The sequence below is a fragment of the Bacteroidia bacterium genome (assembly GCA_026932145.1).
Lineage (GTDB): Bacteria > Bacteroidota > Bacteroidia > J057 > JAIXKT01 > JAIXKT01.
Genome location: JAIXKT010000007.1, coordinates 413,168 through 463,417 on the forward strand (window position 1 = coordinate 413,168; position 50,250 = coordinate 463,417).

Sequence of the window (50,250 nt, forward strand, 5' to 3'; positions counted from 1 at the left end):
GTGATATTAAATAATTTAACAATTTTTACACCATTTTTAAACAACCTCTTAGATAACGTAACTTGGTACACCTACACCGTAAACGGCACTCCGGTACTCTTTACAGGAAATACTGATGGTAATTCAACAGTAACCAATACTTTACAGGGATACATCCAAGCAAGGTATGTTCGTTTTCAGCCACAAACGTGGGCAGGAAACGGAATCGGCTTACGGGTAGAATGTTATACTGCACCACAGTTATCAATCACAAATCCCTATAATGTAGCTGCTGTCGGTAACTATGTTGTTCATGGACACGCAAATTCTTGTTCAGAAGTGAAAAAAGATACTGTATCTGTATCAAACCCAACCCAGATTCCGATGCATTATCGCAGCCGACAAAATGGAAATTGGACAGATCTAACAACGTGGCAGGTATATGATTCATTAACAGCCTCTTGGATAAATGCAGAATCTTATGGCCCTTGCGGAGGAGTGCCTTATCCAACTTGTTATAGCTTAACCATACAGGTTAGAGATTCGGTAACCTATAACTTCACTATCCCGCAAGGAATTGATGAAACTACAATTGACCCGCTTAGTGTCCATAATTCAGCTTATGGCGGCGTTATCTTTATTCCCAGCGGAATCACGCTTAGGTTAGTAGATAGCTCTATAACTCCTATCGTTGCAGACATCCAAAATAATGGCCGTTTGGTAATTCAAGGAAATTTCACCCCAATAGGTATTGGGCTTCTGGTAAATAGTGATTCAAGCGCCGTTGCCTACGTTTCAAACAGTAATCAAACGATGTGGAATGGGCAATACGGTAAATTAGAAGCAAAAGTTGGTGGGCTGAAAACCGTATCTGGAACGGCTACTTTGGTGCGTACCGATGTGAAGTTCTTGAACGCACACATTCAGCTACAAAATAGGTCAATCACATTAGATACAAACTGTACCATTACCAATGGTAGTTATCAAGGTTTTTTTGTAACAGATGGCTTAGGGCAAGTTGTCAAACGTAGAATTGGGGCGGGAGCAACTACCTCATTTGAGTTCCCGGTTGGCCCTGCGGCAAGTAGCTATAACAAAGCGATTTTAGCCAATAGCGGAACAATAGATAACTTTGCCGTGCGCGTAGCTCCACAGTTTGAGTATCATAATAATTTCCCCGGTGATGAACTTGCCGATACCTCGTCAGTAAATCGAACTTGGTTTATTGACGAATCCGTAGCGGGTGGCTCAACTGTTGCATTAGATTTATTCTGGATAACAGCTCATGAAAATGCCAACTTTGATAGAACCCAAAGTACTGTGGGACACTACCTTAACCTAACTGGCTGGAAACGACTGAATATCGGTTCTAATGCACCTGGTAGCGGCAGCAATCCTGACCCATGGCATCAATTTGCATCAGGAATAACGTCATTCTCACCATTCTCAGTAGGAAGTTGCGCATTAGTACCGTTAGACTACCGCACCATTGCAGATGGTAACTGGACAGACTTAAATATCTGGGAAGTTTGGGTACCTACCCTAAGCCAATGGATGCACGCACCTATCGTACCTACAAGATGCGGGTCGGTTTCTTACCCCACCAGCCTCAGCCGAACCGTTCAAGTAAGGCATAATGTTCTATACAACTACTCAATCCCAATTGGAGTTGACCAAGTTACGATAACTTCAGCAGGCCACTTGACTGTTCCAGCTAACAATAACTTGATTTTAGCTGACGGGCCGGGTTCAGACTTTGCCACAGCTTCTAACGGAATTGATATAGATAACCAAGGATATTTTGAAATAACGGGTAGTTTTACCCTTCAATCTAACGCTTTGTTGCTAAACGCTGACAGTAGTATTGTTCATTACAATGGAGCTACGCAAACCCTATGGAATGGCAGCTATGGCTATCTATACTTAGATGGGCCGGATAGCAATGCCATGAATATCAAATCTGTATCAGGGCCAAATACCCAAATTAGAAGCGGCATTAAATTTATTAACGGGAAGATGCTCTTAGGATACTATAACTGTGAATTATTAGAGCGGGCACAGGTTATTACTCCGGGACAAAAAACCGGCTATATGATTGCGACAAGTGCCGGATTCTGTGTCTGGAACTATAAACAAGGTAGCCATCAAGTAAAAGGATTTCCAATAGGCGGAAATACCTATTCGCCTTGTTGGATTGATTTTGATAGTGTGATAACTGCTGGAACATTGCTTGGGCAGGTTAGAGAAACTATGCACCCAACACGCTACACCATTAAACGCTATTGGACTATGACACTTGGATCGCTAACTTTTGATACAAATGGTTATAGTGCTAAATTCAATTATTCAGAACTCGATTTACCGGTTCAGCCAATCCTTACGCCCAATGATGAAATGATTCAAGTAGTACAAGGAGGTATTTACAACCCAAGTTATGCTGAACCCGGAGGCTGGCGAATTTCTCCAAACCATATTCCAAATACAATAGACATAAATGCAAATACTGGAACAATGCGGAATAATATGTTCTCTGACTTTACATTTATGCCAATTAACCCTCCTCTACCGCTTGATGACATCCGCCTAACTGCTGAATGGCAAGGAGAAGATGCAATATTGGCTTGGACAATGGACGAACAACCGCGTAGCTCATTGGTTTATGAATTGTTACGTTCTGCTGATATGAATTACTTTGACGAAGTGGAAATGGTTCTTGCCGAAGATGGAACTACTTATTACCAATATCTTGATAAAAAACCGGAACTAAAAGACAGTAAAACACTTTACTATCAAGTTCGGAGAATTGACTCAGATGGTAATACAAAGTATTCCAACACAGCCCAACTTAGCAAACAAACCGATGAAGCCGAGTTTTTAAATATTTATCCAAACCCAATTCATTTTGGTGAAAGATTAAATATTGAATATTTCACACAGGTAGAAGGGGAGGTGTTTGTAGAACTCTATGACGCAACCGGTAGATTTGTAGAAAAACGTTCCTACTTTGCAAGTGAGGGGAGAAATACAGATTACTATCCAATTGCGCATCTTTCCGCAGGAGCTTACTCTCTGAGATTCAAAACACCAAACAATATCTATAATCGTAAGTTGGTGATTATCAGATAAAAACACTAATTCTCAATTCAGGATGTGCTTAACGCAAAAAATTAAGCACATCCTAAATTGAGGAAGCAGTTACAATCCTCCGAATTACGTAAATAGCTGCTAAATCCAATAATCAATTAGCTAATATCATCCGCAGATGAGGCAGGCAGTGTGTAAATGGTTCGGGTGGGGTAAGCAAAGGAAATATTATGTTTCGTTAATATTTCAAAAATACGAAGGTTAATTTCCTCCCGTACTTTTAAATAGGAAAAGAAACTACCATTATTTTCGATAACAGTGTAAACAACTTTAATTTTTAGACAACTTTCTTCAAAGTCAAACAAACGCACTGCTATTTCCGGTTTTATAGATGGATTTTCTGCTAAAAACTCATTTATTTCTGAAATTGCTAATTGAAGTGTATCTAATGGAGTTTCGTATTTAATGCCAATACTTTGCTGAATAAATCGGTGTGTTCTTAGTTGAAAATTTTCTACACTTGAATCTACTACTTTTTTATTTGGAACCGATAATAATGTTCCGTCTATGGTTCTCACTCGCGTAGAACGAATACCAACGTATTCAATAACTCCCTCAAAATCACCTACTTTTACGTAATCTCCAATTTTGAATGGTTTATCTAAAAAAATGGTTAATGAACCCAGTAGGTTTTCAATGGTTTCTTTTGCGGCCAAGGCTATGGCAATACCTCCAATTCCGAATCCGGTAAGAATTGAGCCAACATTTAAACCAAGCCCCCAATTAAGGTATAATAATATCACAAATAAGCTAACAAATGCTTTAGCCAATGTAGCTGTTAGCTGAACCAATTGTAAATCAGGTAATTCCGCTCCGCCATTTCGGATTTCTAAGTTTTTATAGTACTCAGCAGTCAATCGAATAGCCCGAATAGTTAGCCAGAGTAATAGCCCTACCAAAACGAATTTGAATATAGCTCTTCCTATTTCTAAAATTTTATGGGCTGCTTCATTGCCAAATTCAGGGGGCATTTTAAGCTGCAATAGTGCTATGTATAGTATCCCAAACAGCACCAATGCTTCAAAAGGTTTACGAAGATGAAGTAATAAAGCTGTGATAGTTAGGTTATTGCTGGAAAGCAGGCGTACAATACGTAGCACAACTGCAGCAATCAATGAAGCTACTACAAACCTCAGCAAATATGCTAAAGCAATTAAGCCAACAAAGTATCCATAATCTATAATTCGATTTCCCCAATAGACGTTCTGCAGCCAGCTCCAATCCATCGTATTTCAGGATAAAATAAATGAGGTAATTTAGATCAGTCTATTTTCCGTTTAATAAACCATCTATCCACAAAACTTACACCAAGATAAATTTTCAGGTAATTTTCTTTTAAAAGTTGGTGCTGAGTTGTGCCTCTGGTGCCGAATACCAATCCGAGATGTATTCGGGAAAAAGAACGTGGCATAGGAAAGCCGGCTCCTATACTAAAACCGGTGTGTATTAAACGATAATCTCTTAGGTTAAGATAACCTTGTTCAAAAAACATTCCGGCGCGGTAGTCCACCTTACTAAGGTAGCCGCTATTAGATGTTGGAAACCATTCGCCACCTATACGAACATCCCATTTTTGCCCCAAATTATCCTGTCGAGATAGATATTTGAATTTTCCCCAATCCTGCCAAGAGACATCTAAACCTAAGCGATATGATTTTCCAGAAAGGCCAAAGCCAAGACCCAATAGCATCGGAATAGTAATTTTTCCGGAAATTAATGAGACCGTATCCGAAACATAGTAGTTGATTAAGCGGTTTTCAGCCGTCAATTTGCTCGTTAATTCAGAAATAAGCCCAATAGAATACCGATGCTTATCATTGATGCTATCTTTCCAAAGTACACCAAGCCTTCCCAAAAAACCATTGGCATAAATTCTATTTTGAAATTCAACGGCAGCAGAATTAGAAAGAGTTTGTGCCGAAGAGTAATAATAATTTGTCGTTCCAAATAAAAAAGCAAGTTCAGGTCCAATGGATAAATTCTTAGTCAGGCGGATACCACTTCCCAAGAAAGCTCGATTTAGGCCACCGTCAGCTTGGCGAAATAAGTTATTGGTAAATTGTATGGTATCTAAATAGCGGGTTTCAACTTGCCTAAAATGGTAGCCTGTAACACTATAGGGTGTAAAACCCATACTTAAACAAAACTTTTTGCGGGTAGGAAATGCAAAAGCTAAGCTGTTTAGCCCGCCGGAATATTGGGTGATACTTTTGGTATTACTCTGCTGGGAAACCAAACTGAAATAACCAGAAAAATCAAAACAAGTGAGTTGAATTTCTGAATATGAAGCCGGGTTAGATAGGTTTAAACTGGTAGCATCTGAAAGACCAATACCAACATTAGCCATACCTACTTGACGAATGGATGCTTTGGGATATAAATCTCCAATACCATAAGCCGAATAGGGGCTAACCGATGAACCTTGGCTAAATAAGGAATTTATGCCCGCAAAAAAACAAACACAAAATAATAATATGTACAAAAATCTATTTAGCATTCAATTGATAATCAATAATTTTATTAGATCCGGTTAAAACTAAGTTTTGGCTCACAAAGGTTACACCTTTCAACTGTTTTTCAAAGTGTATTGTGTCGCCTCCGGTTAAACAGAACTTTAAATTTGGGTATAAATCTTGATAACGTTCATAAAATCCATTTATTTCATGGATAATTCCGAAAAGAATACCGCTAAGCATACATTTTTCGGTAGTATTACCAATAAAATTGGGAAATTCGGCAGGGATATTTAAAAAAGGTAACTTGGCGGTATAGTCGTGCAGTGCGCGTAAACGCATCATCAATCCGGGAGAAATACTTCCTCCGTGATAGTTTCCTGCTGAATCAACAAAGTCTAAGGTAATACAAGTACCCAAACCGGCTATTAAAACATTTTGTTCCGAAAAAATTTCCTGCCCAGCTGCTGCAAGTGCTATTCTATCCGCCCCAAGTGTCTCTATAGAAGCATATAAAGACGAAAAAGGCAATGGCATATTCGGGCTAATCCAGATAATATCTTTACCTTGAAAATAATATAATAAAAAATCTAAAATTGGCTCTTGATTCCGAACGCTACATACTCCAACTGTGTCTATAAAATAGCTATTAACCCATTGCTCAAAAGTACCTGAAATAGCCCTAACATCATCTTGATAATTAAATACTACCGAAGATAATAACTGTTGGTTAAAAAAAACACCCGCTTTTAGTCGGCTATTCCCCGCGTCTAATATTAATTTGTTCATAAAATGAACTCAACTTCTTTAAAATCAAAATATTCTACAGTGTTCTGAATCTGGATTGCTAATTTTCCACTGGAATGAACCCCAATAATAAAACCCTCAAATATACCTGATTTATTTTGAAATAACCTTTTTTCTTGAAAACCTAACAAATAGGATAGGTATTCTCGATCTAACCAACTGGTATTTTGCTGTAAAATATCATACCACTTTTCTATATTTTGAAAAAGTACTGGCAAAATAGTACTTCGGTCAAACTCCTGATTCAGTTCTAAAAAGAGAGAAGTTGGCGAATAAGAAGCTGTAACCTCAAATTTCTTTTGATTGACATTTATACCGATACCAAAAACAGAGGCTAAAATAGTATTTCCCGAAAATTGATTTTCAATCAAAATTCCGGCTATCTTTTTGTTATTCAATAAAATGTCATTAGGCCATTTGATGCAGGATATTCCATTTGGAACAAATTGTTGAACAGTTTGCAAAACGGCTAATGCAGCTACTTTGGTTAGCTGAAAAATACGGCCAACGGGCAGAAAGGTAGGATACAATAAAACAGAAAGCAATATATTTTGGCCGGAATCTGAATACCAAGTGTTATTACGCTGGCCTTTTCCTTTGGTCTGATAATCTGCAGCAAAGCAAGTTCCGTTTACCGGAGACGTAGGTAAGGCCGCCCACGCCCTGTCATTGGTAGAGTCTGTTTCCGGAAAATAAACAAAAGACTGCCCTACGTAGCGGGTGTTGATTGTAGGTAAAATCACGAGATTTGAGATTCGGAACAATCTTTACAAATACCTTCTACCAAGAAATTAACTTTTGATATAATATAGCAAGGAGGGATCTGGATTTGGGGAATAATTGTTTCTTCGATACAAAAGGTCTGCTTACATTGATTGCAAGCAAAATGAATATGGTGATCTTGGTGGTTACCGGCGAGGCAATTCCCTTCTCCACAAAGAGCATATTTTGGTGAGCCGGCAGAATCCGGTATCTTATGTAAAATTCCGGCATCAATGAATGAAATAAGCGTTCTATAAATAGTAACTCTATCAAAGTGTGCTCCTAAAATTGTTTCTAAGCATTGGTGAGACAATGCATGACTTGACTCCAAAAAAGAACGTAAAACAGATAATCGAGTAGCTGTCTGCCGAAAATTGTATTGTTTTAATAACTTACCTGCTTGCTCATTTAGGTTATCCATTGCAAAAGAATCATTTAGAACCTATTAGCTCTTTTACTTTCTCATAGAGTTTAACTTCATCACCGGGAACGTAAGAGGCGTGTTGCCAAACTACTTTTTGATTTCCGTCAAGCAAAAAAGTATGGGGAACCATATTTACGTTAAGTGCTCGCTTAAAGTCATTATTTTCATCTAAGTAAACTTCATATTCCCAACCTTTTCCGCGTACAAAAGGAGCTACTTTACTGGAGTTACGAACATCATCAATAGAAATAGCGATGAGTTTTACGCCGGTTTCTGCCTGCCAATCAGCATATTGCTCATGAATAGTTACTAATTCTTGTAAGCAGGGCTTACACCATGTAGCCCAAAAACTGATGATGATAGGTTTCCCTTTATTTGAAAATGTATTTGAATTTACGGTTTTTCCGTCCAAATCTTTTAGTTTAACGGATGGTAATTCAAAGTTTTTAGCAGGCACTTGCCCCCAAAGTGGTGCAGAAATGACTAATAAAAAGGCAAATATTAGGAATGATTTCATCTTATTTTATGTCAGTAAGTTGTTTTGCAACAAATTTCAAGCCAGTTTTTATTTCAGGGATACCTGATTTCCCTCTAAGATATACACTTGGCCGGATTCAGGGCAAACTGCTAAGTTTTCTTCGTCAAAGTGGAGGGTATGTCCGTATTGGCTAACCCAGCCGCGTTGGCGACCCGGATTCCCGATAATTAAAGCATAAGAGGGTACAGATTTCGTTACGACCGAACCGGCTCCAATCATAGCATACATACCAATGGTTATACCGCATATAATTGTCGCATTTGCACCAATACTGGCACCTTTACATATTTTGGTCTTAACAAAATGCTCTCTTCGAGGAATAGCGGAGCGCGGTATCTTAATGTTTGTAAAAACGCAAGAAGGCCCCAGAAAAACATCATCTTCGCACTCTATACCGGTGTAAATAGAAACATTATTTTGAATCTTTACATTATTTCCGATACGTACATACGGAGAAATTACTACATTCTGGCCAATATTACAATGATGACCCACCTCGCTATTTTGCATTATATGGGAAAAATGCCAAATCTTGGTGTTTTCACCGATGATGCAAGGCTCATCTACAACGGCAGTTGGGTGAATAAATGGAGCACTCATTGATGTTAAATTAGATAATTAAAGTTAAGCTAAAAACTCATTAACAGAATTTGTAATGTAGGTTAGTTGTTCCATATCCATTTCTGTAGAAATAGGAAGCGATAATACCGTTTCGCAGAGTTTTTCCGTAATAGGAAAGTCTCCTAATTGATAGCGGGCATCGAGATAGGCTTTTTGCAAATGTAGCGGAACGGGGTAGTAAATCATGGACGGTATATTTCTTTCTGACAAAAACTCCCGTAGTTTCCACCTATCTGCCCCAACAATCTGCATTGTATATTGATGGTAAACATGCGTTGAATAAGGAGCTGTTTTGGGGGTGATTACTTTGGGCTGATTTGCAAATTGTTGGTTATAGAAATTGGCAACTATGTTTCTTTTTTCGTTAAAGTCATCTAAGTATTTCAATTTAACTTTAAGGATTGCTGCCTGAATGCTGTCTAATCGGGAGTTTACGCCAATGGAGTCATGGTAGTATTGTTTTGACTGACCATGGTTAACAATCATACGTATTTTGGCGGCTATATTGTCATCTTGGGTAAAGATAGCTCCTCCGTCTCCGTAGCAGCCTAAGTTTTTGGATGGAAAAAAAGAAGTACAACCAATATCTCCGATAGCTCCGGCTTTGAGTGGGTTTTCAAAGCCATTATGATTTGCTCCTAAGGCCTGCGCAACGTCTTCAATTACAATTAAATTATGTTCTTGAGCTATTTCTAAGAGAGGCTTCATATCAGCACATTGACCAAAAAGATGCACCGGTACAATGGCTTTTGTTTTAGGAGTAATTGCCTTGCGCACTTGCTCCGGGTCTAAGGTAAAATACTCCGGATCTACATCCACCAATACCGGGCGGAGTTTCAGCAAGGCAATTACCTCAGCAGTAGCTATAAAGGTAAAGTCAGCGGTAATAACTTCATCTTCCGGTTGGAAATCATAAGCCATCATGGCTATCTGGAGAGCGTCCGTGCCATTGGCACAAGGAATAACGTGCTTTATATTTAGGTATGACTCTAATTCTTGCTGAAAAATCTTTACCTCAGGGCCATTAATAAATGCACAAGATTCTAAAACAGATGAAATTGCTTGGTCTATTTCTGATTTTAAGCGATGATATTGACTGCCTAAATCAACCATTTGAATTTTTTTCATACCCAAAATTAAAGACTCCAATAATGCATCTGATGTATTTGATTACGATACAATCCTTTAATATCTACGATTAATCCATCTGGCTTACATATTTTTTGGAAATCAGCCTCTGTTAGAACCTTGTAAGGTTCGTGAGGAACAGCTATAATTACGGCATCATAGTCGTTATGTTTTTGATTTTCTTCAGTCAAGCTGAAACCATATTCTTCATGTACGTCTTCACTAACAGCAAAAGGATCGATTATATCTACATTTACATGAAACTCTCTTAATTCTTTCACTAAGTCCACAACTTTAGAGTTTCTAATATCCTGAACATTTTCCTTGAATGTAATTCCCATAACCAACACACGTGCTTCTGTGGCGAGTTTGCCCAATGCCGTTAATTTTTTTACGGTTGTTTCTCCGATATAAAACCCCATCGAATCATTGATTTGCCTACCGGAGAGGATTACTTTTGAGTGGTAGCCGAGTTCACTGGCTTTATAGGTGAGGTAATATGGGTCAACTCCTATACAATGCCCGCCGACCAATCCGGGTTGGTATCGCTGAAAGTTCCATTTCGTTCCGGCAGCTTCTATTACGTCATAGGTGTTTATCCCCATTTTGTTGAATATCAGGGATAGTTCGTTCATCAGTGCGATATTTACATCGCGTTGGGTGTTTTCAATAATCTTTGCAGCTTCGGCTACTTTGATACTGGGAGCTTTGTGCAGACCGGCTTTTATTACTAAGGAATATACCTTTTCAATTTGGTCTAAAGATTCTGGATCGCAACCGGATACGATTTTAACGGTGTTATCCAATGTGTGGTGTCTATCACCGGGGTTAATTCTCTCGGGAGAGTAGCCTAATTTAAATTCAGTAGGGTAGGATAGGCCGGATTCTAACAAAATAGGGAGGCAATCTTCTTCGGTACATCCCGGATACACCGTAGATTCATAAACAGCGTAATCACCGGGCTTTAGCACCTTAGACAAGGTATCGCTTGCGCTTAAAACGGGAGTTAAATCCGGTTGGTTATGTTGGTCAATTGGGGTCGGAACTGCTACAATATAAAAAGAGGCTTGGCGTAAGACATTCAAATCGTCTGTAAAGGTAATATCAACATCTTTAAAGTCTTCTGCGGTTAGTTCTCCACTTGGGTCAATATTATTACGCATCATTTCGATACGCTTTTGGTTAATGTCAAAGCCTATTACGGAGATTTTTTTAGCAAATAACAATGCAATTGGGAGACCAACGTATCCAAGTCCTATTACAGCAAGTTTTTTTTCTTTTGAGATCAGAGAGTCATAAATCATTGTAGGCACATTACTCTTAATTGAGCCGCAAAAGTATCTCTTTTTTTGTTATAGTACATTGGGAAAAAATAAAAAAAAGACACTTAATTTACAAGACAAAAGCTATTAATTGACCCAAAAAATGAAGAGTACTTAACCGATAAACAGTAAGCAATATTTGTAGTACAGTAGTTTAGATTACTCAGAATCTACTTTTGTATCGGTATTTTCGGGGTTATTATGCTCCGTTGGTTTATCTACGTTAGAGGCAGCGTTTTTTAGTTCTTTCAAAGTTTGGTTTAACTTTTCGGCTTCGCTTTTAGTTTGTGTTATTTGTGCATTAATAACTTCGCGTAATTTATCTCCGGAAGAGCCTTTGGAAATGAATAGGATATTATTTTCATATTGAGATATTTTCTCTTCTAAAAGACGAATTTTATCTTTTATTTTTCGTTCTTCCGAGAGAGGTTTTGAATTATCGCGCTGGGCATAATTCGTATCATTATCTCTTCTATAGTTATTTTTGTGGAATGGCTTGTTTGCTCTTTTTTGTTTATAGAAGCCTTCAAAATAGTTATCGCAGGCTTTTCGGAAGCGTTGCCAGATTAGTTCTTTTTCTTTGATTGGCACCAGCCCGATTTCTTTCCATTTTGCTTGGAGTTCTTTGATTTCTTCGGTGTGGTCTTCGCTAAAGTCTTCGGTCAAGAAAGATTCTACGCGGGCGCAGATTTCTTGTTTTAAAGTAAGGTTTTCGAGTTCTGATTGTTTTGCACTCTCAAAATGCTCACTTTTTCTTTTGAAGAATGTATCGCAGGCTTTTCTGAAACGTTTCCAGAGTTTTTCAGATTCTTTGTGGCTAGAGTAAGGGATTGTTTTCCACTGCTGCTGTAGCTGTTGGATTGTTGTTGCGGTTTTCTTCCATTCAATACTCTCTTGTAGTGCTTCAACTTGTTCTATAATTAACAGTTTTTGCTTCAAGTGTTCTTTGCGAATGGAGTCTAATGCGTCAAAAAAAGTAGATTTTGCAGCAAAAAATTTATTGCAAAAATCTCGGTATTCTTTCCAGAGTTGGCCACTAAGTTCTAAGGGGGTTTCCCCTACTGCCATCCAGTTTTTTTGCATTTCAAAGATGCGCTCTGTTGCTTGCTTCCATTCGTCAATAGTTTGATACTCAAAACCGATAGCTTCGGTAAGCTGGGTCATGATTTCTTGTTTTAACTTAGCATTTTCGAGTCGTAGCGAATCCTGCTGTACATAATATTCTTTACGTACATCATAAAACGCATCAGTAGCTTGCTTGAAGCGATTCCATACTTCGTCGGAGACTTCACTCGGGACGGGGCCAACCAACTTCCATACTTCGTGGATGTTTTTTACTTTTTCGCTGTTATCTCGCCAGTAAGCACCATTGACCTCTGTTGCATTTTCGGGTATTAAAGTTAATACTTCCTTAATGAGACTTTCTTTGGCTTCGAGATTTCGTTGCCTGTCAATATCTTCTAAGTCTTTGCGTTTTTTGCGTAAGGCGTAAAATTGGTCTAATAGAGTACGATAAGTCTGGATTATATTTTCGCTTTTTTCGTTAATAACCGGGCCGATTTCTTTCCATTGTTGTTGAATATTTCTGACTTCTGCATCGCGCTCTAAGTCTTCTTTAGCAACGATTTCTTTGAGTTGTCCCAGCAATTCTTCTTTTTTGTTTGTATTATCGGCTTTTTCAGCCTCTAATACTTTTTCGTATTCAACCTTAGTGGCGTTAAATTTAGCTAAACTGGCCGAGAAACTTCTGGATATTTCATTAAATTTATCTTGTTCTGCTCTGCGTTTTTCTTCGTCAGCTATGGTTTTGATAAATTCAGATTCTTCTTGTTTTTTCTTATCGAAGCTGCGTTTAATCTCTCCAACTTTAGATGTTTTGTTTCTGACTTCCTGAATAGGTGTTTCTGCGAGAGCCTGCATGAGCATCATGATTTCTTTGATTCCGGCGGTTTCCAGTATATGGTTAATATCGCTTTCTTCTAAGATATTCTGAATAGCTTTATGCTGTTCTTGCTTAATTTCTTGAAATGCTAAGGTTTCTGCATCGAGATGCACTTCTTCGGTTTCTGATGATTCAGATACAGAGGCGTTTTCTATCTCTTGTGTGTGCGCTTCCGGCAAGGTTAGGTCTGTTTCTGAATGCAGACTTGTATTTGCTAAATCAGACGGCAAACTTTCCTCAGAAGAAAGAGAGATTTCAGAGGTTGGCATTTCACGCTCCGTTTCAGTGGCGGACGGCGTAGTGTTTTCGGGAAACAATTCGGGAAGATCGGACATGATTTTCTAACTCAAAAGAGTAAATCTAAAAGCGTAGTAAGATACTTTCTGGTTCTTGCAGGTGCAAAATTACAGAAAAACCTTACTAACTCCAAGAAATTATTCTTTTTGTTTAAAACTTGATTTCTTGCCCGAAAACTATGATTCAGGGAATATAGCAGCCATTTCCTGCTGAATTATGAACTTGTATTGGTTAAAAAAACACTTTTTTGAACCAATACAAGGATTTTTATTTAGTTTGAATTTTAGGTAGTTGCTACTTTCATAATGACAACTATCTTTGGAGGCTGTAATCAAAAAACGAAAATAGAATGAATCGATTTTGGGCTAAAAAATCAATCGAAAAGTTAATAGACGAATCTTCTAAGGAGCATAACAATTTGAAGCGGACGTTAGGTGCTTCGGCGTTAATTGCCTTAGGTATTGGTGCAATTATAGGAGCCGGGCTATTCTCTATAACGGGTGCTGCTGCGGCAAATAACGCAGGACCTTCTGTTACTATATCGTTCATCATTGCAGCTATTGCCTGTGGTTTTGCCGGCCTTTGTTATGCAGAATTTGCGTCTATGATACCCGTTGCCGGAAGTGCATATACATATTCCTACGCTACTATGGGAGAATTTATAGCTTGGATTATTGGCTGGGACTTAGTATTAGAGTATGCAGTGGGGGCTGCAACCGTAGCTATTAGCTGGTCAAGATATTTTGTGAAGTTTTTATCTTACTTTAATATAGACCTGCCGGTTTTTTTGACGCTATCACCTTTCGATACCGTTTCTTTATCAAATGGAGATACTGTGTCAGGGTTCATTAATATACCTGCTATATTCATTGTAGTAGCTATGTCTCTGGTCTTAATAAGAGGCACTAAGGAATCTGCCTTAGTTAATGGAATAATAGTTTTACTCAAGGTGGCGGTAGTGTTGATTTTTATTACGATTGGTTGGGGATTTATTAATGAAAGTAATTACACTCCCTATATCCCTGAAAACACGGGAAACTTTGGGAGTTACGGTTGGAGTGGGATTTTTAGGGCTGCGGGGATTATCTTTTTTGCCTATATTGGTTTTGATGCCGTATCTACTGCTGCCCAAGAGGCCAAAAATCCCAAACGAGATATGCCTATCGGTATTTTGGTGTCATTACTTATATGTACGGTACTTTATATTTTATTTGCTCACGTGATGACTGGTGTTGCTAATTACACAGCTTATCAAGGTGCTGACGGTATCGCGCCGGTTGCAGTTGCAATTGAGCACATGGGAAAACCGGATGCTTCAGGTGCCATTATTCCGGCTTATCCGTGGCTAAATAAAGCCATTGTTATAGCTATCCTGGCCGGATACGCCTCGGTAATTATGGTAATGCTCCTCGGGCAGTCAAGGGTATTTTATTCAATGAGCAGTGACGGATTATTACCGGGATTTTTCTCAGCAGTTCATCATAGATTTGGAACTCCCTTTAAGTCAAACTTATTTTTCATGCTTTTTGTAAGCCTCTTTGCCGGATTTGTCCCTGCTAACATCGTGGGTGAAATGACCAGCATCGGAACATTACTTGCCTTTATAGTTGTATGCGCCGGCATTATAGTCCTTCGATACAAACAACCAAACGCACCTCGCTCTTTTAAAACACCCTTTGTCCCACTAATTCCTGCATTGGGAATCGTCTGCTGCTTGCTAATGATGCTATCTTTACCCGGAGAAACATGGCTGAGGTTATTCGCTTGGCTTATGATAGGTTTAATAATTTACTTTTCTTATGGATTGAAAAAAAGCAAAATAAGAGATTGATTTTTAAAGTATTAACTTACTTACAAAACAATTGGTTACTTTATCTTATCTCACTTAGTAAAATAGCCCCCAATTTTTTTCCTAAATTAAGGTAATCTGTAAGGCTTATGCACACTGCACCTTGGCATATACTTTGTAATGCTTGAACTACTTTTCATAGCTGGGTATGAATTAGTACGTACTTTTGTTTCGTTTTTGGTATAAATATGCCCTTTTGGTTATTCGGATTATTGTTTTTGAGTTTAAGTTGTGCTGATATTTTAGCCCAAACACCCTCAAAGTTAGAGATGACACAAAAATTGCTTCATGCAATAGATAATGTTTCTACACTTCGCTATCGGTTCAAGAAATATGAACGGCATAAAGATAAACTGCTCTACGAAGAAATGGATGTTCGTTTAGCCAGAAATCCTTTTCGTGTTTATTTATACCAATATACACCCAACAAGGGAGCAGAGGTCTTATATACTGCCAAAGAATCCCCGAACAAAGCATTGGTAAATCCGGGCAAATTTCCCTATATCAATCTTTCCTTAGATCCGTATGGCTCTATTTTATTAGAAGGGCAGCACCACCCGCTTATGCACACAGGTTTTGATAGATTTGCAGAAATCATACGGGTAGCCCTAAAAAAATATCAAAAAAACTTAGATGAAGTCTTTACAATCGAAGGCTCTCTGGTCTGGAATCAAATAGATTGCTACAAAGTAGTGCTAACTCCAATTAACTTTTCGTGGATAGATTACACTGTGAAACCCGGAGAAGACCTCTGGAAAATTGAAAAAGAATTAGGGCTAAGCGCACACATGATCTTAGAAAAAAACCCCACAATAAAACATCAACGCGATATAAAAGCCGGACAAGTAATCAAAATCCCCACAGATTACGCCAAAAGAACCGTTCTCTATGTTGATAAAAGAACTTACCTCCCAATAGTTCAATTTATTTATGACGATAAAGGTCTCTTTGAGCAATACGAACACCATAATTTAGAGCTAAACCCCAAAATGCTCCCAGATGAATTTACCAAAGAATGTAAATCATATCATTTTTGAAACTTAAATTAGGTTAATTATGGGAAATATCACGATTACGTCAGATTTTGGATATAGCGGAACGGCTGCTGCCGAACTACTGGGCGTATTACGGCAGTTTTTTCCCAATGATAATATTACCGAAGTTACACACGAAACCACACACGGAGATATTGTTCAATTAACTGCCTTAGTAAGAAGATTATACCGCTATTACCCTACCGGAACCATACATTTATTAGCTGCTGACGAAGGATATTCTGCTTACCACAAAGGACTTTTAATCACTTACTGGCAAGAACAATTTTGGGTAGCACCGGATAACGGTACTTTATTTGTCTTGACCGAAAACAGCAGACAACCGACTCACTGGATAGAGCCTATCCAAGAACATTGGCCTTGGTTATATGCAAAAGCAGCTCAACAGATTTACAATAACTCAAAATTAACTGATATTCAGTTACATAAAAACCCAATGGTTAAGCTTTGGCCGTATCCAACAACTACCAAAGACTCTATAAACGGAACTGTTTTGTATGCTGATAAACAAGGTAACTTCATTACCAATATTTCCCGCCAAGAAATGGAATCTGTGGGGAAAAATAGACCGGCAAAACTATTTATTCGTTCTGCTAAGCAAGAAATTATCTATAAAAGCCTTTTTGAAACCCCAAATGGAAATATTTATGTAGGCTTTGGCTCAAATGATTTACTCAAAGTGTGCATCCGAAACGGAGAAGCCTTTAAATTGTTATCTGCCGAAAAAGAAGACTTATTTACAATTGAATTTAGCCCAATAAATGATAACCCCGATAAAGAAAACCCAAAGTATAATCTCTCTTTTTCTATAGAAAACGAAATACACCACATAAAACCCTAAAAAACAACCTGATTTTAACCTAAAACAAATTCAAGATAGAGTATATTATTCTGATAATAACCTTGTTGTAGCTTTAATAGCTGATCCTTATAGCTTAATTTACAGCCTATTTGAACAATATTATCATAAGTTAAAACTTTTTTTCTTTGCATATATGCAAGGAAAGTTGCTATTTTGGCCATTAAAACCAATACGATAATTGGGTTTAATTATTTATTGAACAAAAAATGAATGAAAAACTTGTAGAGGCACTAATGCACTTATTTGCAGTAATAGCAAAAGAAGATAGTGTAACGGCAGAAGAGGTTTCCGTAGTAAGGTCGTTTCTGCAGCAGCAACTCACCCATGATTCTGCGAACCATTATCTTGGTATTTTTGAACGATTTGCCTCCGAAACCCAATCTGAAACAGTTGAAGAGTTATGCCACAAAGTAAACTCAGAACTCACCCAGAAGCAAAAAATTATCGTTATCGTTCGTTTAATAGAGTTGGTAAATGCTGATAAAAGTATTTCTCAAGTAGAGCAAGACGCAATTCATACGGCAGCAGATATTCTGAACATAAAAGACCATGAATATAAGATTATCAGTGATTTTGTTTTGCATCAAACGCCCAAGGAGTTGGTTATTCCGGAGATGCTTTCTATTGGAGATAGCGCCTTGCAGGAAAGCCAGAATCCGCTCAATATTTTTGCGCATGGTTTTTCAGGTTATATTTCAGTGCTGCGGATTCCCAGCGTAGAAACCTACATTTTACGGTTCTTTGGTGAGCAAGAAACTACCGTTAATGGCTTGGCGTTGCTTCCAGACCAAGTTTACTTTTTTGCACCGGGTAGCGTTATTCGCTATCCTAAACATAACCCAATTTATTACAGCGATGTAGTTAGCCGCTTTTTGAGTGATGATAAACAACCTAAGGTCGTTTTTGAAGCCGATAAAGTTACCTTCCGTTTCCCGAACGGAAAAATCGGGCTGCATAATATCAATATCCGCGAAGAATCCGGTAAACTAATCGGACTTATGGGGGCCAGCGGAGCCGGAAAATCAACGTTATTAAACGTATTAAATGGAAGCTATAAGCCATCTTCAGGTGAAATCCGCATAAATAGCATCAATATCCACCAAAATAGCAAAGCTACGGAAGGCGTTATCGGCTATGTCTCCCAAGATGATTTGCTCATGGAGGATTTAACCGTTTATGAAAATCTATACTATAACGCAAAACTCTGTTTTGATAAATTATCCCCTGAAGAGTTAGATAAACTTACCTTAAAGACATTACAGAACTTAGGCTTGTTAGAAGCCAAAGACCTGAAAGTAGGAAACCCATTAAATAAAAAAATCAGCGGTGGCCAAAGAAAACGCTTAAACATTGGCTTAGAGCTGATTCGAGAACCGGGAGTTCTCTTTGTGGATGAACCTACATCCGGCTTGTCTTCCAGAGATTCTGAAAATATCATGGACTTACTTAAAGAACTTTCTTTACGCGGAAAGCTAATCTTCGTAGTCATCCATCAACCTTCATCGGATATTTTCAAAATGTTCGATAAACTTTTTATCATGGATGTAGGCGGATATCCAATCTATTACGGCAATCCGGTAGAAGCCGTCAGCTATTTCAAAGCCGAAGTAAATCACGTAAATGCACAAACTGCTGAATGTTCCGAATGCGGAAACGTAAATCCAGAACAAATATTTAACATAATAGAAACCAAAGTATTAGACGAAAACGGAAACTTTACCAATCAACGTAAAATCAGCTCCCAAGAATGGTACGAACGGTTTCTGCAAAAAATAAAACTACCGGAAGTAAGCTCACAGAAAGATAAACCCATCAGCACCCTGAGCATCCCCAACTGGTGGAAACAATGTAAAGTTTTTATTACCAGAGATGTTCTTTCCAAAATCAGTAACACTTCTTATTTAGTTATCAACTTTTTAGAAGCGCCGCTCTTGGCTTTGGTATTAGCATTTATTGTAAGATATTACAATACAGATGCTTCTAATACCTTGGGTTACAATTTATATGAAAACCTAAACCTACCGGCCTATATGTTTATGTGCATTTTGGTTGCGCTGTTTATGGGGCTAACGGTTAGTGCCGAAGAAATCCTCAGAGACCGAAGAATCTTAAAACGAGAGGCATTTTTGAACCTAAGCCGGCAAAGCTATTTGCTCTCCAAAATCCTAATCCTTTTTGTGGTTTCGGCTATCCAAACATTTTCTTTTGTGATCATTGGAAATACAGTACTTTCACTGAGCGACATGACGGTAGATTATTGGTTAGTGCTCTTTACTGTATCTTGTTTTGCCAATATGCTGGGGCTAAATATCTCAGCGACATTTGATTCTGCGGTTACGATCTATATTTTGATACCGATTTTATTGATTCCACAAATTATTTTAAGTGGTGTAATTGTTCGTTTTGATAAGCTAAATCCTGCTATCGCTTCCGTAGGAAGTGTGCCATTAGCCGGAGAAATGATGGCTTCCCGTTGGGCTTATGAAGCCTTAGCCGTAAACCAGTTTAAAAGTAATGACTATGAAAAAAACTTCTATACCATAGAAAAACGCATGAGTGAAGCTCAATACAAACAAAATTATTGGCTGCGAAAATTAGAATCTAAAATAGATTTTTGTTTAGACCACATTCAAGACCCGAAAGAAAAAAATACCGTAACACAATATCTTTCTTTAATCAAAGAGGAACTTACCCGCGAACTTTCGCGTTTTAGTGGTCAAAAATTCCCATTCTTAGAAGACCTAACACCTGAAAAATTTACCGAAAAAACTGCCCAAGATGCCCGCGAAGTATTTACTGCATTACACAAGCTATACTCCAAAAAATTTAATGAAGCTAATGCAGATAAAGACAAAAAAATCCAAGAATTGGGTGAAGGAAATTCCGAAAAATTCCTTGAAATTAAAATGAAAAACCACAACGAAAGCCTTGCCGACTTAGTTACCAACAAAACAGATAATACCAAAATCTTAGAAATAGATAATAAACTGATTCAGCAAATGGATCCTATTTTCTTAGACCCCCAAAGCATCTCTAATCCATTAGACTTTCGTACCCATTTCTTCGCCCCAACCAAACATTTTTTAGGGAAATTATATGATACTTTTTCATTCAACCTCTTGTTTATTTGGGTTTTATCCGTTGTTATGTACATAACGCTGTATTTTGAAACCTTCCGTTGGTTGATAGATAAAGGTTCTAATTTAGCACAGCGTAAAAAATTTTAACTTAGTACCTATAAAATACATGAAATCATCTTTTGCGGAAGCAGCCCTTTTGATAAAGTTAGGACTTTTCGGTCTTATTTTTACTTGGGGTTGTAGTAATGCTGATAAAGACCTCAAAAATACCCCCCAAAAAGGACAGGGAAAACCACCCTCGGTAATCGTTCAAGTAATGTCTCCCGAACTCGTTTCTAATGAGTTAGAATTTGGCGGTGCCGTTTCTCCGGGAGAATTTGTAGAAATCCGCCCAGAAATATCTGGAAGAATTGTCTATCTAAATACAGAGGTAGAGGGAAAATCAGTATCTACCGGAACTGTCTTGGCGAAGCTAAACGCCGCCGAATATGAAGCACAACTCAAACGATCTTTAGCCCAACAAGAATTTTCTCAAAAAACGGAAGCACGCGCCAAAAACTTGATAGAAACGAAAGCTATTACGCAGCAAGAATATGATGCAGCTCTCCAAAGCAAAGAAACTGCTGCCGCAGACGTTTTGTACTACCAAGCTATGATAGAAAAAACAATCATAAAAGCTCCTTTTTCCGGCGTAGTAGGGCTTCGAGCTGTCAGTAACGGCGCTTATATAACCCCAACAACGGTTTTAACTACCTTACAACAAACGAACCCAATAAAAATCGACTTCACCGTCCCAGAACGTTACTTAGCTTACGTTCAGATTGGGCAGACTGTAAAAATAGAGATTGATTCTAAGCAATATACAGCACGCATTGCGGCGGTGGACACTAGGTTAGAAAACAACTCTCGTAATCTGCGCGTCCGTGCGTTGCTCCAGCAGAACGCCGTATTACCCGCCGGAGGGTATGTCCGGGTGGTCATAACGCCCAAACCAGAACCCTCTTTCTGGTTGCCTACAGCAGCTATTTTGCCGGATGCCAAAAGCAAACAAGTAATTCGGGTCAAAAATAACACTGCCGAAATGGTGAATATCCAAACCGGAATCCGATCCGAAAATAAAATCGAAATCCTAAGCGGAATCCAAACCGGAGACTCTATTGTAGTCAGCGGAATGATGTTTGTAAGACCCAACAAACCTGTTTTGGTTTCGCAAACCAGCAAAAATAATCCCGAATAGTATTCTATTGGCAAATAGCCAGCTATTTGCCAATAGTTTTAAAATTGCAAAATGAATAATGCCCGAATTTGCCATTTAACGGTACTAAATTCGGTTCTTCACAGCCGCATTTTTTTTAAACAAGCTATAAGCCAGCAGAAGGCTGGTTATCAAGTATTTGTAATTGGATGCAGCGCAAAACAAGAAACCTATTACCAGCAAGAAATTCAGGTTTTCTCGCTTCCATTTATCAACAGAACATCCTGGAAACGTTTTTTTCGCCCTTGGCAAGTTGTCTGGAAAGCGCGTAATCTAAAAACCAACCTTTACGTACTGCACACTCCCGAACTTATTTTGCCGGCTATATTGCTGCTGCCATTGTCCCAAATCGTGTATGATATACATGAAGATTATCTTCAAAATATTTTATCAGAAAACACGTATCCAAAGTGGATTAGAAAGCCGCTTGCTATTTTGGTTCGTTCATTGGAATATTTTTTTACGCAGAGAATTGCCGGAATAACCGTAGCCGAAAAGATTTTTTATCCAATATTTTTTCCTAAAAATAAACAAATTGTAATCATTGAGAATAAATGTATCCTACCGAATCAGTTAGAAAAAAAACACAAACCACTTGTTAATAGACACATAAACTTTGTTTTAACTGGAAATCTATCGGAAACGTGGGGGCTTTTCAGCGCCATTCATCTATTTAAGCAAATTGTAGCTGTAGAAGAGGCTTTTTTGACCATTGCCGGCTTTTGCCCACATAGTTCTGACTACGAAAACGCTGTTTTGTTGATTCAAAATTTAGGTTTAAAAGACCAAGTAAAGTGGATTGGGGGCTTAACGCCTGTTCCTTATCCTGAAATTATGCAGCAAATTGCAATAGCTGATGCTGGCTTCGCTTTATATAGCCCCAAGCCAAATATCATTACCCGAACACCCACTAAGTTTTTTGAATATTTAGCGACCCAAACTCCGTTGATTTTTACAGACGTTCAAAGTTGGAATTTTTTTTCTGCCGAAAACCACTTGGGATTTAATACTACTGAGCTAATATCTTTCTTAGAGAGAAAGATATTACGAGAAAAGCTACAGCTATTTTATAAACAAAGTGCTGAAAACAAGGAAGTTTGGAGCTGGGAATATGAGCAGAAAAAACTGATTGATTTTTATTCAAATATTTTGGGACAATAAAGTGCTATGGCGCAGTCATCACATTTTGGCTTTCGGGCGATGCAAATCCGCCGACCATGTAAAATCAGCAAATGATGTGCCTGATGAACTTGTTCTGGATTTATGAACCGCATTAAATCTTTTTCAACGGCTTCTGGCGTTTTTCCAGCCGAAAAACCCAGTCGGTGTGAAATTCTAAACACGTGGGTATCAACTGCTAATGTAGGCATCCCAAATAAAACGGAGCAAATTACGTGTGCCGTTTTTCGGCCAACACCGGGTAGTTTTATCAACTCACTCACTTGATTGGGAATAATACCTTGGTGGTTTTGAACCAACTGTTTGGCCATTTCAGCAAGGTTTTTTGCCTTTGAATTGGGATAAGAGATAGAGCGAATGTAAGGATAAATTATTTCAGTGGTTGCGGCTGCCATAGTTTCGGAATCCGGAAAAGTATCAAATAATGCAGGAGTTACTTTATTGACCCTTTCATCAGTGCATTGCGCCGACAATATAACGGATACCAACAACTGAAACGGATTTTGGTAGCGTAACTCCGTTTGGGCATCAGGATAAATTTTATTTAATTCCGCTAAGATTAAGCCCATTCTTTTTTGATTGTATTGGTAATCAGATAGCTCAATAGAGTTTTTATTTAACATAGACATTCAGTAATGCTAACGATTGAGTACATTAAGGTTAGATTCACGGGTTAGTAAATCTTGATATAAAAAGTTAATTTGAGAAGAAGTAACCACAATGGAAGAAACACTAACGGTAGAGAGTAATTCTGGAATATGAATTTGAATAGATTTTTTAGGGTCTTCATCCCATTGGGTATGAAAGTTCAATAAACTTTCGGGAGAAATCGGTTGTTCTTGTAAAAAATGATGGAAATTATCACTCCTTGCTTTCCGGATTGGGGCAGGATACAGCATAGCAGAAGCCCATAGTTTTGAGGACGTTAGCTCATGCCGAGATAAAAATACTTTTTGTTGCCAATTTATTTCCCAGATAACATTTTGATTTAAGTCTGCCCAAATTAGCGTAAAGGGTTCAATATTATCCAAAGAATATTGAGTTAAAAATACAGTTGGGTTTTCATAGTTAAAACTTTCCAAGACGATTTTTCCACGGCTTTTTCGGTAAGGAGGTCTGGGTTGATGGGGAAAAAATGCGCCGTTTAGTAGGCAAATAACCCTACTTTTGGATGCAGCCAGCCACGTTCCGCCACCGTCAGGGTCTATCGGGTAGATTAACTGAATATTTTCAAAATCATAAATATTTGGCAATAAGGCTTTCGAGCGTAAAAAACGCTCATCCCTATTAGAAGTAAAAATAATTTCTTGACTATTAGAAATTGCGTAACTAAATGTACACATAAAAAAACATTTCAATTTCGTAAAATAATTATTTTTTTGTTTTTATTATAAAAAAAAATTTAATTTTGCACAGACTTTAATAAACAATTCTAAAAAAATTATCATTGTAAATTAATATGCGTATTTTCATAGTAGAGGATGATGTCGTTTTTGCAAATGCACTGAAAAATGCTTTATTATCATTAGACTATCTTGAGATTTTTGTATTTAATTCAGGCAAAGAGTGCATACAAAATTTAGAAATATATCGGCCAGAAATTATCACCTTAGACTATTTATTGACTGATATGGTCGGAACAGATGTTTTGAGAGAGATTCGGAAAGTATTACCAGATTCTTATGTAATAGCAATTTCGGGGCAAGATGAGCCGGAAGTTGTTTCTGAATTGCTAAAGAATGGTGCGTATGATTATATTTCAAAAAAGACGGATGCTGTAATTCGGCTGCAAAATAGTGTAAAAAACCTGATTTCAAGAATATTTTTAGTACAAGAAAATCAGCGTTTAGAAGAAATGACGGAGTTTCATAATCGCTTAGAAAACTTAACGGGAAATAGCCCTGCGATGCGCAATATTTTCCGTCAGGCAGACCGAGTATCTAAAACAAATGTATCTGTTTCATTATTAGGAGCTATTGGCACAGGAAAGGAAACCTTAGCCAAAGCGATTCACTTAGAAACCCCCAGCGTTAAAGGGAAATTCATTGCACTAAGCCCCGGAGCCTATACCAAAGAAAACTTTGATAATGCTTTGTGGGGTTATTCCAAAGATTCTTTTGGATCACCAAACTCTAACCAGCCGGGAGCATTTGAATTAGCTGCTAATGGTACGCTCTATATCAGTGAAATCACCGAAGTTCCACTTACTACTCAAGTTGCCCTTTTGAGAGCCTTACAGGAAAAGCATTTTTGCCGCGTGAATAGTGATAAAATGGTCCCAATTACCTGCCGGGTTATCATTGGAAGTTCTAAAGACTTACTAAAATGCCGTGAATTAGGAACCCTAAGAGAAGAACTCTATTATCAAATTATGGGTTTGGTTATTAAAATCCCGCAACTATCTGATAGAAACGATGATATACTACTTTTAGCTCGGCATTTTGTAAACCAATATACAGAATCAAATTTGCTATCAGGGATAACAATTAGCCTTGATGCGCAAAAAGCATTACTTCGCTACACTTGGCCGGGTAACTTACGTGAATTACGTTCCGTTATAGAGCGTGCCTGCGTGGCTTGTTCCGAAAATATTATCACTGCCAATGATCTTGGGCTAAACGCCGTTAATCCACTCGCAGAGTTTTTGCAAGAAGACCTAACATTAGACCAAATTAAAACAAAGGTTATCCTTCATTACCTTACCAAATATGATAACGATATTCCAAAGGTATCCGAAATATTGGATATAGGGCAAGCTACTGTCTATCGAATGCTGAACCGTTCAAACTTTACACTATCAAACACCACTAACGTTAAGCCCAGAAAAAACAGCATATTCAACCGCTTCAAACAGGATTCAGAAGATACTAACGAATCTTTGCTAAAAGAATTGGAAGCTGAATAACAAATTAACTGCAATTATCAGTTTGTTTTGTTCGCCAATATTTGAGTAATTATTTTTGAGGTGCTAAAACCCTCTGTTAATGGGAGGCAAATTACTTGCCCCCCATTTTTTATTACCTCTTGGTAACCAACAACTTCTTCGGGTTTGTAATCGGCTCCCTTTACCAATATATCCGGTAAAAGGGTCTGAATTAGTTTTAGGGGAGTGTCTTCATCAAAAATCACGACTGCATCTACACACGATAGTGCCGCTAATAATCCTGCTCGGGCATATTCGGGGTTAATAGGCCGAATTGCGCCAGACTTCCCCTGTCTGCGAACTGATTCATCACTATTTAAACCTACAATAAGCCGGTTTCCCAGCTTTCGAGCTTGCTGCAAATACGCTACGTGCCCTAAATGCAAAATGTCAAAACAACCATTCGTGAATACAATACTATCTCCACGAAAACGCCACATATATTGCTTTCGCTCTAATTGAGCTATTGAAAATAGTTTATTTTCCATTTAATAATCTAATTCTAAAATATCGCTACCAATCAAAGGATTCTTTTACGGCCTGAAAAAAACTTTGTAGGTTAGTATTACCATCTAAGTTTTGTAGTGGAATAACAGAAAAGATTTGATTTATCTTGTTATTATTTTGATTGCGTAATGCTGTTATGACAGCCGTAGAATCCGTCCATGTATTTCCAGAATATTGTAACTCAGCACGATACAAAACCTCTGCACTGATTTTTTGAATAACCGGATTGATACCCGATATAAACCCGGGGCCTTTATTTTTTAGGGTAGGAAAAGAAGCAGCACTTCCCGAAACCGGATATACTAAGCCCTGATTTACAATCTGGGCATTGCTGGTTTGTGTTAAAGATTCAAAGGGAGCAAAACGAAATATAGCAGATTCAGCCTGCGTTGATGATGGTAGCGGAACTACCATCAATAGTTTTTTATCCTGATTCAAATATTGCTGTATAACTGATTCCGCATTTTCAATCAACAAAATTTGACTTGAATTATTCGTAGAAAACCAAAATACTTCAGAATAACTATTTAGCAACAAGAGTAAGGTCGGATTTAATAACCTAAATTGATTTGCAGGTTTGGTATAGTCCAAATAATCATAGCTACCCCAAACGTTATTTAGAATAGGAGAATAAGTATTTATGGCTCGTGGATTAATCGGGGAATTATCTATGACCAATAAATTGCTGGTTTTGGGTTTCACAAAGATCGTTTTTGCTGTATCCGGCTGTGAATACAACCCGCCTTGGTCTCTTACTCGTATGTATAATGTGTTCCAACCACCATTATTCCAATTAGATAGCGTAGTAGATAGCGGCTTTCCGGTTGTTTTAGGATAAACAAGTGCCTCTCCGATGCCTACTGAAGCAGGGTTTTCTGCTACGAATGAAATCAGGGTTTGATTAATATCTAAATTCATCCAAGGGCCGTCATTTGCCCGAATTTGAACTTCTGTTATGGTAGAATTTCCATCTAAATCTATTGCAGACCATTGATAACTAACAACCGAAAGCACTGTATCATAGGGATACAATGTAGAATCAAAGGCTACTACCGGAGGAGTATTTTTGATGGGAATACGCAAATAAGCAGGAGAGGGGTCTCGCATCTGAAAGTTATCTATAGAACGCACCCAAAAATGAATATCTGTGGTATCTTGGCCTTGTGGAATCAAAAATTGAATGCTGGTATCCCGTCTGGTGGTAAAAAACCAATCTTGATTATTTAGCGATATTTCATAACCGGTAACCCACCCGTCAATGTCTGACCCTTGCCAATACAAAGAGACAATACTATTTAAACGCTGAGGGCCAGATAACGCAACGCTATCCAAAAAAATCTTGGTATCCGGTGGATTATTTTCTAATAAACTGCCTTTTTTGCAGCCAAAAACTCCTGCCAAAATAACGATAAAGAAAAATATTCCGATTCTGAACATCTTGCAGCAAAGTTAAAAATTAAAAATAGATAGTATGAACCAAGTCTCATAATGTTCGCAATTATCTGTTTTTTTGTACCTAAAAGATAACTTTAAATTATCTTGGAAACTATCACGCCATAGAAAAAACAATCTTGAGACTTATCTTTTTGTAACTTTGCAAAAAATATATCCGTGCAATCATTAGACGTTGTTTTATCCAAACTTGGGCTTAAATCAGAAGAATTTGGTGTAACTACCGGTTCTTTAGACATTCATACAGATGGTGAAACCTTGGTGAGTTACTCTCCGGTAGATGCCAACCAGATAGGAACGGTACGTATGTGTACCCGCATGAGCTATGAAACAGTTATCGAAACGGCTTCAAAAGCCTTTGAATACTGGCGCACTGTTCCTGCTCCCAAACGGGGAGAAATAGTGCGGCAATACGGCGAAGTTCTCAGGGAATACAAAGAACCTCTTGGCTGGCTCGTCTCCTATGAAATGGGAAAAATTTATCAAGAAGGGCTTGGCGAAGTTCAGGAAATGATTGATATATGTGATTTTGCAGTAGGTCTGTCGCGCCAGTTATATGGTTTAACGATGCATTCTGAGCGCCCAAAACACCGGATGTATGAGCAATGGCATCCGCTTGGAATCTGCGGCGTTATTTCTGCCTTTAACTTTCCGGTAGCTGTTTGGTCATGGAACGCTATGTTAGCCACCGTTTGCGGCAATCCGGTTATCTGGAAGCCCTCTGAAAAAACACCCATCACGGCATTAGCTTGCCATAAGTTACTACAGCAGGTACTGAAAAAAAACAACTTGCCGGAAGGCCTTTTTAACGTAATTATTGGAGATAGAGCAGTAGGAGAGTGGTTAGCTGCCGACAAGCGCGTTCCCATAATTTCGGCAACCGGTTCTACCCGAATGGGGCGTTCCGTAGGCAAAACCGTAGCAGAACGCTTTGGCCGCGCCTTGTTGGAATTAGGCGGTAATAACGCTATTATCTTAACAGAACACGCCGACCTCAAATTGGCTATCCCAGCGATACTTTTTGGCGCAATAGGCACTTGCGGCCAACGCTGTACCACAACGCGCCGAATCTTTATTCACCATTCTATCTATGAAAAAGTAAAAACCACATTACTATCTGCATACAAAACCTTAGAACATAGAATTGGTAATCCATTGGATAGCAATATATTAATTTCTCCATTGATTGACGAACAAGCCGTAAATGCAATGCAACACCGACTTAAAGCGGTAGTTCAAGAAGGTGGTACAATATTATTTGGCGGGAAACACTTAGATGCAAAACAATATGGATCACCTTGTTATGTAGTGCCGGCTTTGGTAGAAGCCCAAAATCATTTTCAAAGTGTTCAGGAGGAAACCTTTGCACCTATTTTATATCTGATGCAATATGATACCCTTGACCAGGCTATTCGGATGCAAAACGATGTTCCGCAAGGGTTATCATCTGCTATTTTTTCAAATAACATCCGAGAAACAGAGTTATATTTAAGTGCAGAGGGTTCAGATTGCGGTATTGCTAATGTAAATATCGGTACTTCCGGAGCAGAAATCGGAGGTGCTTTCGGGGGCGAAAAAGAAACCGGAGGAGGCAGAGAATCCGGCTCAGATGCTTGGAAATGGTATATGCGCCGCCAAACAAACACAATTAACTTTTCGGATACCCTTCCATTAGCACAAGGAATAAAATTCGACATATAAACAGTATTAACTTTTACAGAAATAATATTGTTGCAGTTTACCTTACGCCTTTGGCAAATTATATTTGGGATTTATGTCCTCATTATTACGGTTTTAGCTACTTGGCCTATATCACTTCCGGAAATCCCCGGAGGGGATAAAACAAATCATATTATGGCTTTTGCCGTAATGATTGTTTTGATAAAACAAGCATGGCCTAAGGGGCATTGGATGCTACATCTGTTATGCTGCTTTTTGTACGGTATTTTAATTGAAGTAATGCAGTCCTTCTTACCGTTTAGGGTAGCATCAATAGGAGATATTATTGCTGATATTGTTGGTATATTGATAGGTAAAAGTGCTGTTATTGCTTATAGTGCTTTTGCAAAACCCAAGAAATACTAAAATAAACCGATGTTCTCTAATTTAGAGACATAGGTTTATTTTAGTGTTTCTGGGCTACAAACAATTAGCGGAGTAGCTGCCGTTCGTGCTGAACTTCGTCAATGACGAGTTTAGAGATTATTTCGTGCATGATTTCAGAGGTTCCAGCACCAATCGTAGTGAGGCGGGCATCACGCCAAGCTCTTGCTAAGCCGTATTCTTCCATATATCCCCATCCGCCATGAATCTGTAGCGCTTCGTCAATGATTTTGATACTATTTTCGGTAGCAAATAATTTAGCGATGGTTATAACTTTAGTAGCAGTACTTCCGTTAGCCATAAATTGATGAATAGCTTCAAAGGTCAGTGCTTTACAGGCTTCAAGGCTTACGGCCATTTCAGATAGTTTATGACGAATAACCTGAAACTTTGCCAGTGGTTTACCAAAACTTTCGCGTTCGCGGGAATATTTTTTAGCTTTTTCAAAAGCCCATTCCGCACTGAATGTGGACATAACCGCAGCAATTAACCTTTCTTCCTGAATATTATTCATCAAATAGTAAAATCCCATACTGGGCATTCCCAATACGGCTGTTTTAGGTACTTTACAGTTTTCAAAAAAGAGTTGGCTGGTATCTGAGGTGTGCATCCCCAGTTTGTGTTTTACGGGAATAGCTTGGAATCCGGGTGTTTTAGTGTCAAAAATAAACAAGGTCAGGTCATAACCTTCGCCGGTTTTGGCAGATAGTACGATAAAGTCTGCCAGTGTTCCGTTGGTAATCCACATTTTAGAACCATTGATGAGGTAATGGTCTCCCATGTCCTTTGCGAATGTTTTCATTCCGCCGACATCAGAGCCGCCACTGGGTTCGGTAATCGCTAATCCACAAATTTTTTGACCTTGCAATGCCGGTTTGAGGTAGTTTTGTTTTTGGTCTTCTGTGCCAATAGCGTTAATAAGCGGCAAAGGTAGGTAAGTGTGTGCAAATAAGGACATTGCCAGCCCACCACAGTTTGCATAAGCTATTTCTTGGGAAAAAATCACCGCAGACCAGAAGTCCATTCCGCCGCCGCCATATTCTGAAGGAAAATTAGGGCCAATGAAGCCTAACTTGCCCATTTTTTCAAAAATAGAACGTTCACAAATTTTTTCTTCTTCCCAATGCTGAACGTTAGGGAGTATTTCTGAATCAATAAACCGCCGCAAAGATTGGCGGTACATTTCCTGCTCTTCTGTAAACAACGGTAAACCCATACACTACATCATTTTATACTTGCAAAGTTAAACTAAGTTATGCAGTTTGGTTACATTATTCCCAAAAAGAGTTTGTTTTTCGGCTAAACTTCATCTATTTTTCTCAACTGAAATAATTAGTTTTGTTACTTTGCGGCAATGTTTTTTTTTAGATATTTTCTCTGCCTCTTATTCTGCGGGACGCAATTCTTATTACTTGCTCAACCTAATGACGGGAGTAGTTTTAAAACTAAGCAACAAGAAATGCTTGCTTTAATGGCCAGCCAAAAGCCAATACTAAATAAATTATCTGAAAATATGGAAGAATATCGCCAGAAGTTAGACCAATGGATTGATGTTCTTAAATATCCGTCTAAAATTCGGGATAATAAAACGGCTGCTACACAGGCTGTTGTTACCATTCGGAAATTTAATGATACCGCTTTTTCACAATTTAAAGAGCTTACTGCTAAATGGTTTCAATATAATTTGCATCTAATGGCTGTTTATACTCGCTATGGAGAGCAAAAAGAACGCGGTAAAATAGATCCCGAACTAACCGAATTTCTGAAAGAACATCGCGCACATTTAACACAAATGGATTCTGTTTACTCTAAAATCCAAGATGTCTTTAATGATTGTGATTTTCTGCTGAATTCAAAGCTGAACTAAGTACTTTGCAATGATACAACCAGTCAAAGCCATACAAAAGCTATTGGTTGGTTTTCAGGCTTTTGTGTGGGTTTTATATACTTCTGAAAAGCATAAGCGTTGGTTAAAAAAACACCTAATACCAATAATAGAATCTTTTTTTGAGCATGATGACGGAACGCTAAAAGAAATTGGGCAGAAAAAAATCCTCAGTTATGCTACCTTAGTACCGATTTTTATAAGCCATAATACCGCAACTTTATATGGAAAAAAACTTTCCCATATAGAACTTTCATTGCAGGTGTATTTAGCCGCAATCACACCGTTGATTGATGAGTTTTATGAAACCTCAAAAAAAGATGCACTGCAAAATCTTTCCAATCTTTTAAATTCGCCAAACCAATATAAACCTCAAAATACGCACGAAGAACTGACGTTATTTCTTTGGAAAAAAATTTTAGGACTCGTAAAACAGCCAGTTGTTTTTCACCAAACTATTTCACAAGTAATTGATATTCAGACAAAAAGTAAACTTCAGCATCAATCTTTATCGGTTTCAGAAATAAAGCAAATTACCCTTGAAAAAGGGGGGCGTTCGATGTTGTTATTTTTGGTTACGTTGCCTTTTCCGGTAAATCCAGAAACGGAACGCTTGTTTTACAACTTAGGTGCTGCTATTCAGCTATTGGATGATTTGTTGGATATTTATGAAGACTCACGTGCAGGCATACAGACTTTGGCTACCGGCCAAAATATAGAATTGGCTTTTAGAGAGTTTCGCAAGGCACACCAACAAGTAATTGAGATAACAAAAACGCAGATTAACAGTAAATCCAAAAGTCTTTTTTTAGCAATTTTGGCAATGTTGTTACTTTCCGGTTATGTTGCTATTCACAATATTCAAAAATTGTATAGCCATTCAGGACATGATTTTAACCCATTGAATTACAGCCGTTCTCAGTTAGTTACGGATATGGAAAAAGCCAGTAATTGGTGGATTGCTATTCGTTATTATTTTCAGCTATAGTGCTGGTTATTAGCTATATTCATATACGTTAAGGCAATGAAGGCTGCTGTTTCGGTTCGGAGTCTGTTTTTCCCAATACTAAAAGTAGGAAAACCTACATCTTTCATTTTTTTGATTTCTTCTTGGGAAAAATCTCCTTCCGGCCCAATTATACAAGTGCTGAATTTGGGGTTGGAACTATGAATTGAAAAGGGAACTGCCCCTTGTCGAGCTAACCAACAGCCAGTTAGATCTTTTTCTGTATTTAGCCAATCAATAAAAGTGATAGGATTGTGGAGTATTGGTAGCCGACTACGTCTGCATTGCTTGAGTGCAGACCATAATATTTTTTCAGAACGTAATAGATTAATTTTCACATACTTATCTGTATGTTTGCAATATATTGGAATAATTTCGGAAACGCCTATTTCGGTAGCTTTTTCTAATAGCCATTCCCAATGTTGCTGATGTTTAATCATTCCCACAACTAAGCGGAGTTGGTAGTTAGCCTCTCCAAAATCCGGAAATGATTCGATAATCTGCAATTGAGCTGTTTTGTCTATCTGATTTATCTGTGTTTTCCAAAACCCGCCCTTGCCGTCAGTAGTAAAACAGAAACTCCCTGAACTTAGCCGTAAAACCTTGATAGCATGAATACTATCATCTTCGTTTAAGGATAATTCTGATGTATTTGGGTTATATCTTGCCTGAAAAGTTGGCAGGTCGTCAGTTATTTCGGCTGCCTTCATGAATCCATGTTAAAATAGGATTGGTTAGACAAGCAGGTAAAGTTTGGCTGGGGGGCATCGGTGTGTAACCCGATTTACGCATAATAACGCCTTCTAATTTTCCGTTAAGGGCAACTGTTTGAACATTTTGGTAGCTATTTAGGAGTATATTTCCCATAGAATTTCCCGGCTGGTGGCAGGAGATGCAGTGTTTTTCGAATATCGGCTTTATCGCTAAACTGTAAGATACGTTGGTTGTATCTCCACTGATTTGTGGGCAGGTAGTGTCTTGGCTTGGATTGGCGGGGTCTTTACGGCATGAGTATATGCTCATCATCAATATTATCCAGAAACCTAAGCCCACAAAGGTTTTAAGCGAAGAAATCATTCGTCTTTTTGGGTATCTTGAGCAGGTGGCCGTCTTCGGTTGTTTGGGTTACGAGGCCGCTGAATTGCACTTGAATTATTGTGTGTGCTTGAAACAGAATATTGGTTAAAAAGTTCTATATTCGGCCAGTTGATAAAAGAGCAGGTTTGCCGGTCTATTTCGGTAATACATTTATGCTGAACCAAAAATGCAACCAAGGCGTTCACACCTCCCTGAAAAACTTCAACGGAGGGTTTACTTGTTGCTTGATTTACCAAAGTACCGATATATCCTTTCCGGATTGGAACATTTAGCTCAACTTGTTTTTGTAGGTGCTCTAAAAATTTCGTTACCAATTCTTTATCTATTTCTATGGTTTTTGGTAAAGCCGGCTTTTTGTCTGGATTTAGTTCAGTATTTTTGGGTAAAGCCGTTTTTTTGTCTGTGGCAGGAACTTTTACAGGAGCTGGTGTTTTGTTTTCTTGTAAATCCGGTTGGTTAGAGTTTAAGGTTTCTACTTTTGGCTTATTATCTTTGGGTTGCTGTTGTTTATGAGGGTTTTTATGAACTTCTTTTACGGTGTTTTGTGGCGTATTATCTTTATTATTAGTTTGTTCTTCTACGTTTGAGCCGTTTTTATGGGTAGGATTTCTTTCATTGGTTCGGGTTTTATTTCGGTTGAATTTATTTTCCTCTGAAATATAATGTACAACGGATTCAACATTATGTAGTTTAAAGAAAGGAGTAATATTTTTCAGTGTAGAAATTCCGGTTACGATAGAAACGAAGGCGTATTTGTGAAAAGCTGTTTCCCACACAACGTGGTAGGTGAGTAGAGAAGATGTTTTTGCTTCGGGGTTTTGAAGTATTATGAACTCGGATTTTTGATGCACAAATACGGCGTTCCATGCCGGCATTTGATTTTTGTCTTTTAAAAAAACTAAGATACGATAGTTAGCTATGTTTTTGAGGATTTCGGTAGGAACTTGGCCTGGCCTAACAAATTCGCCGTCAATAGCCAGTAGTTTTGTTGTTTGAGATTCGTTGGTGCTGTTAGAAGTAAATATACTGCTAAGAAATTTTGATAATTTTTTCATGTGAAGTAGTTAGATGCCGGCAATCTTGAATCGGTACCCAAGTCGGGTAAGTTCTATTTTTACCTTATCTAAGCAGTTACCTTGTAGGATAATTTCACCATTTTTGGCTGTGCCCCCGCAGCCACAAACGGTTTTGAGGTGCTTAGCTAAACTCGTCAATTCGTTTTCGCTACCCAAAAAACGATAAATGACAGTAGCTTGTTTGCCTCCTTTTAGTTTTTTATCCAAAGTAATGCGTAAATCTTGCTGGGCAGGAAGTATTGGCTCTACTGATTCCGCATCGGGTGTTTCCGGTTGCCAATCAGGGTCAGTAGAATAAACAAGTCCGAACTCATTATTACGGCGTTTCATTTAGGCCGCAAATTTACACGTTATTACGTTATCTTACTCTAAATATTTAGCAAAAATTATACGGATTTACACCCCATAAATCCCAACCCGTAAATTGAATAAGCCAGAAAGCAATTAAATAAACAATTAAAACAACCTAAAGACTTTTACCAAATAAATAAAATACCCATTTTTAGCTAAGTATTAAATACGAATAATATTACTAAAATAATATCAAAATATAAAAATTAATTTCAAAATAATAGAGTGGCATTTATTCAAATAATTTAGTAAAAAAATCATAATAGCTTAAAAGATCTTATTGTTGATTGTGTATAATTATTATTTTAAAAAAACAGTTGTTTTTTAACAATCCTATTATCTTTGCAGAGTTATTTTTGATACTATATTACTTTTTTCCCTAGAATTATTACTAAAATACTTTCCGTATGTCAATAATTGATGATATATTTTCTAAGTCTAAGTATCAGTTGATTGCAGAGACTTCTTCTGATGCTATCATTTCCATTGATACGAACCATACAATATTATCATGGAATAAAGCTGCCGTAAAAATGTTTGGCTACACTGCGGATGAAATTATCGGCAAAAAAGTCATGACAATAATCCCCGATAAGTATAAGGATTTGCATATACGCGGGGTTGAAAACTATATTCAGACAGAAAAACCCAAGATTATGGGAAGCCCTGTTGAGGTTTCCGGCCTAAAAAAGAATGGTACTGAATTTCCTATTGAGCTAACGCTTTCAAGTTGGAAAGATGGCAAGAAACTATATTTTGCCGGCATTATCAGAGATATTACGAAAAGAAAATCTTCTGACGCACGGATGAAAGCTATCTTAGAATCTTCAAATGACGCGATTATTTATATTGATTCTAATCACATAATACGCTCATGGAATAAAGCCTCAGAAAGAATGTTTGGTTACTCATCAGAAGAGGCAACAGGTCAAAAAGTTATGCTAATTATTCCCGATAGATTTAAAGAATTACATCTAAAAGGAGTTGAAAATTTTCTTTCAACCAAAACGCTTAGAACAATGGGAAAGCCGGTTGAAGTTGCTGCTATCGGAAAAAATGGCATAGAATTTCCCATAGAACTAACCCTCTCTGCTTGGCAAGACGGCGAAGAATATTACTTCACCGGTATTCTTAGGGATATAACAGAACGAAAAATAGCCGAAAAACTAATTTTAGAAAAAAACACACAATTAGAAGTTGAAAAGAAGTTAGTACTTCAAAAGCAACAGGAGATTACTGACAGCATTAACTATGCGAAGCGGATTCAGTATGCACTGCTGCCGCGTATCGAGGAAATAACAGCCTGTATTCCAAATTCATTTGTTTTGTATATGCCCAAAGATATTGTGGCCGGAGATTTTTATTGGTTTCATAAAACACCTAAAAAAATACTGATTGCGGCAGCAGATTCTACGGGGCATGGTGTACCCGGTGCGCTCACCAGCATGATTTGCTCCGGAAAACTTGATGCAGCATCAGAAATAACCGATAATCCGGGTGAAATATTATCTATAACCAATAAAGGAATCAAACGCTTATTTAAGCACCATGAAGAAGCAGATAACTTCACAAAGGTAAAAGACGGAATGGACATCGCCCTTTGCAGTATTGATTTAGAAAACTATCTATTGGAGTATAGCGGAGCTAATAGGCCGTTTTGGTTAATCAGAGAAGGAGAACCGGAAATCATAAAAATCATTCCTACAAAAGCCTCCATAGGAGGTGATAGCAGCGATGAACAAGTATATGAAAATCACACCATCCCAATATTCTCCAAAGATATTATCTATTTATTTACAGACGGTTACTCAGACCAAGACGGAGGCGAAAAAAATAGAAAACTCTCCTCGAAAACACTTTCAGAGATATTGTTTAACAACCAAGCTATGACAATGGAGGAGCAGAAAAAACTCTTGTATGAAACCATCAGAGATTGGAAGGGAGATAAAGAGCAGCGCGATGATATTTTGATAATAGGAATCAAAATACCTTGATGAACCTATCCCATTCTTAAAATCAGTTAGACTTTGTTTAACCGTTTTCGTTGCTATCTTTGTAAGTTCTTATTATAAAAGATGATTTTTGGCAAGAGAAACTTACTTTTTCTAAGCAAGATATTGCTTCTTGGAATATACTTAATCTCTTGTAAACGTACTGATTTAAAGGCTATTGAAGATGCTCCTTTACTCACAATACGTTTTAAAGATGATATTCAGCAGGAAATAGTTTTATCTAAGCCTCCACTTCGGATTATTTCTTTTTCGGCACAGCTCACAGAAGTCTTTGTTGCTTTGGGGCTTACAGATCAGTTGGTAGCTGTTTCAGATAGCTATCGAGGTAACCTTCCGGAGTCTGTTGTTCGCTTTACTCCCGGTAATATTCAGGCAGAAGCAGAATTAACCACTCTGAACCCCGATTGTGTGGTATATGGTTTAAGTTCATTTTTACCAGATGAAAAACCCAATATAGGCTTTTGGAAAAGGCAAAACATCCCTGTTATTACGCTTCAAATTGAACATCTGGATAATGTTTGGGGAAATATCCAAAAGATAGGGACACTAACGGCTAAAATCCAAGAAGCAAAAGTATTACAAGATTCTCTACAAAATATCTGGAAAGGTATAACATTACAAACCAAAGAGTTAGTTAGATATTCTGTTATTGGGCTTTTTAGCATTGAACCTTTGGGAGCTTTAGGGAAAAACCATTGGCTTGTAGAGCAGTTACCGAACTTGGGGGGAAGGCCGGCAAATGAAAATATACACGGATCTTTTACCGCGATACAAGCAGATTCGTTGCTCAAATGGAATCCCGAATATTTACTGATTTTAGCCTCTAATGACCAATTTTTGGCAAATTTAATCAGTACCTATCCGGTATTAGATAATTTGCAGGCAGTTGAAAAGAAGCAGTTTTTTCAATTTTTACCAACAACTACACTTGTCCCGAGTATTTCGAGTATTAGCACACTGGTTCAAATTGCCCAGAGCTTGCATACACAGGTATCTCTTTCTAATAAAAAACATCCATGAACTTAATAGACTATTTCATGCAGCATTTTCCGGATGTTCAGTTAATTTCGCCTGAAACTCCGTTACCACATTCCCAAACCACATTTCTGGTTCCAGCAAATCAGTTAATTTCAGTTTGCAGTTTTTTACACACAGAAAAGACAACTTCATTTGAAGTGTTAAGTTGCTTAACTGCTGTGGATTATCCGGATTTTATAGAAACTGTTTATCATCTGCAATCAATTTCTCATGGAACTTTTTGGGTTTTAAAAACAAGGGCTACTAAAGGTTGTAATTCGGAAAAGTTGCCGAGTATCCCCAGTGTAACTTCGATTTGGGCTGCTGCAAATTGGTATGAGCGGGAAGCCTATGATTTATTGGGCGTTTATTTTGAGAATCATCCGAATTTAGAGCGTATCTTGATGCCAAAAGATTGGGAGGGTTTCCCGCTACGCAAAGATTACAACAATATAACTGATTATCATAAAATTCCAACGGCCTTATAGTTTAATAAGGCCGTTGGAATTTTAGTAGGTTTTGTTTTTTTAGGTTTTACTTGATGCCATCATAAATTACTTCGATGGCTTCTTGGTCTGGTGTGCCATAGGTTTCCGAAACAAAGGCGTAGATTTCATCTAAGGTTTCTTTTTTAGATTTTCCGGCATTTGCATTTTTAATCATTTTGATTTGTTGCGCTAATTCTTCTGGAATAGGAAAGCTAAATTGAACGACTGATATTGGGTCAGAAACTTCTTTGTGGAAGTAAAATAAGGTTAGAGGGCCGGTTATGTCTGATTCTGCAATCGGCTTACCATCAACAGAAAAGAGGTTTTGTTTTTCTACAAAAAACTTGTCGTTTTGAAACTCTAACTGCTTATTAACATCTTCACCCTTGTATTTGTAGCGGATGTAAAAGAAGTGGTCATTATCAAGTGGAAAGGTGCTTGCATTTACACTTATGGCAAGTTTTCCGGTAACAACAACAGGTGTTTTTCCTTCATCAAAATACTTTTTGAGGTCTAATGAGTTGTTAATCAGTCCTTTTCGGGTGCTTAGTTTACTACTGGCTGGAGAAATACTGGATTTTACGTATGCTACAATTTCGCTATTGGCATTTGCGGCTGGGCCGCTTTTCATTACAAAACGCCCTTTTTGTGGGCTAATTACCGCAGCCATTGCATCACCTCTGAATACTAATTGATCTTCAGAGCTAATCATATCTCCGGGTTTAAGGATTTTTCCAGATGCTTTCACCATGATAGTTCCTTTGACGTGCAAAACTTGATAAGAATCACCACCGGCAAAGACTGAAACAGAAAAGAAAAACAGGCTAAGTATTAAAAGCAATTTTTTCATATAAAATATTTTATTTTATCGGATGTAACAATAATAGTACCAAAATTTAGCGCAAGTTAAGTGTTTTTTAAATACATCTGGCATATATTTGAGTAAAATATTTAAAAATATTTTTATCTCAAATATATGCCAGCGATTTATGCTAAATAATTTGGTTTATTAGAATTACTGTTTGATTATTTTTCGGGTAATTTGGGTTTTTCCGGCAGTCATTTTGAATAGATAAACGCCATTTGGCAGGTTTTCGGCAATGACTTCAGCATAATTAACACCGGCAGGTATCTTCCCGTAGTTTTCAGCATAAATTACTTTTCCTGCTAAATCTAATATTTCAATGGAAACAGGCTGAACTACATCTAAAGAATATTGAATCACGAATTTTTTGGTAAATGGATTTGGCCAAGTACCTACCACAATAAGTTCCGGTGAGTCTGCGTCAAGACCTGTTGGAACAATACAGGTGGGAGCTAATGGCGGATTTACAAACTGAGCGGTAGAAGCTGCGTTTGCTTTTTTCAGAAATCGGGTGTTATTATCTACATACCAGCCTTCTGCAAAAGTTTCCCCTTCGTCTGGGGTGTTAATGGTATTTACGAAGTAAAAATCTCCTTGAACTTTGCTGGGTGTAATGTCTAATAAAACGTACCCTTTTTTGGTTAGTTCAGTAAATTTCATGTGCTGATTTTGTGTTTTGATGATGGCTGTGCTTCCGGGTATTGGGCTTCCGGGTGATGTTACGCTGGTAGTTACAAATTCAACGCCTGCGGAACCGGCTCCGGTAGAGGAGTTATAGCTTCTTGCCGGTAAATCGCCAGCCCAAGCCGTGTGAATATCTCCAGTTAAAACAACGATATTTTTGATGTTATTATCTAAGATGTCATTCCAAAGTTTTTGTCTTTGAAACGGATAGCCGTCCCATTGGTCTAAATTTACGGCTGTGCCAAATACCCGCAGTGGCATCATCATCACTTGCTGTCCCAGAATATTCCATGTTTTGGTAGAAGACTTCATGTTCGTCATTAGCCAATCGTATTGAGTTTGGGATATAATTTTTCGGGTTGTATCATTAAGTTCTGGGGCACCAAGAGCTACCTGCTTATCACGTCCTTCTGAGCGGGTATCCATCATATAGAGATTGATTAAATCTCCGTATTCTATTTTTCGGTAGATAATAGCTGGGTCATTTGAATTTGGGAGGCGTAAGGGTAGCCATTCGTCATAGGCTTTATTGGCACCGGCTTTACGAACGTACCAATCGCCTTCTGTGGAATCGTGGTTTTGTGCGCCATCTCGGTATGCATCATTGGCTTTTTCGTGGTCATCCCAAACAGTAATAAAAGGAAATTGTTGGTGAAGCGCACTTAATTCAGGGTCTAAATGATAATGAGAGTAACGTGTGCGGTAATCATCTAAGGTAATGATTTCATGTTCAGGTTGTGTTTTTTCACGTCCTTGTAAGTTGGAACTCATTCCGCCGGTTCCATATTCGTAGATATAATCTCCCAGGTGCAAAACGGCATCAATATCATTGCGTTGTAATATCTTACGATAAACATTAAAGAATCCGCTTTCATAATTTGCACAAGAAACAACGGCAAAACGTGCGTTATTAATTCCTCCAACGGGGGCTGTTTTGGTACGGCCAATTAGGGATTTTTTAGCATCAGATTCAAACCGATAGTAGTAGAAAGTTCCTGCTTGCAGGCCGGTTATATCTACTTTTACGGTATAATCACGGTCTGGTTTGGCTTGATAGCTTCCGGAAGATACTACGGTTGCAAAGGTTGTATCGGTAGCTACTTTGTAGGTTACTAAGATACTGTCAGGTGTTCCGTTGGTAGGAGTAACGCGCGTCCATATCATCACGCTACTGGAGGTAGGGTCGCCTGATGCAACACCGTGATAAAATGGCTCTAAGCAAGAGTTTATCTGGAGTCTTGGAACTCCGGTAGGAGTTGCAGACTGCCCAAAGGCTGAAAATCCCAGCAATATCCAGCAAAATATTACTGCGGATTGGTTTAAAATTGACCTCATAATGGTTGTATTTTTTTCTTTTGCGCAAATTTAAATTTTATCAAACAAAAAAACATCTTTATAAGTTAAAGAAGCAATATTTTTAAGGTTTTGGGGCTAATGCAGCTTGCAGAATTTGTTCAGCATGATTTTCTGTCTGCACTTTGGGGAAAACATGCTGAATTATACCTTGTTCATCAATAAGGTACGTAACTCTATGAGTGCCCATATACTTTTTGCCATAGTTGTTTTTCTCACCCCACACATGATATAGCTGCACTATTGCTTGGTCGCTATCCGTAATTAAGGGAAATGGCAAGTTGTATTTGGTGATAAATTTTTGATGCGAATCAGCCGAATCTATACTTACGCCGATAACTTGAATATTATTTTTCAATAATGCTGTGTAATTATCTCTTAGGTTGCAGGCTTGTTTGGTGCAGCCGGGGGTGTCATCTTTTGGGTAAAAATAGAGAGCTATCTTTTGCCCCAAAAATTGAGAAAGTTTTAAATCCTGCCCTGTTTGTGTTTTGGCTTGAAAATCAGGAGCTTTAAATCCGGGTTGTAATAACGATAAAGACATATTTAGTGAAAAAATAGTTGCTTGTGGTTCAGTAATTGGTAAGAAGGAATGACTTTACAAACTAAATTAGAGATAACAATTTTTATCAAAATTAATTCCTTGATAGTTCTAAATCGGGATTACTTTAGTATAAAGTTAATTTTTGGATGAAAATTCCTCACTTTGTGGGGTAGTTGAACAAAGTTTATGTAGATTTGCCGCGATTAGTAAAGAAATGGGACACGGTTCAGTAGCATATCCAATATTTGACGATGCGGGGCATTATGAGTTTACTGAAGAAGAACTTAAGCAAATAGCCTTCCATAAATCTAAATATCCTTCTACAAGGTCAGCAGTAATGCCTGCTTTGTGGATAGCACAAGAAAAATATGGCTGGCTTTCGATGGGTGTAATTAAGTTAGTAGCAGATACTTTGGAACTTCCTTTTGCGCAAGTTTACGGTGTAGCTTCTTTTTACACAATGTATTTAAAGCAAGAAGTAGGTAGTTTTTTATTAGAGATTTGCACTTGTTTTACCTGCGGAGAATGTGGCGGGGATACGTTATATGAATACGCAAAACGAGTATTACAGTTAGATGAAAACGGGCGTTCGGCAGACAAAATGTTTACCATACGGGAAGCCGAATGCTTAGGAGCCTGTGATACTGCACCGGTTTGCCAAGTTCACAATCGCAGGATTACGCATAGTATGACACCAGAATCTTTTGACACCTTGGTAGCGGAGTTACGTCAGGGAAAATATCCTGATTACAAGGCCGTGCCTCTACCAGACCAAAAGAATTTATTCTGATAAAACTATGCCGGAAGTAGCCTGCTTGTACCTACAAGATGGTACTCTTTGGCGCGGACGCTCGGTTGGGTTATCCGGTACCAAATGGGGCGAGTTGTGCTTTAATACCGGAATGACCGGTTATCAAGAAATATTTACAGACCCGTCTTATGCCGGTCAGATTGTGTTGTGCACACACCCACACATCGGAAATTATGGAACCTGTGATGCAGAGCAAGAAAGTAGCAAGATTCAGATAAATGGATTAATCTGCCGGTCTTTCTCCCATAATTTCTCCCGAATTGATGCGCAAAAATCTCTATTTCAATATTTTAAAGATCAAAAAATTATTGCTATTGATGAAATAGACACACGTTCATTGGTTCGGCATATCCGAAATCAAGGCGCGATGAATGCTGTTATAAGCACAGAAACCGATAATGTGTCAGAATTAGCAGCATATTTATCCCAATGCCCGGCTATGGACGGGTTAGAATTATCTTCCGCCGTAACCACCTCTTGCCCTTACACTGTGGGGGACGAAACGGCTCCCTATCATGTGGCTGCATTAGATTTTGGGATTAAACGCAGCATCTTAACAATGCTAAATATGTATGGCTGCCGCGTAACTGTTTTCCCTGCCAATGTTTCTATATCAGAACTTTTAATCTATCAATTTGACGGTTATTTTTTATCCAATGGACCTGGAGACCCTGCCGCTATGAATTATGCGTTAAAAACAGTTCAAGAACTGACCAAACAAGATAAACCGATTTTTGGGATTTGTATGGGGCATCAACTGCTTGGGTTGAGTTTTGGGCTACAAACCTATAAAATGTTTAACGGACACCGTGGATTAAATCATCCGGTAAAAAATTTACAAACCGGCTTGTCTGAAATAACTTCCCAAAATCACGGCTTTGCAATCTCGATGGATTCTCTTAAAAAATCCGCAGAAGTGTCGCTAAGTCATATCAACCTAAACGATAATACGGTTGAGGGAATTATCATTCGAGATAAACCTTTTTTTTCTGTACAATATCATCCTGAATCTTCTCCCGGCCCACATGATAGCCATTATTTATTCCAAAAATTTGTTCAATTAATGGCTAACTAAGACTGTTTATGAGCAGCAACAACCCTAAATCGGTAGTTTTGCTAAATAGAGAGTTTGCTACAGCCTCATCTATTACGCAAACCTTAGATAACCGAGCTTTTCGATTTGGGGACGGCGTTTTTGAAAGCATTCGGGTCATTCAAGGAAGACCATTATTTGTTTCACATCACTATAAGCGTTTGACAAATGGGCTTAGAATACTGGGCATAGAACTTCCGGATTGGTTTAATGAGAGTCTGTTTATCAGTCAATTAGAACAATTATGTTATCATAACAAAGTTTTTTTTGGGGGGAAAATTCGGTATCAAGTGTATCGGTCTGGCTCTGGTGTGTACGCTCCGATGCAAGATGAAGCTACCTTTTATGCCGATATTGCTCCTTTTGACTTAGAAACCTATGACCTCAATGCTATTCAGAAATTAGCTGTTTATGAGGGAATTAAGTTACATTTTTCGGCTATCTCTACTATCAAAACCTGCAATAGCTTACCGTATATTTTAGCTACTAAATATGCTCGCCAGCAAGGCTATCATAATGCATTGTTAATGAGCCATTCCGGTAATTTAGCAGAAGCAAGTAATGCAAATTTGTTTGTAGTTCAAGGAGGAAATTTATTTACTCCGCCGGCCTCTGAAGGAGTCTTGCTTGGTGTTATGCGCCAGCAAATACTCACTATCGCAAATGCCTTAGGCATACCTACACATGAAACCCCCATTTCTCTAAATATGGTTAATCACGCGCAAGAAGTATTTACTACAAACGTAATTACAGGCCTGCAACCTATCCGGTTTATCAAAGGCTTAGAAACAACTTTCTCTGTAAATGGGGAAATCTTGACAAGGCTATTTCAGGCTTTGTTAGGGCAAATTCAATAAGATAGTAGTATCACACCCCTCCATAAGAATTACGTTAAACATAGTTCACAGCTAACTTCATGTTGTTAATATCGTTTATTAGCAATTAGGGGCGCAAGTTGCGCCCCTAATTGCTTTTTTTAACGTTGAATGATTATTTTCGTTCGTTCTTTTCTTTCTCCTATTTGTAAGGTTACAAAGTATAGGCCATTGGCTAAATTGCCTACATCTAATATTTGATGATTTGATCCCTCTGTTGTCGGAATTAATTGTTGAAAAACAGTTGCTCCTTGTAAGTCAGTAATAGTGTAGCTTGCTGAAAATAAAGCTCCTGGGTTATCAAGCGTGAAGAAGCAGTTCAACCAATTATCTGTTGGATTTGGATAAAATTGAGCTGGTTTTTCAATAGCACTTAACTCGTCAGGCGAGAATATTCCCTCTTCTTTAAACGGAGTAACCGATGTTTCGGCTAATATTTCGTAGTCAAGTGAGTTATCAAACTCTCCGGCTACGGCTGCATACAAGCGATAATAATAATTTCCTGCCGGTAAATTGTTTCGTGCAACCACTTCATTAGTAGTTCCACTATTGTATGACCCTGAAATATATGTTCCGCCGACATAGTGCTCCATATTGATATTAAAAGGCAATTTAGATGCTGTAACACGTAGATTTGTAGTAGAAGATAATGTAACTACGAACCAATCTACGTCATTGGCAGCACATATTTTACCTATTTTCTTAACTCCCTGAGTTAAGGCTGTGGAGGTAACGCTGGAATTATTGCTTTCATAAGCATCATAACAAGTTGCTTTTGTGGTAAAAGTATCGGTAGTATAACTTGAATTTTGCCCGGAACATACAGATGCTACTTGCCAATTGTAAACAGTTGAAGCTGATAGACCCGTTAAAGAGTAGGTAGTGTTAGAGGTTGTTACTGTCGTCCATGATCCGCCAGATGGCTTGTATTGAACAGAATAAGACGTAGCACCACTTACCGTATTCCAATTTAAAGTAGCAATTTGGGTAGATAAATATGTTACTGATAATGAAGTGGGGGATAGGCACGGGGGTAAGGTGGTGAACGTAGAACCGGTAACATAACTCGATGAGTCTCCGGTACAGTTAGAACGAACTTCCCATGTATAAGCGGTAGATGCCGTTAAACCGGAAATAACATAAGGAACACTGCTCACTGTTACAGAAGTCCATGATTGACCGCCTGTTGGTTTGTATCGAAGGGTGTAGTTATTGGCGTTTGTGGTAGTCCATGATAGTGTTACGCCAGATGAAGTGATTGAGGACGTAATAAGGTTAGATGCAGCATTACAAATTGGATAAGTGGTAAATGTAGAGCCGGTAACATAGCCCGAAGAACCTCCGGTACAGTTAGAGCGAACTTCCCACATATAAGCAGTAGCTGGCGTTAAGCCGGAAACAACGTAAGAACCACTATTTACCGTTACAGAAGTCCAGGTAGAACCGGCTGTTGGTTTGTACCGAAGGGTGTAGTTATTAGCGTTTGTGGTAGCCCATGACAACGTTACGCCGGATGCGGTAATGGCGGATGAAACGAGGTTAGAAGCAGGATTGCAAACAGGGTAAGTGGTAAAAGAAGATGCAGTATAGGCGGAATTTTGGGCATTACAAACGCTCATTATCTCCCAGTTATAGGTCGTACCTCCTGCTAAACCGCTTAACGCATAACTATTAACTGCAATTCCCGATACGGTTGTCCAGACTGTGTTTGTAGATTTTTTGTAACGAAGGGTATAAGATGTCGCACTCGGAGAAACAGCCCAAGATAAATTAGCAGCAGTAATAGTAATGCCGGAAGCTGTTAAATTGGACGGAGTAGTACAAGGGGAAATCGTTGTAAAGCTACTTGTAGCAAAAGCAGAATTTCCCCAAGGGCAACTCGTTCTTACTCTCCATTCATAAGTAGTTCCTGATGTTAAAGAACTTAGGTTATAGGTTGGGTTTATCAAGGCAACGGCTGTCCAAGTAGCAGTTCCTACCTGACGATACTCGAAGCGGTAAGCATTTGCATTTACAACTGAATTCCACGAACAAGTTGCAGATGTTGTAGTTAGGTTGCTGTTTGCTAACCCTGTAGGATTTCCGCAGGCAGGATTGAATACGATGTATGAGTTTTGGGCTACAATAGCAGACCAATTTGCCGCGCCATCTTGCACAATGCTATTAATCTTGCAGGCATAGGTATTGGAGTCAGGGCTTTCATAACGTATATCGCCGGCTACTCCTAAGGTAATTGTAGCAGAAGTCGAACGTGATTTATAAACCTTAACATCATCAAAGGTAGCTTCACAATCGCCATTTCTAAGAGAAATAAAATTACCGTTTGTTAAAGGGGTTGGATCAGTATAGCTACCTTTCAGTTCGTTATCGATAAAAACTTCAATCAAGCCATTAGTTGGATTGTAGGTTACTTTAAACTGATACCAAACTGAAACATCAATAGGGAAGTTAATTGAGGCAACTGTGTTTAAAACATCATTTACTGTTTTGTATATTTCGATTTTATCTTGGTCTGCACGGAACCAAACGAGGTAAGAATTACCACGATTAGACTTGGCAGCAGAATCAGCAAAGAAGTGAAAACCGAATCGGCGGTTAGTGCCGGAGCCGTCCATTTTTCCTGACCAAGTATATAACCATGAAGTTGAGGTATTTTGGGCTAACGATGTATAGAGGTTGGTGTTGGTAACGGATTGATTTGTTTGTTTTAATTGCCCTGAATTAACAGCCCAAGTTCCGGCAGTAGATGACCATGACGGATGAACCGCTGTATTAAAGTTGTCATTGAAAAACCCTCGATTTGGGTTAGCGCGCCATTCACTTCCGTTCCAGTCTAATACTTGATAAAAACGTTTTGCAACACCACTGTAATTATCTTGGTCAGTAAAATTGGCTGTAAAATCTTGATATTGCCATGTACCGGCTACAGAAATTTGGGTTGTTGGAGGTACATTATCAATATAAGTTGTTGAAAATGTTGCTGTTGCATAATTTGATCCTCCCCACGGGCAGTTTGTTTTTACGCGCCAATTGTATGTCTGGTTGGCTGTTAAGCCATTAAGTACTATGGAAGTTAAGCTGGTTGTGGTTACTGATAGCCAGGTAGGAGAGGCTGAGGGTTTATATTCTATGGTGTAGTTAGTTGAATTCACAACTCCACTCCAGTTTAAAGTAGCATTTGTAGTGGTAATGTTAGTAGTAGTTAAGTTTTGTGGTGTTCCGCAAGCAGGGTTAAATGTTACAAAAATATTCTGAGAAACTATTGAAGACCAATTTCCGGCATTATCAACAACAGTTGTGTTGATTCTACAAGATTCTGTTACGGAATCGGGGCTTTCATAGCGCACGTCTTGTCCGGCACCTATGGTAACTATCACAGAACTTCCCCGAGATTTACGAACCTTTAAGTCTTCAAAATAAGCCTCACAATCGCCATTTCGGAGGGAGATATAGTTGCCGGAAGTAAGCGGGCTGGAATCAGTATAACTGCCTAAAAGACTGTTATTCATATAAATATCAATCTTTCCTTTGGTCGGATCATAAGCTACTTTAAAATCATACCAAGTAGATGGATTAATACGGACGTTATTAATAGTATAAATGACATTTAAAACATCGTTTACTGTTTTGTAGAGTTCAACTTTACCTTGATCTACACGAAACCAAGCGAGATAAGAATTTCCTCTATTAGATTTTGCAGCAGAATCAGCAAAGAAATGCAGCCCAAATCTTCGGTTCGTGCCGGAACCTTCTACCTTTCCTGACCATGAATATAAATAGGAATTGGAAGCAACTTGGGTAAGTGGTGCATAAATATTGGTGTTAGCAACTGATTGGTTACTTTGTTTTAGCTGTCTGGAAACGCTTCCCCATGTTCCTGCGGTTATTGTCCATTCTGGGTGAATAGCATTATCAAAGTTATCATTAAAGAATCCTTTGGTGGCATTTCCGCGCCATTCTGTTCCATTCCAGTCTATTACTTGATAAAACTTATTATCAACACCGCTTCCGCCGACATTATCTTGGTCATTAAAAGAGACATTAAAGTTTTGATACTGCCAATTACTATTCGTTGTGATTGATGTAGTAGGTGGGGTTACATCAGCTACCACGCCATTTATTAAGTTGTAATAATTAGACCAGTTCCAGTAAGGGCCAGGGTCTGTATGGGTTTGGTTAGGGTAATGCTGATGTCCCTTGATTTTGTAAGCAGATGATAACAGTTGCAATCCGGAGGTAGGGGGGCCGTTGTAGCAGGTTGTACGGTTAATGCCGTGGCTTAAACATATATCGCTTACTAAGGTGGCTGAGGCTTGATACATTGCGTTGGTGTACCACGTATTTCCACTTTCTGCATAGCCTTCATGCTCGATCCCAACGGTATAAGGATTTTCACTTCCTACGTGCCACGCTTTATTGGATTCTAAAACCATCTGGGTTACTTGACCGTCCGAAGAACGAACTACATAGTGTGCTGAAACGCTTGCAGCAGGATTCTGAAACCATGAAATACAGGAAGCATAAGTTCCCTGAACAGTATGAATAGTAACAGCACTAATTGATGTTCCATTACGGGAGGAATAATTACTGGAATTGGCTGCAACCCATAAAGCCGGCGGATAATCCGTAGATTGGGTCGTAGGAGGTACATAAACATTAGAACCATTTGTTATTTGCTTATTAGTACCTTGATTAATTATGATAACATGAGGTGAACGGAGAATGTCATAGGTAGATTGTGGAAATAACTGCATCCAGTTAATTGATTGTGGTTGCTTTAACAGCCGATTGTGGTTGTATCCATCCTGAATATTTCGCATTATCTCATAAACCCACACATCTTGCGCATATAAGTTAATAACGTTATTATTGGTTGGTATCTCCGAAAAGTTTTTCAGTAAAATATTATATGATTCTATATTTGCCTGAAAACCAATGTTTTTCTGCGTTCTGAGATAGTTTATGGCTTTAGCAACAGCCATAATTTGGGTACTCTCATCTTGCAAAAATTGCTGCTTCGTAATTCCAGAAAGATTTAAAACAAAGTTTAAGTTTTCGTTGAAATAGCCGTGTCCGTCTTCAACTAAGCCGAATAAACCATAATAACCGGGGCCGTGATGTAAATCGTCTTCATCAGGGATTACATTCGTAAACCTTGTAGCCGAATACGCCATGCTTTCTAACAAACCAGCCGGAAGTGCCGGATACTGATTATAAGCAGCAAAAAAAGCCGCCCCCAAAGGCTGGCCCTGGCCAAAAACCGCATTTGCAAAAAAACAAATACAAGAAACAATAAACCACTTTTTCATAAAACAAAACCCAAGTTCTAACGCGAATATCAATATTTTTTGAATACAAATACAATAAAATTATAACTTTTTTAAAATTGAAAATTTTATCCTTTCCGAAA

General features: G+C 38.3%; 41 protein-coding genes. 18 read left to right on the forward strand and 23 right to left on the reverse strand.

Annotated features, from left to right (window positions below; translation table 11 throughout):
* A partial coding sequence (locus LC115_02850) for a T9SS type A sorting domain-containing protein (protein ID MCZ2355621.1) occupies nucleotides 1-3,105 on the forward strand: 3,105 nt, incomplete at its 5' end.
* A 116-nt stretch (nucleotides 3,106-3,221) separates the two neighbouring features.
* Here LC115_02850 and LC115_02855 read toward each other — a convergent pair.
* The 10 genes from LC115_02855 to LC115_02900 all read right to left on the reverse strand — a co-directional run bounded on the left by LC115_02855 (nucleotide 3,222) and on the right by LC115_02900 (nucleotide 13,455).
* Entirely contained in the window at nucleotides 3,222-4,349 is a 1,128-nt protein-coding gene (locus tag LC115_02855; GenBank protein MCZ2355622.1) for a mechanosensitive ion channel family protein, read from the reverse strand.
* 35 nt (nucleotides 4,350-4,384) lie between these two features.
* Nucleotides 4,385-5,605 (reverse strand): hypothetical protein, encoded by a 1,221-nt coding sequence (locus LC115_02860; GenBank protein ID MCZ2355623.1) that lies wholly within the window; start codon nucleotides 5,603-5,605, stop codon nucleotides 4,385-4,387.
* 4 nt (nucleotides 5,606-5,609) lie between these two features.
* The gene (locus tag LC115_02865; GenBank protein ID MCZ2355624.1) at nucleotides 5,610-6,365 is read right to left on the reverse strand and encodes a type III pantothenate kinase; all 756 of its coding nucleotides are present in this window, start codon (nucleotides 6,363-6,365) and stop codon (nucleotides 5,610-5,612) included.
* Nucleotides 6,362-7,126 (reverse strand): biotin--[acetyl-CoA-carboxylase] ligase, encoded by a 765-nt coding sequence (locus tag LC115_02870; GenBank protein MCZ2355625.1) that lies wholly within the window; start codon nucleotides 7,124-7,126, stop codon nucleotides 6,362-6,364. Before LC115_02870 ends, LC115_02865 begins: the two co-directional genes overlap by 4 nt.
* Complete coding sequence (locus LC115_02875; protein MCZ2355626.1) at nucleotides 7,123-7,566, reverse strand: transcriptional repressor; 444 nt, start codon at nucleotides 7,564-7,566, stop codon at nucleotides 7,123-7,125. The genes LC115_02870 and LC115_02875 overlap by 4 nt, the downstream gene beginning before the upstream one ends.
* Nucleotides 7,567-7,576: 10 nt before the next feature.
* The gene (locus tag LC115_02880) at nucleotides 7,577-8,086 is read right to left on the reverse strand and encodes a TlpA family protein disulfide reductase (protein ID MCZ2355627.1); all 510 of its coding nucleotides are present in this window, start codon (nucleotides 8,084-8,086) and stop codon (nucleotides 7,577-7,579) included.
* Between the two features lie 48 nt (nucleotides 8,087-8,134).
* A complete protein-coding gene (locus tag LC115_02885; protein MCZ2355628.1) occupies nucleotides 8,135-8,707 on the reverse strand; it encodes an N-acetyltransferase in 573 nt (190 codons plus the stop codon).
* 24 nt (nucleotides 8,708-8,731) lie between these two features.
* A complete protein-coding gene (locus LC115_02890) occupies nucleotides 8,732-9,856 on the reverse strand; it encodes a DegT/DnrJ/EryC1/StrS family aminotransferase (protein MCZ2355629.1) in 1,125 nt (374 codons plus the stop codon).
* Between the two features lie 8 nt (nucleotides 9,857-9,864).
* Entirely contained in the window at nucleotides 9,865-11,157 is a 1,293-nt protein-coding gene (locus LC115_02895) for a nucleotide sugar dehydrogenase (protein MCZ2355630.1), read from the reverse strand.
* Nucleotides 11,158-11,337: 180 nt separating this feature from the next.
* A complete protein-coding gene (locus LC115_02900) occupies nucleotides 11,338-13,455 on the reverse strand; it encodes a DUF349 domain-containing protein (protein ID MCZ2355631.1) in 2,118 nt (705 codons plus the stop codon).
* 311 nt (nucleotides 13,456-13,766) lie between these two features.
* Between LC115_02900 and LC115_02905 the strand changes: the two genes are divergently transcribed.
* The 6 genes from LC115_02905 to LC115_02930 all read left to right on the forward strand — a co-directional run bounded on the left by LC115_02905 (nucleotide 13,767) and on the right by LC115_02930 (nucleotide 22,679).
* Nucleotides 13,767-15,248, forward strand: coding sequence for an amino acid permease (locus LC115_02905; protein ID MCZ2355632.1), 1,482 nt, complete (start codon nucleotides 13,767-13,769; stop codon nucleotides 15,246-15,248).
* Between the two features lie 206 nt (nucleotides 15,249-15,454).
* Nucleotides 15,455-16,303 (forward strand): DUF1571 domain-containing protein, encoded by an 849-nt coding sequence (locus LC115_02910; protein MCZ2355633.1) that lies wholly within the window; start codon nucleotides 15,455-15,457, stop codon nucleotides 16,301-16,303.
* A 19-nt stretch (nucleotides 16,304-16,322) separates the two neighbouring features.
* Entirely contained in the window at nucleotides 16,323-17,162 is an 840-nt protein-coding gene (locus LC115_02915) for an SAM-dependent chlorinase/fluorinase (GenBank protein ID MCZ2355634.1), read from the forward strand.
* Nucleotides 17,163-17,389: 227 nt separating this feature from the next.
* Complete coding sequence (locus tag LC115_02920; protein ID MCZ2355635.1) at nucleotides 17,390-20,410, forward strand: ATP-binding cassette domain-containing protein; 3,021 nt, start codon at nucleotides 17,390-17,392, stop codon at nucleotides 20,408-20,410.
* A 19-nt stretch (nucleotides 20,411-20,429) separates the two neighbouring features.
* Complete coding sequence (locus tag LC115_02925; GenBank protein ID MCZ2355636.1) at nucleotides 20,430-21,500, forward strand: efflux RND transporter periplasmic adaptor subunit; 1,071 nt, start codon at nucleotides 20,430-20,432, stop codon at nucleotides 21,498-21,500.
* A 51-nt stretch (nucleotides 21,501-21,551) separates the two neighbouring features.
* A complete protein-coding gene (locus tag LC115_02930; protein ID MCZ2355637.1) occupies nucleotides 21,552-22,679 on the forward strand; it encodes a hypothetical protein in 1,128 nt (375 codons plus the stop codon).
* Here the strand turns inward: LC115_02930 and nth are convergent.
* A complete protein-coding gene (nth, locus tag LC115_02935) occupies nucleotides 22,655-23,266 on the reverse strand; it encodes an endonuclease III (GenBank protein ID MCZ2355638.1) in 612 nt (203 codons plus the stop codon). The genes LC115_02930 and nth overlap by 25 nt on opposite strands.
* Before the next feature lie 69 nt (nucleotides 23,267-23,335).
* Nucleotides 23,336-24,040, reverse strand: a complete 705-nt coding sequence (locus tag LC115_02940) for an NRDE family protein (GenBank protein ID MCZ2355639.1) — start codon at nucleotides 24,038-24,040, stop codon at nucleotides 23,336-23,338.
* 116 nt (nucleotides 24,041-24,156) lie between these two features.
* On the opposite strand from LC115_02940, the gene LC115_02945 reads away from it, so the two are divergent.
* On the forward strand, nucleotides 24,157-25,602 hold the full coding sequence (locus tag LC115_02945) for a sigma 54-interacting transcriptional regulator (GenBank protein MCZ2355640.1): 1,446 nt from the start codon (nucleotides 24,157-24,159) through the stop codon (nucleotides 25,600-25,602).
* Nucleotides 25,603-25,619: 17 nt separating this feature from the next.
* Here LC115_02945 and rfaE2 read toward each other — a convergent pair whose 3' ends face one another.
* Both rfaE2 and LC115_02955 read right to left on the reverse strand, forming a co-directional pair.
* The gene (gene rfaE2, locus LC115_02950) at nucleotides 25,620-26,108 is read right to left on the reverse strand and encodes a D-glycero-beta-D-manno-heptose 1-phosphate adenylyltransferase (GenBank protein ID MCZ2355641.1); all 489 of its coding nucleotides are present in this window, start codon (nucleotides 26,106-26,108) and stop codon (nucleotides 25,620-25,622) included.
* A gap of 25 nt (nucleotides 26,109-26,133) precedes the next feature.
* Nucleotides 26,134-27,564 carry a hypothetical protein gene (locus LC115_02955; GenBank protein ID MCZ2355642.1) on the reverse strand — a complete coding sequence of 477 codons (1,431 nt, stop codon included), beginning with the start codon at nucleotides 27,562-27,564 and terminating at the stop codon, nucleotides 26,134-26,136.
* A 174-nt stretch (nucleotides 27,565-27,738) separates the two neighbouring features.
* Between LC115_02955 and LC115_02960 the strand changes: the two genes are divergently transcribed.
* Entirely contained in the window at nucleotides 27,739-29,280 is a 1,542-nt protein-coding gene (locus tag LC115_02960; protein ID MCZ2355643.1) for an aldehyde dehydrogenase family protein, read from the forward strand.
* Nucleotides 29,281-29,307: 27 nt separating this feature from the next.
* Nucleotides 29,308-29,664, forward strand: a complete 357-nt coding sequence (locus LC115_02965) for a VanZ family protein (protein ID MCZ2355644.1) — start codon at nucleotides 29,308-29,310, stop codon at nucleotides 29,662-29,664.
* A 64-nt stretch (nucleotides 29,665-29,728) separates the two neighbouring features.
* Here LC115_02965 and LC115_02970 read toward each other — a convergent pair whose 3' ends face one another.
* Nucleotides 29,729-30,898 (reverse strand): acyl-CoA dehydrogenase family protein, encoded by a 1,170-nt coding sequence (locus LC115_02970; GenBank protein MCZ2355645.1) that lies wholly within the window; start codon nucleotides 30,896-30,898, stop codon nucleotides 29,729-29,731.
* A gap of 138 nt (nucleotides 30,899-31,036) precedes the next feature.
* Here LC115_02970 and LC115_02975 point away from each other — a divergent pair, with 138 nt between their 5' ends.
* Complete coding sequence (locus tag LC115_02975; protein MCZ2355646.1) at nucleotides 31,037-31,549, forward strand: hypothetical protein; 513 nt, start codon at nucleotides 31,037-31,039, stop codon at nucleotides 31,547-31,549.
* A gap of 10 nt (nucleotides 31,550-31,559) precedes the next feature.
* A complete protein-coding gene (locus LC115_02980) occupies nucleotides 31,560-32,555 on the forward strand; it encodes a hypothetical protein (GenBank protein MCZ2355647.1) in 996 nt (331 codons plus the stop codon).
* Here the strand turns inward: LC115_02980 and LC115_02985 are convergent.
* Genes LC115_02985 through LC115_03000 form a run of 4 tightly spaced genes read right to left on the reverse strand, consistent with a single transcriptional unit; the run spans nucleotide 32,546 to nucleotide 35,077 of the window.
* Nucleotides 32,546-33,283, reverse strand: a complete 738-nt coding sequence (locus tag LC115_02985; GenBank protein MCZ2355648.1) for a 16S rRNA (uracil(1498)-N(3))-methyltransferase — start codon at nucleotides 33,281-33,283, stop codon at nucleotides 32,546-32,548. The two genes, LC115_02980 and LC115_02985, sit on opposite strands and share 10 nt — an antisense overlap.
* Complete coding sequence (locus tag LC115_02990) at nucleotides 33,261-33,650, reverse strand: hypothetical protein (GenBank protein MCZ2355649.1); 390 nt, start codon at nucleotides 33,648-33,650, stop codon at nucleotides 33,261-33,263. Before LC115_02990 ends, LC115_02985 begins: the two co-directional genes overlap by 23 nt.
* Nucleotides 33,647-34,726, reverse strand: coding sequence for a hypothetical protein (locus LC115_02995; GenBank protein MCZ2355650.1), 1,080 nt, complete (start codon nucleotides 34,724-34,726; stop codon nucleotides 33,647-33,649). Before LC115_02995 ends, LC115_02990 begins: the two co-directional genes overlap by 4 nt.
* A gap of 9 nt (nucleotides 34,727-34,735) precedes the next feature.
* Nucleotides 34,736-35,077, reverse strand: a complete 342-nt coding sequence (locus tag LC115_03000; protein ID MCZ2355651.1) for a translation initiation factor — start codon at nucleotides 35,075-35,077, stop codon at nucleotides 34,736-34,738.
* Between the two features lie 428 nt (nucleotides 35,078-35,505).
* On the opposite strand from LC115_03000, the gene LC115_03005 reads away from it, so the two are divergent.
* The 3 genes from LC115_03005 to LC115_03015 all read left to right on the forward strand — a co-directional run bounded on the left by LC115_03005 (nucleotide 35,506) and on the right by LC115_03015 (nucleotide 38,615).
* Nucleotides 35,506-37,092, forward strand: a complete 1,587-nt coding sequence (locus LC115_03005) for a PAS domain S-box protein (protein ID MCZ2355652.1) — start codon at nucleotides 35,506-35,508, stop codon at nucleotides 37,090-37,092.
* A gap of 81 nt (nucleotides 37,093-37,173) precedes the next feature.
* On the forward strand, nucleotides 37,174-38,130 hold the full coding sequence (locus LC115_03010; GenBank protein MCZ2355653.1) for an ABC transporter substrate-binding protein: 957 nt from the start codon (nucleotides 37,174-37,176) through the stop codon (nucleotides 38,128-38,130).
* A gap of 17 nt (nucleotides 38,131-38,147) precedes the next feature.
* Nucleotides 38,148-38,615, forward strand: a complete 468-nt coding sequence (locus tag LC115_03015) for an NADH-quinone oxidoreductase subunit C (GenBank protein MCZ2355654.1) — start codon at nucleotides 38,148-38,150, stop codon at nucleotides 38,613-38,615.
* 46 nt (nucleotides 38,616-38,661) lie between these two features.
* On the opposite strand, the gene LC115_03020 is transcribed toward LC115_03015, so the two are convergent.
* From LC115_03020 to bcp, 3 genes are all read right to left on the reverse strand, one after another.
* On the reverse strand, nucleotides 38,662-39,465 hold the full coding sequence (locus tag LC115_03020) for a hypothetical protein (GenBank protein ID MCZ2355655.1): 804 nt from the start codon (nucleotides 39,463-39,465) through the stop codon (nucleotides 38,662-38,664).
* 165 nt (nucleotides 39,466-39,630) lie between these two features.
* Nucleotides 39,631-41,499 (reverse strand): alkaline phosphatase D family protein, encoded by a 1,869-nt coding sequence (locus LC115_03025; GenBank protein MCZ2355656.1) that lies wholly within the window; start codon nucleotides 41,497-41,499, stop codon nucleotides 39,631-39,633.
* Nucleotides 41,500-41,581: 82 nt separating this feature from the next.
* Nucleotides 41,582-42,061 carry a thioredoxin-dependent thiol peroxidase gene (gene bcp / locus LC115_03030; protein MCZ2355657.1) on the reverse strand — a complete coding sequence of 160 codons (480 nt, stop codon included), beginning with the start codon at nucleotides 42,059-42,061 and terminating at the stop codon, nucleotides 41,582-41,584.
* 214 nt (nucleotides 42,062-42,275) lie between these two features.
* On the opposite strand from bcp, the gene LC115_03035 reads away from it, so the two are divergent.
* From LC115_03035 to LC115_03045, 3 genes are read left to right on the forward strand one after another with little or no spacing between them, the layout of a single operon-like run.
* Nucleotides 42,276-42,851, forward strand: a complete 576-nt coding sequence (locus LC115_03035) for an NAD(P)H-dependent oxidoreductase subunit E (GenBank protein ID MCZ2355658.1) — start codon at nucleotides 42,276-42,278, stop codon at nucleotides 42,849-42,851.
* Nucleotides 42,852-42,858: 7 nt separating this feature from the next.
* The gene (gene carA, locus LC115_03040; GenBank protein ID MCZ2355659.1) at nucleotides 42,859-43,947 is read left to right on the forward strand and encodes a glutamine-hydrolyzing carbamoyl-phosphate synthase small subunit; all 1,089 of its coding nucleotides are present in this window, start codon (nucleotides 42,859-42,861) and stop codon (nucleotides 43,945-43,947) included.
* A gap of 8 nt (nucleotides 43,948-43,955) precedes the next feature.
* Nucleotides 43,956-44,822: an aminotransferase class IV gene (locus LC115_03045; GenBank protein ID MCZ2355660.1), complete on the forward strand. Its 867-nt coding sequence runs from the start codon at nucleotides 43,956-43,958 to the stop codon at nucleotides 44,820-44,822.
* Nucleotides 44,823-44,941: 119 nt separating this feature from the next.
* Here LC115_03045 and LC115_03050 read toward each other — a convergent pair whose 3' ends face one another.
* Entirely contained in the window at nucleotides 44,942-50,149 is a 5,208-nt protein-coding gene (locus tag LC115_03050; protein ID MCZ2355661.1) for a fibronectin type III domain-containing protein, read from the reverse strand.
* Between the last annotated feature and the right edge of the window lie 101 nt (nucleotides 50,150-50,250).

Coding starts and splice junctions, on each gene's coding strand:
- LC115_02855 (MCZ2355622.1), bottom strand. CDS start 4,349: ATGGATTGGAGCTGGCTGCAGAACGTCTATTGGGGAAATCGAATTATA.
- LC115_02865 (MCZ2355624.1), bottom strand. CDS start 6,365: ATGAACAAATTAATATTAGACGCGGGGAATAGCCGACTAAAAGCGGGT.
- LC115_02875 (MCZ2355626.1), bottom strand. CDS start 7,566: ATGGATAACCTAAATGAGCAAGCAGGTAAGTTATTAAAACAATACAAT.
- LC115_02880 (MCZ2355627.1), bottom strand. CDS start 8,086: ATGAAATCATTCCTAATATTTGCCTTTTTATTAGTCATTTCTGCACCA.
- LC115_02885 (MCZ2355628.1), bottom strand. CDS start 8,707: ATGAGTGCTCCATTTATTCACCCAACTGCCGTTGTAGATGAGCCTTGC.
- LC115_02890 (MCZ2355629.1), bottom strand. CDS start 9,856: ATGAAAAAAATTCAAATGGTTGATTTAGGCAGTCAATATCATCGCTTA.
- LC115_02900 (MCZ2355631.1), bottom strand. CDS start 13,455: ATGTCCGATCTTCCCGAATTGTTTCCCGAAAACACTACGCCGTCCGCC.
- LC115_02905 (MCZ2355632.1), top strand. CDS start 13,767: ATGAATCGATTTTGGGCTAAAAAATCAATCGAAAAGTTAATAGACGAA.
- LC115_02910 (MCZ2355633.1), top strand. CDS start 15,455: ATGCCCTTTTGGTTATTCGGATTATTGTTTTTGAGTTTAAGTTGTGCT.
- LC115_02915 (MCZ2355634.1), top strand. CDS start 16,323: ATGGGAAATATCACGATTACGTCAGATTTTGGATATAGCGGAACGGCT.
- LC115_02920 (MCZ2355635.1), top strand. CDS start 17,390: ATGAATGAAAAACTTGTAGAGGCACTAATGCACTTATTTGCAGTAATA.
- LC115_02925 (MCZ2355636.1), top strand. CDS start 20,430: ATGAAATCATCTTTTGCGGAAGCAGCCCTTTTGATAAAGTTAGGACTT.
- LC115_02930 (MCZ2355637.1), top strand. CDS start 21,552: ATGAATAATGCCCGAATTTGCCATTTAACGGTACTAAATTCGGTTCTT.
- nth (MCZ2355638.1), bottom strand. CDS start 23,266: ATGGGCTTAATCTTAGCGGAATTAAATAAAATTTATCCTGATGCCCAA.
- LC115_02940 (MCZ2355639.1), bottom strand. CDS start 24,040: ATGTGTACATTTAGTTACGCAATTTCTAATAGTCAAGAAATTATTTTT.
- LC115_02945 (MCZ2355640.1), top strand. CDS start 24,157: ATGCGTATTTTCATAGTAGAGGATGATGTCGTTTTTGCAAATGCACTG.
- rfaE2 (MCZ2355641.1), bottom strand. CDS start 26,108: ATGGAAAATAAACTATTTTCAATAGCTCAATTAGAGCGAAAGCAATAT.
- LC115_02955 (MCZ2355642.1), bottom strand. CDS start 27,564: ATGTTCAGAATCGGAATATTTTTCTTTATCGTTATTTTGGCAGGAGTT.
- LC115_02970 (MCZ2355645.1), bottom strand. CDS start 30,898: ATGGGTTTACCGTTGTTTACAGAAGAGCAGGAAATGTACCGCCAATCT.
- LC115_02975 (MCZ2355646.1), top strand. CDS start 31,037: ATGTTTTTTTTTAGATATTTTCTCTGCCTCTTATTCTGCGGGACGCAA.
- LC115_02980 (MCZ2355647.1), top strand. CDS start 31,560: ATGATACAACCAGTCAAAGCCATACAAAAGCTATTGGTTGGTTTTCAG.
- LC115_02985 (MCZ2355648.1), bottom strand. CDS start 33,283: ATGAAGGCAGCCGAAATAACTGACGACCTGCCAACTTTTCAGGCAAGA.
- LC115_02990 (MCZ2355649.1), bottom strand. CDS start 33,650: ATGATTTCTTCGCTTAAAACCTTTGTGGGCTTAGGTTTCTGGATAATA.
- LC115_02995 (MCZ2355650.1), bottom strand. CDS start 34,726: ATGAAAAAATTATCAAAATTTCTTAGCAGTATATTTACTTCTAACAGC.
- LC115_03000 (MCZ2355651.1), bottom strand. CDS start 35,077: ATGAAACGCCGTAATAATGAGTTCGGACTTGTTTATTCTACTGACCCT.
- LC115_03005 (MCZ2355652.1), top strand. CDS start 35,506: ATGTCAATAATTGATGATATATTTTCTAAGTCTAAGTATCAGTTGATT.
- LC115_03010 (MCZ2355653.1), top strand. CDS start 37,174: ATGATTTTTGGCAAGAGAAACTTACTTTTTCTAAGCAAGATATTGCTT.
- LC115_03015 (MCZ2355654.1), top strand. CDS start 38,148: ATGCAGCATTTTCCGGATGTTCAGTTAATTTCGCCTGAAACTCCGTTA.
- LC115_03020 (MCZ2355655.1), bottom strand. CDS start 39,465: ATGAAAAAATTGCTTTTAATACTTAGCCTGTTTTTCTTTTCTGTTTCA.
- LC115_03025 (MCZ2355656.1), bottom strand. CDS start 41,499: ATGAGGTCAATTTTAAACCAATCCGCAGTAATATTTTGCTGGATATTG.
- bcp (MCZ2355657.1), bottom strand. CDS start 42,061: ATGTCTTTATCGTTATTACAACCCGGATTTAAAGCTCCTGATTTTCAA.
- LC115_03035 (MCZ2355658.1), top strand. CDS start 42,276: ATGGGACACGGTTCAGTAGCATATCCAATATTTGACGATGCGGGGCAT.
- carA (MCZ2355659.1), top strand. CDS start 42,859: ATGCCGGAAGTAGCCTGCTTGTACCTACAAGATGGTACTCTTTGGCGC.
- LC115_03045 (MCZ2355660.1), top strand. CDS start 43,956: ATGAGCAGCAACAACCCTAAATCGGTAGTTTTGCTAAATAGAGAGTTT.
- LC115_03050 (MCZ2355661.1), bottom strand. CDS start 50,149: ATGAAAAAGTGGTTTATTGTTTCTTGTATTTGTTTTTTTGCAAATGCG.